Genomic DNA, 47,550 nt, shown 5'->3' with positions numbered 1-47,550 from the left:
TTAAGACTAAGATGTGCGTATTTAAATAATGAGATTAAAATGAGTAGTTATGCTTAGTTAAAAAGCGGGATGCTCCCCACAAGTTGTATCGCCAGCAGCAACGCCCACAGCATCACTAACACCGGAAAGTTCATTGCCCGCAACACCACCGCAGCCGGAAGTATCTGCACCAGAACCAGTTTCCATTCAATCAAAGGAGCCTAGCCTGATGAGCAAACTGCAAGCACCCGATAAAGAAGCCACGGTCAGATTTACTGTCGATATGTCCGAAACTCTGCACCGTAAACTGTCGATGCTGGCAGCTAGGACGGGACGCAAGAAAGTGGATATCGTGAGGATGTTACTAGAAGATGGGCTTAAGGAGGTTGAGGGTTAGGGATTCTCTTGGTATTGGGCGATCGCTGTGCTGAACGAGCCTATTTTCAAGGGCGCTCTCGGTCGAGTAAATTAGCCCATTTGCATTGTGAGAGAAGTCAGTTTGTGCTGTCTTTGAGTGTTCTTCTGGAGATAGCCAAGGATTTCGTAACAAAGCATCTTTTGCTCGACCTGCTTCTGGGGCGATTGATGGATCTTTATTTGCGGTGGGAGAGCAAGAAGTGTTTGAGTATCAGCCACCTGCTTACGATCCGATTTAATCGAAACTGACTCAATTTTTTAATTGTTAGTGAGTTATGTTATTAATATAAAACCAACGGAGGAAAATTTCTGATGTCTAACTACGGAAGTTACGGTGGGGGTTTTTATGCTGGGCCACGTCAAAACTTAATAGCGCGTTTGCAAGAACTGGTTCGGCTTTATCCTGAAGGGATTGGCATTATCAAAGAGCTGATTCAAAATGCCGATGATGCCGGAGCCAGAGTCATACGATTTACTTTTGATTGGCGCACCCACTCAATTGATGAGCTTCCTCTGGCTACAATGACTGAGCTAATGGGGCCAGCACTCTTGGTTTATAATGATAAAGTTTTCAGTGAGCAAGATTTCAAGGGAATCCAAGAGATAGGCATTGGTGGTAAGCGAGACGGAGAAAACTTGTGGAAGACAGGAAAATTTGGTTTGGGATTTAATTCAGTCTACAATATCACAGATTATCCAAGCTTTGTTTCACAGGACCGGATCATTTTCTTTGATCCCCATCGTTCAGTTTTAGGTGGCTTCGGTGAAGGTTGGGGTTGGCATCTTCAAACCGATGATGGTGAGTTTTGTCCTAATTTATTGAAACTTTACAAAGTAGGTTTACCACCGGAATTAGATGACTTTAACAATACAGTTTTTCGGTTTCCATTACGGACAGCAGAACAGGCCAGTCGCAGCGGTATTTCAGAAAATCCTTTTGACGAATCAAAAGTAGAAGAGCTTTTAAACCGACTAAGAAAAGATGGTGAAGAGATTTTTATATTTCTAAAAAATCTTGAAGAACTTCAGGTTTATAAAATTTCTGAAACAGAAAATGATTCTCCTGAAGAAGTTTTTAGCATCACCACTAAAAATAGTGAAGAAGTGCGAAAAGAGCGACAAAAATTGCTCTTTGTTACCCAGCGTAAAACTGAAGAATTTCTACAATTATGTAAAATGAATCGGCAATCTTTACCTTCAATATCTTATAAACATGAAATTGAAGTCAATAATCAAGGACACATTACAACTTCTATTTGGAGAGTATCTAGTATCATTAGGGTTGACGAAAATAGAGAATTGATAGATGTGATGGATAAAATATTTTCCAGTAAGGAGAAGGGAAAAGCCATACCTTGGGCTGGTGCTGCTGTTTGTATTGAAAGTTCCAATAGTAATTTAGTTACTAACAATTTAAAAGGAAATATTTACTGTTTTTTACCACTTCCACGACGACAAGACAATGAAACTGGTTTGCATATACATATCAATGGATATTTCGATCTAGACAGCTCTCGGCGACATCTGACTAGCGATGATCAAGACTATGAACTCCAAACTACATGGAATCGTTTATTGGCTAACCATGTCTTATCTTATGCTTGTGCAAATTTGATTACTAGCTTGGTTCAGGATGTCGGCGAAAACAAGCCAGACGATTACTATAGTTTGTGGCCAGTAAGCAGTGATAAGCTACCTAACCCACTTCAAGAACTACCTAATCATGTAGTGAAGCTCTTACACGAGAGAGAGGTTATTAGTACAACGGGAAATAAAAAATGGCGCAAACTCTCGGATGTCTATGTACTTCCTGAAAAGGCGATAGATTTAATGGAGCCTTTGTGTGCTGAGGGACTTACTTTTCCCTACCCACCCTTATCAACAGAAATTACCAAAGCTTTCAAAATCGTTAAATTAAACCCTGTAGAACTAAGACCCCCTGAATTGCGTAAGCTTTTGAAAATTACAACTCCTCTTGGCGTTGCTCTATCGCAAGCACCAAAACCGTGCTTGCGAAAGCGGGATTGGATTATAAATCTACTTCACTACTGCCTTCAAGATAAAGACTATAAAGATTTGAAAGGTCTACCCTTGGCAATTCTTGCTGATGGGACTCTGCAAGCATTTGGCTATAACGCGCCAGGATTTATTTACCTAGCTGATAAGAAGGAGAGAGAAATTTTTGTTAATCAATTAAAATGGTTTTTACATCCTGATTTGCAAAAGGAATTTTCTGATATTAATGAAATTCCTGACATTAACCTTCTCAAGATGAATCCCGCAGAGGTAGTAAAAAGGCTAGGTGTAATTACTGGAAAAGGACAAATAGGAGGATGCCGATGGCAACCGGATGGAAATACTTTTCCTAATGCCAAGTGGCTCACTCAAGTTTACTGCTATTTTACTCAAAGTTCTTTCTCATCTACACTATTTGAGCAGCTTAAAATTTATCCGATCGTTCCCGGCAGTGATGGCAAGCTCCACCAAGCTAGTCGCTCTCAACCTCCTTTACTTTGCGATAATAACATTGAATCAGAAACTAGAGAGGCTCTAAAAGCTTTTGGTATTCTTTTCATTGAAGCTCCCGAACCCTTAAAACAAGCTATTGAGGATTTTTTATCTAAAAAACCTACTCAACCCTTGATTACGCTTTTAAGTCCCATTAAAGTTATAGAAAATTTACATAGTCAATCTTCTCTAACTTTCCAAAATATACCTGTTGTTGCTGAGGAAAACTATAGGAGTTTGCTAGACTTTCTTACTCACCCTGATTGGGTGAAAAAATATACAGATAAAATTTTAGAGAAGTTGTGTGAATTGAGAATTTTTATCACAACTTCAGGTGATTTTGTAACTTTGAGCGACCCCAATATCTATATTCCTGGGGACTATGAACCACCAACTTTTGCTGGTAATTTACTTTTACTACAATTGGGTACGAATCGACAATGGAAACCCTTACTTGACCGCTTACCAGTACCAACTGTCAATCGAGTTAGCTTGATCGAGAAATTTTTGCAACCGGCTGAATACAAAAAACTTAACGCTAATCAACAATTAGAAGTTCTTGCATGGATTCGAGATGAGTTAGATAAAGCAAAAACTGATTTGATTAAGGAAGGCAAAAATTATGACGCTCTCATGAAATCACTTTCCCAAGCGACTTTGGTACACTGCACAAATAGTGAATTACGCTCCGCTAGCCAAGTTTACGATCCCAACAACGAAGTTGTGTGCAATCTCTTCAAAGATATATTATCTATTCCAGATATTGGAGGCGTTTACTCGGATGAGCCTAAGCGTTGGCTTGGATTCTTCAAAAACTTAGGAATGAAGAACCCCAATACTACAGACTCGATTTGTAAACTGATACTTCCTGAATATGAGAATCTTAGTGAGACGAAACAGGTAGAAGCATTAGAGTGGATTCGCGAGCACATTAAAACTGCTGAATCTGAGCTGAAAAGGCAAGGTGAAAATTTTGATATTATCAAACAAAAAATTGCTAATAAAGCTCTAGTGCGCTGTACAGATGGTAATTTGCATCCAGCAATATCTATATATGACCCCACTAGCCCAATAGTCCAAGAGATTCTGGGCGAGAGAGTATTATACCCCGATATCGAGGCAGTTTATTCTAATAATCGTGAGAAATGGCTAGATTTTTTTAGAACCCTAGGAATGTCTTCTACTCCCAGTGCTAAAGACTTTTTAGATTATATCAGAATTCTTGGACACAAAGCGTATAACAATAAAAACCCCAATCTAGTTGCTCGTGATTGCGCTAAAGTCTTCGAGTACCTTGTAGAACACTGGGATACTTTAAAAAATCAACCAACTTATGATGATAAACCTTTGAATAGTTTCCTAAAGTCGGAACGATGGCTGCCTGTGCTACAAAGTCCTCAAGAACTACAGCAGTACCCTGCTGCAATGACACCTGAACTAAGACTGTACTGTCCTAGCGAAGTTGCATTTACTGAAGATGCTTACCAAGTTGCTAGCCAAAGACCTTTATTTAAAGGCCAATGTAAAAGAGAAGTAGAACAAGCGCTCGGATTTAAGCCAGTCGAGGCTAAGGAAGTTGTCGCTCATTTTGAGAAACTTATTGCTTTCTTTGAACAAGAAGGTGTATCAGAGAGTAACAGCGTTGCATTTAACAAATCCCTTCCAAAAATTTATGAGTATTTTTATATAAATTTTATCAAAGGTAGTGCAAATGGAGCATGGGTTAAGCAGTGGTGCAAAAATCGCCCATGCTTGTGGCACAAGAATAAATTTTGGAAAGCTGAACACGCATTTCAACAACGAATACCCTTCGGTAAACGCCGAATTATTATGAAGATAGACTCGCCTATTCGCGAAGTTTATGAATTTTTAGGGTTGAAGCTATCGCCATCGGAAAAGGATTACTTAGATTTTTTGGAGGAAGTCAGAAATGAGTATGGTGACAAGCCTTTAAATGATGAAGATGCAAAATGCGTACTTAAAGTTTTGCAGCTCCTCGATGAAAAGCGATTTCCGAAGAATGAGGGGTAACTTTTAAAATAACCTGATTGAAATAAGTCAGATGAGTGCATAATTGTTTTAGCATAGGAAAGGAACCCTGATGGATCTAAACTTAGTTCTAACCGATGATAATCGGCTGCTACCAGCCAGCCAAGTCCTTATAGCGGATGCTGATTGGCGCATACAGTATCTTGATCGTGACAAAGTTAATTTACTTCACCCTCATGTTAGTCAGAAACTTGCTGCGATTGCTGGAAGCAGATCGTTACTTAAAGATGTAACAGAACAGTGTCGGAAGATCAAACAATCTCAAGATAAACAAGCAATTGAGTGGTGTCAGCAATGGCAAGGAAGTTTAAGATCGCCCGAAGTTGAAGAAGCTCTCAAAAGACTGATTTTAGATGAACGAGGTATCGAGTGGTCAATTAACCTAAAGTGGTTAGCAGAAATTAGTGTTAAACCAGCTAATATGATAGAAACTTCTTTATTTTTAGATGATGACTGTATCGCTTCGGAAGTTCCGGGTCACTTTTACTTCCATCAAGATCAAGAAACATTTTACTTGCGTTGTGACAATAAAAGTACAATGCGTCAGTACCTTATAGAAAGCCTAAATCAGCAACTAACTAAGGATGACTGTAAGCTTGGCGATAGGATACGATTTTTAGTAACGATTTTGGATGAAAACCTACAAGAAATTAAGAATTTTCTAAATACTCAAAATGTACGAACTATCCAAGGCGAAATTCCAAAAGTTAATTTTCAAAATGAGGAAGTATTTGAACCCGATAGTAATGATAATTTTAACTTTACAGATAATGGGAATGATGTTCAGCAAGAGGATTGGGAAGAAAATGAACTGCCTGAAACTGAACTAGAAAGAAATTTTATACCAATTAAGCAGAACAATAGCAATTTTCACAAAAGTACAGCTATTGTCTCAAATAAGTCGCTACTCCCAACGGCCTCCGCTACTTCTAAAGTTGAGTCATTACGGGAATTGTCCAGTAACGATAGTAGCACCGAACAGTCTATGGAGTCTTTGTCAACAAGCTCTCCCTCTAACTCACAACACCCTATTAGCAGCCCAACCTTACAGCTTACTAATCCTAGAGAAATAGGTACTCAAAATAAAGAGCTGATAGAGGATGAAGATGATGAGTTAAATGATATATACCCTGATGACTTAGAGGAATTTATTCCCAGCACACATAATTTTTCGGATGCCGCCATCACTAGGAATGATAGAAAGACGACTAATGTAGATGTACCTCTACGACCAGAACAAAGAGATTTTCGCGAGCGCTTACTCAGCGTCTATAACAAGAAATGTGCGATTACTGGTTATGAGGAAGTGGGAGCTGCAAATTTAGAAGCTGCTCACATCAGTAGTGGTCTTAAATCTTATCATGTTTCCAATGGTCTGCTATTACGAGCAGATATCCATATACTTTTTGACAAGTACCTGATTACAATTAATACCTTAACAAAAGAAGTGTGTGTTGCTAGTAAGCTCAGTGATACCGAATACAGCAAGCTCTCAGGTAGAAAGCTGTTGCTGCCAAAAGACAAGCAATCCCGACCAAGTAAACAGGTACTTGAATGGCATAATAAGCAGTGTTCTTGGTTTAGCCAATGTTAATCCGCCGTTTCGCTATTGCAAAACGGGCGATCGGCCTGATGCGGTAGCTCGATCACCCATAATTTATTTCCGGTTTGCCAGTAGATAAACCGTGCTTTAGCTTGGTTTAGGTTGACTTTTCTTGACTTATTTTGCCTTTTCTTGACTTATTCTGATTTTCTTGGTTTAGGTTGATTTTTCTTGACTTATAGACCCCATCGCCCGCAAAAACGTGTATCCCGTCTACGCAATAATTGCGACCCGAGTTACCCCGACGTATGTATTTCGCCCGTACCACCGGATCTGAATTGCGGCGACATTCCTCATCGTCGCTTTCGCGTACTACAGCCAGACCCTCACAGATTCGATCGGGACAAAGATGGTATAGGTTGCGAAAGGTAAAGGAAACCTGCCATTTTGAGTACAGTGGGGATAGGCGGAAAACTGTTAGATATTGATGAAGCTGTAGCAGTTTTAAGCCCTGGGTCAGGTTATGCTTTTATTCTGATGGAGCTGTAATGCTTCCACGTCCTAGGTGGGGAAATCGAATTTTATTAGGTTGAGTAGGGGTTATTTACCTATACCCCTAATCTTCAGTATGGTTTGCTATAACAAAAGGGTAAAATTGAAAAATCTATTAAGGTAATTCATAATGAGAAGTTTTACTCCTCGACTCTATAGAGGTCATAAGCTTGACCTTGAAGAAAAGACCTCAGACGGTTACTGTGTAAAGGTTTCTTCTCGGATATCCACACTATCAACATCCATTGGAAAGTTTGATGAGCTTTCAACTAATTATTTGGAGAAATATAAAACTCCATCCTACGAAACTGAAATGGAAGCTTTTACTCATGCATATGGATGGGTAGATTGTGACTTTTGTAACCAGACTGATCCAGATGAAAATGAAGATCCTTGCCAAAAGGCTTATAACGAGCTTAGAAGTCAAGGAACTCAAAAGGAGTTCTATGAGGTTGCATCGGCTTCTCCGGCAAAAATTCAACAAGCATATAAAAAAGGCTGGGAAAAGAAGTTAATTGATGGAGATGCAGGTGACTAAAAAGTGGCACAGGCTGAAAATTAGCGGTTACATATATAGTTACGTGACTGGTAAGTTTAAAAATAAGCGCTGACAAAATAAATATTATTACCCTTATGAATTTGTAGCAAATTTAAGTCCAAACTCAGGATAAGTGTCTTTCCTGACCGAGCTTTACCAGCTTTAAGCGGTACATGGACAAATACTAATGGTTTTTGTAGAACATACTCATTACCCGATTAGTTCTCAGAAAACAGCATTACTGTTTTCTCTTACTGCCTCATCGTCATTTCGACCGTATTTCCCAACTGCTAAATTTTATTGTCACGATATAATGAAGACTACGAAGAGGCATGGGTATCAATACTAAAAAGATAATTAAAAAATGAAAAAAATTAAGCCCTGAAACGTGGGAATTATTACGCCTTAAATCACAGCGTCTCTATTCACTCTCTACCTTTGAGTACATGATGTCAGAAAAAACAGTGCGACGACGAATTGAACAAGTTGTCAATAAAAAATTAACGGAACTAGATTTGTCGGAGCTGAATCTGAAACAATTGCCACCAGAAATTGTCAGGTGTACGCATTTGACACAGCTTTCACTCCACCAAAATCAGATTACCCAGCTCCCAGAGGCGTTCGGGCAACTGTCTAATCTGACAGAACTTAACCTCAGTGAAAATCAGATTACCTCTATCCCAGAAGATATCGGACAACTGTCTAATCTGACAGGGCTTAACCTCAGTCATAACCAGATTACCTCCATCCCAGAGGCGCTAGGGCATCTGTCTAACCTGACAAGGCTCGATCTTAGCAACAATAAAATTAACTCTATCTCAGAGGCGTTAGGGCAACTGTCTAATTTGACAACGCTTGACTTAAGTAACAATGAAATTACTTCCATCCCAGAAACGCTGGGGCAACTGTTCAATTTGATAGGGCTTTACTGTCGTGAAAATCAGATTACCTCTATCCCAGAAGATATCGGACAACTATCAAATCTGGGATGGCTTGACCTGAGTAACAATAAAATTACCTCCATTCCAGAGGCACTTGGTCAATTGTCCAATCTAGCACAGCTTCTCCTCAATAACAATAAGATTACCTCTATTCCCGACGCACTTGGGCGACTGTCCAATCTGACACTACTTAAGCTCAGTTACAATGAGATTACTTCTATCTCAGAGGTAATTGGGCAACTATCGAGTTTGACAGGACTGTACCTTGGTGACAATCAGATTAGGGAAATCCCACAGACAATCGGGCAACTATCCAATCTGAAATGGCTTGAATTCAGTAATGAAGTGCCTTGGGGAGTGTCAGATATGACACAGTTTAACCAGATTACCTCCATCCCAGAGGCGCTAGGACAATTGTCGAATCTGAGAGGGCTTTACATTTGTCACAACCAGATTACCTGTATCCCGGATGCTCTCGGTAAATTGTTGAAGCTGACAGAGCTTGACCTTGCGTACAATAAGATTACCTGTATCCCAGATGTAATCGCGCAACTGTGGAATTTAACACGACTTGATCTCTCTAACAATCAAATTGGGGCTCTCCCAGATGCAATCGTCCACCTGTCAAATCTGACAGAACTTAACCTCAATTACAATAAAATTGGGTCTAGGTCCACAAAGCTGATTGCGCGACTGTCCAAGCTGACACAGCTTAACCTTCGTTCTAATCGTATTTACTTGATACCAGAGGAGCTCGGTCAACTGTCCAATTTGACACACCTTGACCTCTGTGGCAATCTGGACATAGAGTTCATTCCAGAGGAGCTCGGTCAACTGTCCAATTTGACACACCTTGACCTCGGTTCCAATTTGATTACTTCCATCCCCGACGAACTCGGTCAATTGTCGAATCTAACAGAGCTTGACCTTAGTTGCACTCAGATTACCTCTATCCCAGAGGAACTCGGGCAATTGTCAAGTTTGACAAAGCTTGAACTCCATAGCAATCGGATTACCTCCATCCCAGAGGCTATTTGGCAACTGTCGAATCTGACACGGCTTAACCTCGGTTACAATCGGATTACCTCCATCCCAGAGGCTATTAGGCAACTACCAAACCTGACATGGCTTTCTCTGGGTGAAAATCAGATTACGGAAATCCCAGAAGCAATCTTGCACCTGGAAAACCTGACACTGCTTTCTCTCTTTAAAAATCAGATTACCTCCATCCCAGAGGCAATCGGACAAATGTCGAGCTTAACAACGCTTTGTCTTGCTGACAATCAGATTACCTCCATCCCAGAAGCAATCGGACAACTGTCGAATCTGAAAGAGCTTATACTCCTTAACAATCAGATTGCTGAAATCCCGGAGGCGATTCGCATCATGAAGAATTTGGAAGAATTAGATTTGCGAGGTAATCCGGTGCCGATTCCCCCGCAAGTTCTGGGGCAGGGTCAAGACGATGAAGGTTGTGGTGATTTGCGAACAATTCTAGATTCTTACTTCCACACCCGCAATCCAGCGCTACCTGAACTAGATACTAAGCACCACAAAATTGAATTTGAGGAATATTTTGACGCTGAAACTCTTCAAGACTCTGAGCACCAGAAAATTGAATCTGAGGGATATTTTGACACTGAAACTCTTCAAGATGCTGAGCGCCAGAAAATTGAATCTGAGGGACATTTTGACCCTGAAACTCTTCAAGATGCCAGACGACGGATACCTACTTCTATTGTGCAGCGACAGGGACAGGCTGAATTTCGACGTAAGTTGTTAATTGCTTACAGGGGTCGATGTCCAATAACTGATTGTGATGTAGAGCCAGCTATCGAAGCAGCACATATAATTCCATATCAAGGTACTCAAACCAATCATTTAACAAATGGTTTACCACTCAGAGCCGATATACACACTCTGTTCGATTTGCATTTACTATCAATTCGACCAGATACCAATGAAGTGGTTATTGCCCCTGAACTCGTCGGCACCTGTTACCAATATTTGGCTGATCGGAAACTGACTTTACCACAGGATAAAAAAACAGCACCCAATCAAAACGCTCTCAGCAAGCATTATGAAACTTTTCTCAGCAAATGCAAAAGTAGTTAGCTACAAGAGTTATAAGTCCTAGGCTGGGAAAATTGAGTATCCCCACCTAACTCACCTTAGTTCGTCTTACCAACGTCTTACATATTCCTGGTGTGTAAGATGCTACCCTGGTTTGTTTTACTGGTTCCTTACCACCTTTAAGTAGCGTTTTACAGGCTCAGTCTTGCCTCTGTGTAGTGTTTAGATATTAAAATTGCTCCGGCTGAAAGGTTGATTATTTCCCCAAAAAACTTACTAAAACACTGTTGAAGGTAAAGAAAAATGCACTAAGCACTAAACAAATTATAGCTTGGTTCAGTAAAATTTTTATTTTATGAGCTTCTGAGTTAAGGTATTCAAAAAAATTTATATTGTATTTTAAAATCATTCTCTTAACGTCTAAAACGGGGTCTGATAAAAAATATTTATAGATGAAACCTTTATGGGTTATTTCCCCCAGTCTAGGATTAGACATTAATAACAAAGCCAATAAAACTATTGAGTAAAAAGAGGTTAAAAAAGCACCTAGTTTGGTATATAAGTAAATTAGTAATGAGTTGGGCAACTCTATAATAAATCGAAGTAGTAAACCAGCAAAACCCAAAAATGTTGCTGCTCGCGATCTAAGATTACTAATATCACTTTTAATCTCTTTTAAACAATTTTCCGTATAGGTATTGGCTAAGTCGATATTGTCTATATCAGCTAAATCGATATTTTCTATATCAAAATTGTCACCACTAGATAGATTATAATTATTCATATTAATGTTATTAGGTTTGTAGACTTTATAACACATCTGCTATTTATGTGGCAACTTGACACATTAAACCCGCTGCAATAGTTATACTTTGCCCTCGTACAGGCCCAAAAAGCGGAAATCTTTTACTGCTAAACATTCAGGCTTTGCTACTTCCAGTCATTTTGTCTTATATTTACAAAACTTTACGTCCTGTCCTATTTTGCCCGTATATCGGCTATACCCCTAAACCTCGCCCCACATTTAGGATACTCCGACAGCAACCGTAACCCATGCTTTTCGCACCCCTGCGTTTGCTGAAGCTGCCACTCAATCTTATGACAAGGCGAGTGGGCATAAGAAAATATAACCAATCAAGACTCGATCGCACCCGCCGGGGAGTCATGGTTATGTAGACTCTTATGTAGCTTTTTGCGCTGCACGGACGATCGAACCATCTAAAAAGTCTACATTTAGTGGCCCGATAGAACCACACCGGGGAGCCACAGTAAATGCACTAAATACACTGCAACAGTCGCTCAAGCCGTGTAAAAAGTGTATTTAGTCCGCACCCAGTCCCAGATTGTCGGGAGCTGCGGGCGATCGGGCTAAAAGTCAAATAAAGTCAAATAAAGTCAAATAAAGTCAAATAAATCAACTCAACGCAATCCTTACCGATTTACCGGGGATTAGTTAGGTGATCGGTGCTAGCAACCGACAAACCCCCGATCGCACATAATTTCTCCGTGGTCAGCACCGAAAAATCGCACAGCAGCAATATGTTCATTTATGCAAAATTTATGCAAAATTTATGCAAAATTTACGTTTTTAACCCCGATCGCCTTTCAGTCCTAGGGCGGGAGAGGCAACCAGTGCCAGCACCAAGGGACGATCAGGGGTAAGTTTTCGTTAGTTTTCGTTAGTTTTTGTTAGTTTTTTTATGAATAAATATGAGTAAATATGAGCAAATATTAGTTTTACCCACTTTTCCTAGGACGATCGGGCTATCGACTTGACCCGGCTCTGGTTTGACCTGCCTTTATAAACTACAAATCCAGGGTCAGACGATCGAGCCAAACCCGATCGCCTCGATTCCAGTTACAAAGGTGTTACCAACTTGGTAACACCCGGTGGAGTCCAATCGGTCATAGTCGTTTTTGAACGACGGACACATCCGCAAATTTAGATTTTAGATTTTGGATTTCCGGCTGGAACCGGAGAACTCTAAGTCGCTGAAACTCTGCAAATTCTGCCGCGCCAACAACTGCCACCACATCGGCTGCTGTCAGGTTTCCCGCGTCGATCGCCTCGACAAAAACCGCCACAACAGCAGGAGCAATGTGAGCAATCGGCACAGCCGAATATCGGGTAAAAATCAAGCGCCTTGACACCTAGAATGCCCCATTCATAAGGGTGCATTGTTTTTGTTTCTGCACGAATTAGTCAGGGTTTGCGATCGCAAAAACATTGCTTGCTACTGAGAGAGAACAACTATAACCAGTCCCAACAGGTCAAGACACGAACAGCACAAAAAAGCAGTAATTTGGCAGAAAGTTGCAGGCGTTTGCAGGATATTTACAGGCATTTGCAGGTAAAGTGCACCCCCTGCAAATACCTGCAAATACCTGATTTTGTACTGCAAACGCCTGACTTTATACTGCAAATCCCTGATTTTAGCTGACGCAACAATTAGCTAATTTTTTAGCGTTTTTAACAAAATCCGAATTGATTTAATAGTCAAGTTACAGTATTTAAGTTGAATTAAAAAGCAAGTTGAGCAAGTGTGAGAAAATTGGCAGGTAGCTAAAATTTTAGAAGCGATTTTGTAGTGTAGTACCCACTATGCCAGCAATAAAGTTGAGGCTGGACTATCTGGTTTTTGCGCTCGCCCGCCGAGCTGTTCGCGAGTGTAAGGCTTACATGGTATTGGGTACGGTCGAGAGTACCCTGGCAACTATTTCCAGCATGAGTATCTGCGGGTTCATAGAGCGACGATCCTCTTTTCAAGTTCGCTAGCGGCTAAACGTTGCTCCCGCACCCGACCAACTCGAATAGCGTCAATCAAGCTGAGCAAGGCATAAAGTTTTGGATCGTTACTGGCAGCTTGGGGGACTGAGCGGTACAGAGGCGCGATTGCCTGCCCTCTCACAACACCTTGAGGGTCAGGCCAAACGTAAACCTCAGATGGTGAGGCAACCAGCTTGCTTTTCAATGGCTCAGCAGAATGTGCAGTTGGCAGTCCCCGCGAGAGTGGGCCTGGCTGGGCGTAGAATACATAGCGCAACCCGTGAACCAAGAATTCCAACACCGCTTGCTTCAATATTTTCCGCTCGGAGCCATAATACAGACCGGCAGCTTCAGAACGCTCAAGGGCAGCATGAACCTCTGATGCGCTCATACCCAAGCTTTGAGCGAGAGAACTGTACGTCCAGTTCGTTGAATCCCAACTGTGGACTTTGAGTATTGCAAGGATATCTTGGGGTTTTAGCATAGCGGATGAGCGAGCGCATTGTTTCCTTTATTCTAGATTCGCGAATAGCGAATAATTAAGGTGTGGCGACTTTAATTTACTGCGAGGCGCTCGTTGAAGGGCAAGAGCCTAGTAGCGAATACAGCGCTCGCCCCGGCCGCTTGAAGCCGTTGTAGGTAGGAGCGATCGCACTATAAGTTTCAGAAAACTTAGCCGCAACTTTTCTTTACCGATATAAATATATCGCCCAACATTGCTTGCTACCATCTTTTCTTTACCGATATAAATATATCTCCCAACATTGCTTGCTACCATCTTTCCCTGCTTTTTTCCAGTTCTTCCCAGCTTGCCTAAATTTGCATAATTTTGAGTTTTTTGTTGCTAATACCGCCCAAAATTGGGTTAACAATTCAAGCTGAGCTTACACAATTTTACTCAGAAAAACTCAAAAACCACAGCAATAACTCAGAAAAACTCATGGTCGAGCGGTTCCAAAAAGTTAATTTTGAGGTGTTTTCCTGTCCCGGTACGCTTAAGATTTATTTAACAACTAAACAGCTTGCCTCTGCATTCCCCAATAGTCGCAATTGTAGAAAAAGCAAGCGACTAACTGGTAGCATTTATGCGGTACTTTCGAGTTCGAGCAAGTCAAACTAATTGAATAGGCTGGTTAAGGTTGCCTAAAAGATTACCGCCTTGTGATAGCCATTCAGCTATGGCATATTAATGTATCGGAACAATAGCGGTAGCGTTTTTCTAGCAAGAGTTGCAGTACAGGGAGCCGAGTTTGATTGAATGCAGTGCTAACGCACTTTTGTATAAGAGAAGTGAAGTGGAAGAGTATTTTTTTCGGGCTGCCAGAATGCTCATGCAGAGTGTTCGCTATCTTCATCTGCTCTGTTGCCTCGCTGATTCAGGTACTAATGCCAGTGATGTTACGACTACTACAAAGGTCAGGTTCTTCTAAGAAGTAATGCCTGCCAGCAATAAGCGCGAGTTGCATTCTCCACACAGAGGGTGCAACTTTTTGTAAGAAGAAATAACACCAGAATTGTTACTGAATGCAATAAAAACTTTTATATTTTAACCCTTATATTTCCTCTTTTTTCCTCTTTTTTCCTAATATCTCCTACTTGTCCCTAATATTTCCTAAATCTTCCTCTAAATTTCATAAATCTTAATTAAGTTGAATTAACTATCGCTGCTTTTAAATAGATTTTTTGTACTCCGACACCTCTTGAATCCTCCTAATTAGTACGCCAGTCGCATAGCAAGCCATGTCAAATGTACGTACAAGAGTCGAATTTGAGCACTTTTTGCCAATTTAGGGTTTTTGCAAGACTGCGATAGGAATTGTTGGTAGGCAGAAGTTGCGCTCACGCTCACTCTGGAAGCCAAGGCAAGAAAGTTTGATGGGGCAGTTTGGACTTGGATAGAACTGTGCTCCTGCCAGTCGCTCTTGAAGCCAAGAGCGAGCCAGTTGGTGTACAGGAAAGCCTTGGTTACGAAGGAGCGTTGCCGGGCACGACGCAAGCCAGTTGGTGCAGTTCGGCATTAGCGATGGATGCCCAACGCGATCGCGCCTTGCCATCCTGTTTGCAAGCGAAGCAGCCGGCTAATGTCGATGATCACGAGGGAATCACTCGTCCGATAGCTAGCCTAACGCGATCGCCTTGACACCTAGGATGTCCCATTCATAAAGGTGCATTATTTTTCGTCTACACGCATTAATCAGGGTTTGTGATCACAAAACCATTGCTTGCTACCGATTGAGAATAGTCATAACCAACCTCAACAGGTCAAGACACGAACAGCACAAAAAAGCAGTAATTTGACCGAAAAAGTCAGGCGGAAAGCAGGGTATTTTCAGGTAAATACAGGTAAAGTGCAGCCCCTGACTTTATACTGCAAACCCCTGACTTTATACTGCAAACCCCTGACTTTATACTGCACTTGCCTGACTTTAGCTGACGCAACAATTAGCTAATTTTTTAGCCCTTTTAACAAAAAGTGAATTGATTTAATAGTCAAGTTGCTGCATCTGGATTGAATTAATAGTCAAGTTGCTGCATCTGAATTGAATTAATAGTCAAGTTGTTGCATCTGGATTGAATTACAGCAAGCGTATCTTTTCGTTTGGTCACTCAACTCAAAACCTGGACGCACCTTTGGGGTATAGCCGAGATACGCGCTTTCCGAGGACATGACGTAAAGTTTTGTAAATATAAGACAAAATGACTTGAAGTAGCAAAGCCTGAAATGTTTAGCAGTAAAAGATTTCCGCTTTTTGGGTCTGTACGAGGGCAGAGTAGTAATACTACTCTGCTCTAGCTGACTGAGTGTTGGCAGCTTCTGTAGGCGGAAGGGACATTGAAAAGCGGCATTGTTACAAAACTTTACGTCGTGTCCTCGGAAAGCCCGTATCTCGGCTATACCCCTATCTAGTCCAAACTGTCGGGGAGATAATTTTAGCTGATAGATCATCTAAATAGAAATCGTAAACAGGTTCTCCTGATAATTCACAGCAAAGAGGTTCAATAATTTTAGTGAACGGATTCCAAACTATTGTTACAGTCCGTTTCGTTTTCTTTCTTTGCAACTCACATTGAATATGTACTGTAGGTAGATGGATAATCATTGCACTGTGCAACCAAGCTTCTACACTCATTGCATAACGCTCTTGGATATCTAACAATTTTCGATCTAGCTCTCTATTAGTAGCTTCAATTCGAGCTAATTCTTTGTCTAATTCATCACCAATCAAATTTTTTAACTCAATCTTGTGGCGAATCCCAGAGCTAATCGTGTTGTAATAATCCTTGAGTCTTTCTTCATCCCTAGCTCTTGCTCTTGTTAATTTAGCCTGCCAATTATCTAAAGATTTTCCAATCAATATTCCACTTTGATGTTCGATTAACTTCAACAACTCATCAAAAGGAATAGAAAAGGGTGTTTCTTGATTATCCACATCCATTCTGTCAGACTCCCAAAATAAAGCATCCCCAATTTGTACTGGTGTTACTCCTGTTATTTCATTGATAATAAACGAAACTAGACCAATCCTTTTTTCTTCGGCATTCGCTGTGTAAGCCACATTACATAAAATGTAGCGAGTGGTTGATGGTTTAGCATCTATAAAACGAATTAACCCATTTTGAGGTTTGAATCTCTCTGGTATGCTTTTGTCAAATCCCGTAGCTTTTAGATAGCCATCAAATTTTACACCCAAGGCACTAATCTGCCCTTTGACAGCTAATAGTTCAGATAATTTATTTAATACTTCTGAATGATAAGTAACAAAAACACTTTGAGGTACATCAGTGATAGTTGTAAAAGTTACTTCTTCTGGTAGAGAAAGTAACGAGGCTATGTTTTCATTTAACAGCGCATTTAAAACGTGTTCCCCAGCCGGTTCAGCTATTCCGTCATGGAGAGCTACAATTTTTTCTAAAGTAGTAATTATTGGGTCTGATAACATATTTAATCAAATCAATTTTTCAAGCTTCAAAATCTTCGCCAAAAATCTGTTCATCCAGTTCTTGAATTTGCTCATATTGTTTTTGGGCTTTCAACAAATTATCTGCCAATTGCTCAAAGGCTTGATCTAATTCGGGTTTAACTTGATGCTTAAGCCAGATATCCATGACAACTTCACTAAAGTCAAATTCATCATCCACATTGCCTAAAATTGTTTCAATTTCTCCGACTACCAGTTCAAACATATTAATTTTGTCGTGCAGTATCCGCAGAATATACTCTTCGATACTGCCTTTGAGACAGAAGTTAAAAATAAAAACATCCTGGGTTTGTCCGATGCGGTGGATACGACCAATGCGCTGTTCAATTTTCATTGGGTTCCAGGGCAGGTCATAATTAACGATCGCATTAGCAAACTGGATGTTACGTCCTTCTCCCCCTGTTTCCGATGCTAAGAGTACAGAAACATTATCCCGAAATGCGGCTATAGCCTCATCTTTCTGTTTAAGGGACATTCCGCCAGTAAATTCTGCAAAGGGGATATTTTCCGCTTGCAGCGTTTTAGCTAAATAGGTGCTAGTTGCTTTATGGGTTGTGAAAACTAAGGTTTTCTGGCGAGATTTGGAGAGCATCTCTACTAAGGTTTTTGCTTTCTCGACCTGCTTGACTTGGGATGCTCGTGCAGCTAAAGACTTCAGTTCTTCATCGGGTAGGCGGATAGTCAGTTGCTTGAGGGAGTCAGCTAAAGCATTAGGGGATGAACCCGCTCGCATTAGCAAATTAGTACGGGAGAGTCTGTCTAGTTTGTCCTCTGAAGAACGTAGATACTTGCTCAAGTCTTGGTAAAGTTTCTCCTCTCCGGCTGCCGGGGTAACGGTAATTGTGGTGGCGAAGCGTTTGGGCAGTTTGACATCTACTAGGGCGCGGGTATTTCGTACCATAACTTCCCGCATCAGAGTGCGTAACTTTTCGGGATTTTTAGGGACTCGTCCATTCTTGGAATTGACGTATTCTTTTTTAAAAGCGGCTTCTGTTTGTAGCAGTCCCGGTTTGAGGAGGGTTAGCAGATTAAACAGTTCCACAAGGGAGTTCTGCACTGGCGTAGCAGTAAGCATGAGGATAAACCGCTTATTGAGGGCGTTGACCAGTTTCCAGTTGAGGGTACTGCGATTTTTTAGATGGTGTGCCTCATCGACAACAACCAAATCCCAAGTACGACTGGTGACGTGAAGATAATGTTTAGCAGACTTAGCCGTGTTTAATGAAGCGATAATTCGCGGATTATTTGTCCAAAATTCGTCTATCGGTTGTTGTGGGTCACGGTTATCTGTGGTGATAGTAGCGATATTAAATTTGTCACTTAACTCTGATTGCCACTGGGAAACTAGGGATGCCGGAGTTAACACTAGGATGGACTTTACCATCCCCCTAGCTAAGTATTCGGCGATGATTAGTCCCGCTTCAATGGTTTTACCCAATCCGACTTCATCCGCTAGTAATGCCCGTCCACCCATTTGTCTGAGGACTTTTCGGGCTGTTTCAATCTGATACCAGTATTTGTCGATAGCAGTTAATGTGGGTAGGCAAATGAGTTGGTCATAGTCTGCCATTACCGAGAGGTTAAACAGGTCTAAACGCGCTTCGTAGAAGTTAAGCGGGTCGTATTTACCAGCTTTCAGGGCTTCTAAGGCAGTGGAAGGATTGAATTGAAATGTATAGTTTTTTTCCATATTTATAGTTTTTCCTTACTTGGTCTGCTAAACAGACCTGTCCGCTAGCCTAAAAGCTTTGCTAGGTAATAAGTGTAGTCATTATCCTTAGCGTTTGAGGCGTCGAATACGGGCGACCCACGGCTAGAACCCTTTATTGTACAGCCAAGTTATGATGCTTGGTAGTGATACGGAAGTAGTGGTGAGACATAATCCTTGTCCCATAAGCAATACTTCGGACAGTTTTAGATATAGTCGAGTCTCCGAAACCCTTACTGGCTATATGCTGGACTATTTTTTCAAGGTTTAAGTAAGCGCGCACTCGTTTCAGAAAATGCGTAAAAAATGGCAGGGCTTCCTCGCCCTCGGCTTACAGGGCCGTTAAAAAACTGTCCGAAGTATTGATCAACAGGTTTTATCAAACATATTGATTGTTTTATGAACCTAAGCACTTTGTTTAAATTCTAGACAAATTTAAGGTAGCAAGAATTAATCCAGTTCGATGTCTTGGATGCGCTCTTTATAAGGTTGGTTATTTTGTTGAATATCTTGCTGTTCTTGCTCAATTAATTGTATCCAGATATCATTCCAACTTGATTGTGGATTAACAAGTTCTGCATTCGGTAGCAGCTCGCTTGCATTTCGAGCGAGCATAGAATCTTCTGCAATCGCTATAATAACGCTATCGAGTTCTTGTAAGAATTGTCTAGGCAGTTGTGAAGCTCGTTCAATTCCTATGTAAATTGTGGGTGGTGCTGTTGCAGAGTTTCCGTGTTCAATAAGCAAAATTGAAAGGGCTTCTATTGGGTTACAAGCAATCACAGCTCGCTCAATTTCTCCGGTAGTGGCTACCCAGAAAGCAGCTTCAGATGACAGGGGATGGGTTGTACTAAAGTTGCCTCTTTCATCGAGAACAAAAGCGAACCGGGCTTCCCCCTCAAGCGTCCGTCCTGTAAAGACAGCCTTTTCTGAGCCGGCATACAGCCAAGAATGAGAGTGCAATAAATCGAGCAATTCTAAAGGTAAACTATACTCGACTGCTAGATGCGATCGGACTTTTTGCCACTGAGTTTCATTCCTTTCAGGCAGGATTGACAGTTGTAACTCTAACTCATTTGCTGTTGCAGGAGTCGCAGGTGCGGTTGCTGCTAGCTTGGATTGTGACAACTCTAATTTATTTGCTGTTGCAGGAGTAGCAGGTGCGGTTGCTGCTAGCTCGGCTTCTGACGACTCTAACTCATTTTCCTCTGCCTCACTGGGGGCGATAGCTAAGTGTTGTGGCTGCATTAAAGCCTCAATTAGGGCGTTATCTCGCCCTTTGTCATAGCTAACGCCTCGATGCTTCTGCAACCCAGAAAAAGTGTAGGCTTTACCCAACTGAGTGCCACTTAAAGCGACCCCATCTAAATTGTAAGAAATGCCTTGACTGAAGCCGATTCCAGTTCGAGTCAATCCGACTTGCACCTCTACGGCTTGTTGCTGCAACCGCTCAACGAATTCTGGCATACTTGGGTTGTCTTGGGTAACTTCATCAATTAGGTCTTGCAATTGCACCCTGACGCTCTTGTTTCCCTTGTTTTTTAATTGCCTGTGTTCTCCTGTAGTCTGAGCTCGCTTGTCTGTTTCCCAACTGGGTGTAACAGTTTCCAGGTTGTAGTTCCGTTCGAGCTGGCGAATAGTTTCTTGGCTTTTGTAATAGTCCCAGCTATCGTCAACAACACCTCCATCTAGGCAAATGCGACTGGCGACGATGTGAATGTGGTCGTGTTCTGTATCGCTGTGCTTGACAACTGCGTACTGGTTGTTGTCAAATTCCATCGCTTTCATGTAGTTGGCTGCAATCGCCAGCCAGCGTTGGTCATTTTCTTCAGAATCTTCTAGTTTTTCGGTGCTATCGACAGATAAAGTGGCGTGAAAAACTGCTACTTTCAGGTTAGGTCTTAGTTGTCGGGCGATGCCAAATTCAGCAGCGAGTTCTTCAGGAGTCTGTCCGCACATAGTACCGCCAATTAGAGCAGCGTCTTTTTTGCCCAGCACGTAGTTCAGACAGCCTCGAAAGCCTGTACCTTTGATTTGTTTGCCAATCATAACCGTTTCGCAGTAGGTTTATTGCATCGATTGCTCAGGCTTGTTAAAAATTAGCGGACTGTAGAATTGGTAAGGTTTGCAACTATTGTTTTAATTGCTTTCCCGTTTTCTCGAATGAGTTGCTGTACGCTTTCTAAGAGTCCTGTATTGACAACAACGGGTTCTCCCAATGCCACAGCACTATTGCAAGCTTTAGTAAGTTGAGTGAGGTTGTTTCCGGCAATTCTCAATTGGGCATCAATCTTGCATAAAACTTGATAGGCTTTTAAGTCAAATGCAGCTAGAGGGCGCGGCATGGCTCTCCTCAAAGCTGCACGGCGCATGAAGTCGCTCATGCTCAAATTGACTTGCTCTGCTCTGGCTTTAATTTGATTGTAGTCTGAGTCAGTGAGGCGAATGTGAATATGGTTGGATAGCAGCTCTCTAGGTTTGGCTTCCGATAAAGTTTTCATAGTTTTTAATCAGTAAAAACCTCTTACCAAGATACAAGTTAACAACTGTAATCGACAAGCGCTATTCAGGTGATTTTATCCCCTCCAATTGGAGAGGGCTATTAGAGGGTTTATCAAAGTGAGACTGATGCCTACCCAACTCTCAGTTTATTTAATTTTTGTGTATAAATTATAGCGAGTGAGGCGATCGCAGTGGAAGGACGATTAAACGTCTGACGGTGATGGCTGGTTAACAAGAGAGCGATGGCTGGTTAACAAGAGAGCGAGTAATGTGAGCGATCGCTACCCAAGTGCGATGGGAAAGTTGTGGCAATTGATGCCTGTGCTGCCACAAAAGCCGCCACAACAGCAGGAGCAATGTGAGCAATCGGCACAGTCGAAGAGCGGGTAAAAATTAAGCGCCTTGACATCTAGGATGCCCCATTCATAAGGGTGCGTTATTTTTTGTCTGTATAGATTAGTCAGGGTTTGCGATCACAAAACCATTGCTTGCTACCAAAACTAAACAGCTATAACCAGCCTCAACAAGCAAAGGCAGTCCTTGTACAAAAAAGCAGTAAAGGAACAGGAAAATGCAGGCATTTGCAGGATATTTTCGGGTAAATACAGGTAGAGTGCAGTTCCTGCAAATGCCTGTAATCTTACTGACTTTATACTGCACTTGCCTGACTTTATACTGCAAATGCCTGCGTTGCGATCGATCGCTATTTACAGTCGATGGCTATGGTGTTGGTAGCTGTAAAAGTCAACGCATACTCCGCCTTTCGAGCGCTCGACCTTCGTCATTAACATTTTCTCGAGCGTCTGATGTTTGAAATAAAAAAAAGTTGTTTCTTTTCTTCGACCGCAAATTATTCTCAGTCGTGAGAGGCCGAATAACCGAATAATTACGAAGGTCGGATGGAGGATTGCGAACGATTCGCTCCCTCCGCTTTAATTCAATCTTGTACTCGAAGCTCCGTGACCTCCTACACACTCGGTTTACAGCAGTCGTGAGGAAACGACCGCTTGGTTTACAGCAGTCGTGAGGGAACAGCGGCTTGATTTACCGCAGTCGATCGACTCCCAACTATCAATGCTCGTTATAGTTCTCCACCTGATTAGTACAGGCAGTAATCTCTATTCATGGGGTGCATTATTTTTATCTCTGCACGCATTAGTCATGGTTTGTGATCACAAAAACATTGCTTGCTACCAAAACTAAACAGCCATAACCAGCCTCAACAAGCAAAGGCAGTCTCTGCACAAAAAAGCAGCAATTTGACCGAAAAAGTCAGGCGTTTGCAGGATATTTACAGGCATTTGCAGGTAAAGTGCACCCCCTGCAAATACCTGCTTTCCGGCTGACTTTATACTGCAAACGCCTGACTTTATACTGCAAATGCCTGACTTTAGCTGACGCAACAATTAGCTAATTTTTTAGTGTTTTTAACAAAATCCGAATTGATTTAATAGTCAAGTTACGATACCTAAGTTGAATTAAAAATCAATTTAAGCAAGTGCGAAAAAATTGGCAACACAGTAGCCGTTATCTAAATTGAATAAAAAATCAAATAAGGAGTATGAGAAAATTGGCAACACAGCAGCCGTTATGTCAGCCTTGACAGTCGGGTGAAATGTACTTGGAGGGCCCGCGCTTTGCAATCGGCTAAACTGTTGGTATGAAGGCAGGTTAAGAGCAGACCATAATACGGTGTCTTAAGGGCGAGAGCGTCTGTGATCGTTGCAACGCCGGTCAAGGAAATCAAATTTCCCCGCCTATCCATTTATAGAAATAGTAATTTCTTATTCCCTATCGATTTACCGGGGAATCAACCAGGAGCAATCAGACTGCCCAACAAGCCGATCGCTCCTGGTTTCTCCGTGGTCAGCAAGGAAAAATCAAAGAGTGGCAGACCTAGGAAAACTTTCGGCCATATGCGTTTTTATGCGTTTTTATGCGTTTTTATGAGCTCGCCCCTCACCTTCTAGCTGCTTAAACTCTTCAAATTGCGTCTCGCCAACTATCGCCACAATATCGACCGATGCAAGAAAGGCCCGCGTCGATTGCCTCCGCAAAATCCTCCTCAATAGCTGAAGCTACGGCGCGAGATGGGTAGCCGCTCGCCTGTTTGATTCTATGAGCTCCGTCATGGGCGATCGAGCTGTCGCTCAAGCCGATCGCTCGCTACCCAGGTGTGACGGCAGGAATTGATGCCAGTGCTGCTACGAAGTTGTCACAACAACAGGAGCAATGTGAGCAACCGGCACAGTCGAAGAGCGGGTAAAAATCAAGCCCTTTGACACCTAGGATTCCCCATTCATAAGGGTGCATTATTTTTGTTTCTGCACGTAAAAGTCAGGTTTGTGATCACAAAAACATTGCTTGCTACCAAAACTAAACAGCCATAACCAGCCTCAACAAGCAAATGTACGCTCGACACAAAAAAGCAGCAATTTGACCGAAAAAGTCAGGCGTTTGAGGATATTTTCCGGTAAATACAGGTAAAGTGCAGTTCCTGCAAATACCTGCACTTGCCTGACTTTATACTGCAAATCCCTGACTTTATACTGCAAATCCCTGACTTTAGCGCTCCGCAACAATTAGCTAATTTTTTAGCGTTTTTAACAAAAACTGGATTGATTTAATAGTCAAGTTGTGGCATCGGAATTGAATTAAAAATCAAATTTAAGGAGTATGAGAAAATTGGCAACAAAGTAGTCGTTATGTCAGCCTTGACAGTCGCGTAAATTGCTGTTGTCGGACTCGCACTTTGCCATCGGCTAAACTGTTGTTGTCTGATAAAGCTTGACAGTTGGCTAAAGATTTATTCCCTGACTTGGTTTACAGCAGTCGCTCGACTCCTAGCTATTAACGTGAGTTCGGGTTAAGCCGGAAGCAACAGATTATGGTTGAGCGCAATCGACGGCTTCTTTGGCTGATGGCAATAGGCAATCAACCCACCCAAAATGTTGACAAAGCAATTGACCGGAGAACGATGACGCGAATGCTCGATTTGAGAGATGTTCTTTAACTGATCAATAATGGTTTCGATATCGGGCGCGCAAGCGCGAGCATCAACCAGTCATTGAGGGGCATCAAGCGCTGTTTCATGTTGCGCTTGAGCTTGGTGATTAGTTGAATGCCTGCGGTTTTGAACAATTGTTTTGCCAATTTTTGCGACTCGGTAGCCCTTGCCTGCAAACACCTTGCCAAACAACTGCTGCAATAATGAAGGAACCGGAGTGCGGTCATCGGTGTTCCCCGGAGTCAATATGATATTGAACAACTCGCCGGGCGTCATTGACCACCAGATGCAGCTTGAAGCCAAAGAACCAATCAACCGAGGTTTTGCCACGGGCGGCTTTATCCGCAAACACTTTGTGTTGAGGGAGGCGGCGGTTGTGACAGACTTTGATACAGGTAGAATCCATAAAACTGATGCCGCTACACTTGCCAAAACACGAGCGCAAGTAAGCGCACATTGGCACTAACGTTCCAGGAACCCATTGGATGAAGCGGTGATAGCTCACCCCTCCTGGAAACGCATCTGCCCATTCAGTTTGCACCTTCTGTTAATAATAGGTTTTGAAGTTGCGGTAACACGATGGGTGGAATGCCATCAGAATCGTCATGATTTCGCTCTTTCGTCAAGCTGCGAGGTCGATTCCGAAGCTTGAGTCCACAGCCTAAAAGTTGCTGCTGCCATTGCGCTTCAAAGCCTTGGCAAAAATCATCGACGGAGCAAAAGAGTTGTTCTAGACTAAGCAGGAGGGCAAACTGGGCGAGATTTTAGCATTTTCAGCCTATCGGGTTTGCCCTTTTCACCGCCCAAATCCTTATCCCGAACTCACGTGTATATACATGGAATCGGCTGTATCATGTAAGTGACAATGATACCCAGATAAAAAATTAAGCAGAAAAAGGCTATGGGATTTTCCGCACTGAAATTAGATGGGCGGCGGTAAAAAGGGGCTGGGTTGACCATAATAGCTAACGATAACTTGCTTTTTAGCCCGTGTAGCTGCAACATGCAAAAGCGAACGCTCTCTATTCAAAAACTGAGATCGAGAAGTATCGTCAGCGCAACTATCTAGTCCTCTTTTAAGTGGTAGCACTTCAGCAGTTAGAGCGGGTAATAGGATATAGTTAAACTGTAGACCCTTCACTCGATGCATAGTACCTAACCTGGCTCCTTCCTCTAAAGGATTGTCTGGCTGGTTCCGGCGAATTCGTTTTACAGGAAGTTCCATACTCTTCAGGGCAGTTTCGTACTGCTCTAACAAGCTAGTTGTGCGGAATGCGATACAGACCCCTGATAAAGATTGCTCGAGTGTTTGAATTTTTGTCAGAACTTGTTTTAAGTGGGCTAGTTCGTCTTCAAACCGGCTAAAGCTTTTGATAGTCGGTTCCTCCCCATGCATCAATGAACGATAGTCTTTGAGCGAGTCGTTACCACCATCTAAATCATCAATATCGATACCCTCAAGAATCTCTGTTGCCCACCTACGGATTTCATCTGTTGTTCTGTAGTTGAGGCGTAGTTTCCTCGATCGCCCTCGGATGTCAATTCCACAACGGCTGAGAGTCACAACCTTGCCATAAATTCGTTGGTGGGGATCGCCAACGATAAACAGGTCGTTGGGTTTTGGCTGACCCGTGATCGCTCGAAGTAAAGTAAATGCCGCTTCGCTTAAATCCTGGGCTTCATCCACAATTACTGCTTTGTAAGGTAATGCTGCTGCTCCCTTTGTAGCTATAATTTGAGCGACATCGCGCATAGCATCATCCGGTTCGCGCAATCCCTTCTCGCGCAAGAGGTTACGATATTCCTCAAAGACAGGCCAAATAGCCTGTCTTTGTTGACGGTTTAAACGAGTTCCTCGGCCATGACGACGAGCAACCAAATAATCCCGTAAGATTTGACAACCTTGGTTAAGGACGACGGTTTGCCATTCTTCTTGATAAAAACTTACCGGGAAACCTAGTTCAACTGGGGCGATTGTATATGCTTGTCGCCAAAATTCTTCTGTCTCGTCGCTATAGACAATTCGAGTTTCGACTCCTTCTTGTTTCAAGAATTCTGTGACCCAGGAATCGAGATTGACAACACGAATTCGACGCATGAGTTCTGGAGAACAAATAGATTTAAGGTTGGCTTCAATGTCTACTGCCAAGTTACGAGTAAAAGTAGTAAATAGAATACGATCGGTGAGTTCGGTGAAACGATTTTGTACCAGCCATCTGGCGCGATGCATCGCAACTACTGTTTTCCCGGTTCCGGCACCACCGAGAACTCGAACAGCGCCGTTCCAATTGCGCTCGACAAGTTTCCGTTGCGTTGGGTGCAGGAAAACGCGCCACTTCTCTAACGGAGCGGCCAACATTTCTTCCAGTTCGGTGTCATCGGTAATGACCATAAAACGACTAAGGCTGTCATCGTTTTGCAGCGCCGTTTCTAAATCTTCAGGGTCAACCGACTCCACTTCCTTAGGCTTCTCTAGCTGCCGAAAAACTTCATCTAGCTCATAGCCCGCTGCTAGCATCAGCAGAGCATCGCTGGCTTCGCGAGGCAAATGGGGTATCAGTCGATCGACTCCTTCATCGGTCGTTACCTGTCTCACGGCAGGAAGCAGAATTTCTGGGACACCAAGCTGCATTAATTGCCTGTCCGCGATCTGGTCAAATCGTCCCGGTTGCTGAGTCTTTTCCTGGCTGAGCTGTTCAGTTGTTGCCTCAACATCCTCAACGTCAATGATTTGCAACGCGCCAGATACTTCGTTGACCCGGCATACTTTGCGCCGTGCCCAGGTATAGGCATCATCATGCTTAGCAATCCACAGGAGAATGTAGACATTTCCAGAATCCGGTTTGAGAACGATCGCTCGATGCGCTTGGTCAACCCGAACAGACTTCATGTGTTTGTCCCGACTATCTTGGATTGATTCGTAGTTCAATCCTGAACGGGTGGGGTCTTGACGAAAGCGGTTGATGAACTCGGACACTTTGCTTTGAGCATTACGCGGCAAACGGCTGTAGGCATCAAAGAATTCATCTGAGATGGCAAGACGAAATGTATTCTGCAAAGTCATTTACGCATCTCCTTTCAGCTTGTTGCCAATAGTGTCCATAGATTGCAAGAAATCGTCGATCGCCCAGGCAGACCAACCGGCTGTAGTAAAGGCATCCTGGTCATCTTCTGTAAGGGTAACGGCAATTTTGTGGGAGACCCATGCCAGTTCTGCCATAGCAATCACCGTGTTGCGATCGCTTACCAGCTCATATCCAGCCTCTGGAAGCCACCAACCCTCCTGGCACATCTGGTCGATCACCGAAAGCAGCCGTTCATCTACCATAAGCTCCTGAATTTGCTCCCACTGCTCATCTTTTGCCGTCTTTTGCTCAGGTGGTTGCGTAGCAAACAATTTAGGCAGAAGTGGCTTCACCTCTCGATCCATACCCATCGTTGTTACCGCGTAACTATGGGGTAGGAACTGATAGAGATTGAATAGCCGTAAGGTTTCAACCCAGCTACTTCGCAGCATAACTTTATCCCCTTGGGGCGCGTCATCGAGCCGAAGTAGAACAAAGCTGCCAGTTGGATCGAATTTCTGGTGACGTTGGCGGTCGGTGGCACTCCACACCATAAGAACTGACGATACAGTGATTTCTCCAACCAGATTTTTGTTTGAAGACTTCCACAGGTCGATCGCATCTTGACTGGTACAAGATACTACTTTGTCAAACCACTGGTTTTGCCTGGTGGCATCAGTCGAAAGTTTTGGATTGGCTTGAACGACTGTCCTTAACAGTGCCCACCGTTGCCAATAGTCAGCATTTGGTTCAGACAGGTAGAACATGAGCCATTCAAAACTATCCAGGTCTTCCAGAGAACGCATTGAGGGACATTGGTATTGCTGATAAACCTGTTGCATCATCTGGGGGTTAAGTGGACTGATCAAGCCGTTGGGACGACTGACAGGTTTGTTTGGATCTATCTGAGCGGTCACATCATCCCAGGTGAGGGACCAGCACCAGAATTGACCGCTGCGGAGGATGGCTGTACGTTGCTGGAAGTCTTCACTGAGGCGCTCCTGATGATATTCCCATCCATCGGTGAAGATGACTACCGGACGACTGTTCATGCGGCTGGATGCTGGACGGATAATAAAGTCTGCTCGTGATGGAATTTCTACCCCATGTTTTTGAGTCAGGGAAACTTGCGTTTCGATCGTCCAGGACGCATCGCCAATTTTCAGATAATACCCAGCACGCCCATTGAGGATTTCTTTACGGAGTACAGGAGATGAACCGTTGTAGACTTTGCCGCTATAACGCCGAATTGCTTCAATAAAGCGGCGTTCCAGTTCACTCTCAAAGTTGCTGTTGAGGCGAATTGCAGATAAGCCCTCAGACGTTTCTGCCAAATCTGACCAGTGCTTTTCAATTGCTGACAACAACCGCACGGCTGTAAGGCGGCTGGTTTCATCCTGGTCAAAACTATTACGGTAGGCAAAGAGGCAGTTGTAACAACCGTCTTTACAGTCACAGGCACGCAGAACAGCCAGGGCACCCCTGAAAACATCCCGCAATTCCTCTGGATTGTGGATTAGTTGCCGCAAATAGCCTGTGCCACCGGGAATACTGTCAAACAGGTACAGGAAGGATTTTCGCAACGATGAGTTAGGTTGGGGTTCCTCGCTAATTACGGTATGAAGGTGATCTACCTTACCGCCAAATTTCCGCTTCAACCCAAGTTGCAGGGCAGCGATGAAGGAATGTAGCCCTTGGTGCGTCCAGAAATTCTCATCTGGCATGAGCAATCGGATTGCTTCAGATTCAAATTCGCGGTAGAGATACAATACATCCAAGGCTTTTGCCTGCTCTGCCTTGTCTCGCCACTGGCAGCTAATGGTGTGGTCTTTGGATTTATCGCCGTGCATTACTTTGCCACAACTGCGGCATACCCGAAAGCCCTGCGTGGTAAAGCGTCGTCCTGCCAGTTCTACGGTTTCTCCGATGGACAAGGATTCGCCTAAATTGACTTCCCGGAAACTGGTGCGACAGATATACTCAATGCCAAAGGGGAAGTCTTTGTCTTTGACGAGGAACGTTTTTTCCCGATACTCTGGCGCGAAGTCAACCAGCAGGTGACGCTGGAAGAAGGCGGTGTTGCGATCTTCGCTGTCATCTCCAAACCGACTCTGGCGATCGGATGTGCTTGCCATTACCTGACGCAGCCGCAACATCCGGCGTAGTCGCCCCTGATCGCTCCACATGGTATCGCCACAGCGAGGGCAGGCTTTTGTCTGTGCCTCTGGCTGAATTCCTCGGACTGCGTAGTTACAACTGCGGCAAATACGCCACTCTTCCGGTTCGGAGAGTTTGAGGTCGATCTGGTCAATTTTGACTCGCCTGCCCTCGGCATAAAACACACCACTGGGGACAAGTTCTCGGATAGCTAAGGCTCCGGGACGTTCATAAGTGAGCGTGAAGGTTTCGTATTTCTTGCCATCTTCGGACTCTGCCTGCGATCGCTGCCGCCAGAGAATCGATCGCAATGTCACCCCGGCTTCAGGAAAGGCATAGTTGGGCAACAATCCCTCATCGGTGAAGAAATTAAGGATGTGTTTGTCATTAAGGCTTCGCATCAGTTCTCGGAAGCCTGCCCGTTCGCGTTCTAGCTCTGCTAGTCGTTCGCTATCCTGCAAAGCTTCCGGTTCTGCCTTAAGTTCTTTGAGCTTTTTGCCGATGGTCCTGATTTGGCTACTGATACGGGTGCGCTCTTTCCTCACTCCTTCGAGTCGGTCGAGAATTCGCCAGCGTAAACCCCCCCCATCCTGTTCTCCCTGCTCCATGAACAGTTGTAACTGCTCCCGTGTTCGGTCTTTTACATAGTCCTCAAATAGAGACAGGAAAACCTCTAAAAATTCATTCTGGCGTTCCTGAATGAACGTGAGCCAATTGTAAGGAAAGCGGGATTCATCCTGGCGCTCGATCACGTTGAGAACGTCACTTAATTGGGTAGGGAATTCACGTTTGGTAATTCCTGTTGCCACCCAGTTATCGAGACAGAATGCAGTGAGTTGGCGTTGCAGAATAGCAGCGGCATCGAGATAACATCCGGCAGCTTCCACACTGCCTGAGATCATTCGCATCGGGTCAGCGTAGAAAAAGAGGTCGTGGGCGGTGCCATTTGCTACCGTTCCGACTAAGGCATTGCCATCGGTACGTCCGGCACGACCAACCCGCTGTTGAAAGTTGGCAGGAGCCGGAGGTACAGAACAAAGGAGAACCGTGGACAAGTCCCCAATGTTAATACCCATTTCCAGAGTGGAGGTGGCAGAGAGCAGATTTGGGTCACAGCGCCGATTGCCCTGAATAAACCGTTGTTCTAGCCATTCTCGGTTGGAACGAGCCAGAAGTCCCGTGTGTTCTGTTGCTACTATCCGCCGCACTTGACCACTGCGGTAAAGTTGACGGTAATATGCCAATCCAGTACGCGGGTCAGGGTGGTAGTGACCAATGCATCCAGTCTTCAGGCAGGTCATTCCCTCCAGACTTGTACGTTCGGCTACTGCCGCTGTTAGCTGGTGGCTACAGCGATCGCAGGCGAGGACGGTTCCTCCAGTCTCCAGGTGTAGGGCAGGCATGGGAATCCCCCAGGCGCGACCGTTACCGCAAACTTTAGCATCCAGCAGTCCGGCATCAACCAGCGTGTCGATTGCCGTATGCAGGATTTCAACAAACTGCTCTTTTAGCAGTAAAGTTTCCACCGCAAAAATCCGTCTTGTCCAATCTTCGCACCAGCTACTACTCTTACCCGATTGCAAGATAGGCTCGAAACGATCGGCTTTAGCAGAAGCATTGACATAGAAGCTTGGAGTAGGAATCCTTGGTCCCAGGCGCGGCATATAGAGGGGACGCTGCAATAGAAACGTATTACTACCCTGAGTAATGTATTGCTGGGTCGCTGGTTGTAGGATGCCGCCCTTTTGCCGCAAGTGGTGTAACAGCCCCAGAAGGAACTGACGAATCACATTGGCTGTAACTTGGCGGAGTGCGTCCACTTCATTCGCTAGCTTGAGGCGAAGGGTAGCGATCGCTTGTTCCAGCAACTCTGAACTAAAATAAGCCGCGCAGGTTCCACTACGTTCCAGCGAGGGACCAACTGCTGACCGATGTCCAAACTGAGTGACGATTTCCCAAATCAGACGTTGATTCACCAGATTAGGCAGTGTCGTGTCGGGGGACAAGTCGCTACTGTCGCTGTGCAAGAATTTATCCCACTCCCGCAACCACTCCAAATCGGTTGGAAGGAAAGTGGCGACGTAATTTCCGGCCGAACCAAGCTCCTGCCGCCAGTGGTTGGGAAACCGATCGACTAGGTTTTGGAGAGTAATGCTGCTGGGGTTGGCAGCGATGGTATGCGCGATCGCTGTTCGGAGTGTGGTGCGGTAGGTACGAGCACCGTAGAATCCAGCACGGTGGGCAGCATCTTGAACGGAGTCTGAGAACGTGAGCAGCTTTTTATCCCGGTTGAAGGGCGTAGTGAAGAGAACGCCAATCATGGCACTGGTGAGGCTAGCGGCTTGCGCTCCCAAAATAGACAGCCCATTGGTACTACCACAGAAGGGACAGTCACCACTGGAAGTTAGCGTTTTCTGTTCGTTGCGGTTTGTCTCATACACGATTTCGGGAACGTGAACTCGAATTAGGTCGGAATTGCCGCAGGACAAACACTGTTCAACTTTGGGAGCATTTAGGGTTAGGCATTGTCCGCAGAGTTTGCGAATATCGGGTTCGGTCTCATGGGCAGGAAATACAAACGTCAGCAGAGGCTTTCGCCCGAAGTATTCGCGGTAGAACCGTTGTAGATCGTTGGCAATTAGTTTATTTGCTCCCTGGGAGGGTCGTACTCCACCCCAACCCGTTGCGCCACAATCTCGGCAGTGCATGACAGGAAGGGTTTTTTTCAACTGCTCTGCGATCAGGTCATCAGAGAATAGTAATCGGGGTTGTGCCTCTACTGAGGCAACCATGCGTTTGAGTTCGCGAAACCATAGCTGCACTCGTAAATTAGCCCAAGGCAAAATCAGATCCGTTGCATTGGGGCGTTTGATGCGACGACGAGCAACTGCAACCAGGGTCAGCAAACTGTCGAGGAGCAAGTGAAGGTAATTGGCGCGATCGCGTTGTGGTTCTGTAGGAGAATTACTTTGTGGCAGATGCAGGCGTCTACCCAAAAGTTCTAGCAGTTCGGCGTAGGTGCGGGGTTCCTGTCTCAGAAGCCGGATCAGGTTGTGGATGATGGGCAATGTTTTGAGTTCTTCACCCAGTTGAATTCGCCACTCATCGCTTAGGGGAAGGTTAGGGTCGGGAGCATCGCGGAGTGTTAGCTGTTGGGGTGAAGAATCAATCAGAGGCAGGGATTGCTGCTCGAACGCTACTCCTATGGGATGCCCGACTTCAACAGGTGAATGGTCTTGGAGCCAAAGCTTTGCCTGTGTCCGAATGTAAGCTTCAGGACTGGTGTGGGATTCTGGGTTCAGTTGAGCGATTGCTTCTACCCCAGGAACGGGCAGCACGTTCAACAGCGCATCCTGCAAAAACTCAGCAGCCGTGAGGCGGTCTTCTTCAATTAAAGCTCCATCCTGAAAGGTTTCTTGAAAAATGATGGTGGCATAGTGGAGCATATCCTTCTGACTTGCATTACTTCCCAAGGTGGCGGAAGTACCTACACAGGCGAGGTAATTCAGAGGCGTTTTGAGGCGGTGTTTGAGGCGTCGTAGGAGGCAGGCAAGGTCGGTTCCTTGTGCCCCATCAAAGGTGTGGAATTCATCAACGACCACATAGCGCAAGGTTTCGGGTTGGTTATGGCTCCAAAGTTTCTGGGTATCGGGCTGTACCAACAGGTAATCGAGCATTTTGTAGTTGGTCAGCAGCAAATCTGGAGGCGACTCTCGGATAATGCGCTTGTCGGTAATGATTTTGTCGGAACCCATGACGGATGTAGGGGTTTCGTCCTGGTCGCCAATGTAGAGTCCGGCAGTAATTTTGCCTTGTAGAGATGGGGTATTATGAATCAGTTCGGCGATGCGTTTTGCCTGGTCGGTTGCCAGAGCATTCATCGGGTAAATCAGGATGGCTTTGATACCGAGTTCTCCTTGCTGCTGGCGACAATGCTCCAGAAGGGGCAATAGAAAACATTCGGTTTTACCCGATCCAGTTCCGGTGGCGATGAGGGCGGATTGGTAGTAGGGCGGACTTAGCCGCCGAAAGGCACGTTCTTGGTGCAGGTGGGGGGTGAAGCCAAGGGGAATCTCGCGGAAATAATCTGAACCGGAAGTTCCATGTCGGAAGGGCAACCCGATTGAAATATAGGGTCCCCGACAGATATTATCGGGGTCCGCTAGGAAGCGATCCATCAATCCTTCAAAGCCTGGGGTGGTCGGGCGGAAGGTGGTGTGGAGGTAGTCAGAAACGCAGTTGCGAACCTGAGTAGCGACGACGGATGGAATCACAGTGATTGCTTCCTAAAGTAAATCTGTTTGTTTCTTCAGCATCTTGATGAAGAAACAGATATCAATCTATCTCCCATTCAAGCTTGCTCTCTCTAAGAAGGCCCAGATATAGCAATCCTAAATCATTTGTGAATTCTTATTCCCTCCCCTTGGTAAGGGGAGGGTTGGGGTGGGGTAAAAAATTTACGACTCATTTAGGATTGCTATATTGCGATCTGGTAACAGTGTGAGGTGAGAAGAGTAAGCTTCGTAAACCCCGGTAAATGCAAATTTTCCCTGAATTATCAGACAAAAGATGCAATAGATGTGCTAGAACCGTGATTTCTCAAATTTACTGAATAAAAAATGCCAAAGTACAGCGTAGATGAAGTTCTGGGCATCATTCGATCTCTCACGCCAGAAGAAAAGAACCAATTGAAAGCTCAACTACACACTGTTTTAGATGCACCATCTCCCTCTACTGCTTCAGGGGGTCAACAGATGACGAGCACTGTGAGCGGCACCACGTTTGGGGATGGTAATAATGCCCTTAACTTCCAACCTGGCCAGAACCAGGGTGGAAACTACACTGCTTCCACGACTTTTAACCAGACATTGACTCACAAGCAGGAGATTCTGAGTGCCTTAGAGAAGTTGCAGCAGGCAATTAGCAACAGTGAGATCGATTCTCTCAGGAAAGCAGGCGCAGAGGCTCAAGTTGAGCAGCTCAAAGAGGAATTGAAGAAGCCGGAACCTGACAAGGGGTTAGTTGCTCAGACAATCGCTACCCTCAAGCAGGGCTTGGAAGGGGTACAGACTTTGGCTGGACCAACGATAGCAGTGGCAAAACTGATTGCTAATGCTTGGGGAATTCCGGTGGTATGAACCAGGAAGCTTTAGGTAATCCATACCAAGATATGAGCAACGTTGTCAGCAACGTTACGTTTGGGGATGGAGTTAATACTTTTAATTTCTCTCCGACACAGGTTATTCAATATGTGTCAGTGGAGGAGATTAAGACTCGCACGCTGAATCAGACTTCCCCTTACAAGGGGTTGAAGAAGTTTGAGCCTGGAGACTCGGAACATTTTTTTGGTCGAGATCAGTTAATCCTCAGCCTGATGCAGGATGTAACTCAGAGCAATCTGATTCTACTGCTCGGAGCTTCAGGAAGTGGAAAATCATCAGTGATTCAGGCTGGATTGATTCCCAGGCTAAGAAAAAGTCTTGGCACGAAGTTTACAGAGTTAATCTTCAAGCCTGATCGAGACCCATTCATCTCTTTGTTTTCTGCCCTGCTCACAAAAGGTCGTAGCCAGACGGAGGCTGGACTGGCTTTAGCAAGTGAGGTCAATACCTTAAGCCAAGTTGTGACAACACTGCAACGGGAAGAGGAGTACTGGTTCATCTACATCGACCAGTTTGAAGAACTCTTTACGATTAGTGAGCCAGGAAAGCGCGATCGCTTCATTGAGAGTCTGACTCGACTGTACCAGACTTTGCATGAGTCTCAGATCCGCTCTGTCAAAATCGTAATGACAATGCGGGCTGACTTTCTAGACCGTTTCAGTCCCTATGCAGATCTGGGTCGGATTACGCATGGCAATATGCGTTTGATCACTGATATGCATCGGGATGAGTTGTGGCTGGCAATCGAGCAACCTGCTGCCCAGCATGGTGTGGTATTTGAGGAAGGATTAGTTGAGGAGATTATCAAAGATGTGCAGGGACAGGCAGGGTTTTTACCCTTGCTGCAATATACCTTGGAACTGCTATGGCGTAACGATGATGTTAGCGATCGAACGCTCAATAAGTCAACTTATCGCAATCTGGGCGGGGTGAGAGGAGCACTCCAGAAGAGAGTAGAGCAAGTATTTAATAGTTTGAGTGCTGATGAGCAGGCAGCTGCAAAAAACATCTTTTTGAATCTAGTCAATGTTACTGGTGTTGGGGACGCTGATACGTTTGGGAGAGCAGTTAGTAAGAGGGCTTATCGCTCTCAGTTCACTGACTTTATAGCAATCAGTACGCTTACTAGGCTAGTCAACGAGAATCTTTTGGTTAGCGACGATAAAGACCAAAGCAAGCAATCCACCGTCGAGATTGCTCATGAAGCCTTGCTCTCGTCTTGGGATACGTTGAAACAGTGGATTGAAGAAGCAAAGGATGTCCTCGCTATCAAGTCTCGATTGGCGGAGGATATGGCACGATGGAAAGACTTGCTGCAAAAAGATAAGGACAGAGCCAATGAGGAACTGCTTACAGGTTCCCGGTTAGAGCGAATATTAGAACTGAGAGATGAAGGTATTTTTGAATTGAGGTCTATCCCTCTCAATCTTGAGGAAAATCAATTTATTGACGCCAGTGTTGACTGGAGAGACCGGATTGTCCGAGAGCAGCAAGAACAGCTTATAAAATTAGAGCGGGCGCTCACTGAGGCTACTCTGCGAGAACAATCGGCAAGAGTGCGACATTTAGCATCTTTTCAACCAGTGGATAGTCTACTTCTGGCTATTCAGTTAACAGGGAAGAATTTAGAAAAAATACCAGAGCAACTCCTCAATCAAGTTTCAGAAGGTCTACAAAACTCAATGAACGAGGCGTGCGTACCATATCGTACCCATCGTTGGGGACGCAGTGTTTGGTCAGTAGCTTTCAGTCCTGATGGTCAAATAATCGTTGGTGCTCGTGATGACAATGTTTTACGATTGTCTGATTTGCGAGGGAACTTGATTGGGAATTACTTTGAGGGACATCAGATGCCAGTCTACTCAGTAGCTTTCAGTCCTGACGGAAAGATGATTGTCAGTGGTAGTGCAGATGACACCATCCTATTATGGGACTTGGAGGGAAATCCAATTGGTGACCCATTTCAAGGGCATGAGGGTACAGTTTCTTCAGTAGCTTTCAGCCCTAATGGTCAAATTATTGTCAGTGGTAGCAATGACCGCACTATTCGTCTGTGGGATTTGCAAGGCAACTTGATTGAGAAGCCATTTCAAGGACATGAAGATGCAGTTTCTTCAGTAGCCTTCAGCCCTAATGGTCAAATCATTGTCAGTGGTAGCAATGACCGCACTATTCGTCTGTGGGATTTGCAAGGCAACTTGATTGAGGAGCCATTTCAAGGGCATAAGGATGAAGTTTCTTCAGTAGCTTTCAGCCCCAATGGTCAAATCATTGTCAGTGGTAGCCATGATCGTACTGTTCGTCTGTGGGATTTGCAAGGCAACTTGATTGAGGAGCCATTTCAAGGGCATGAGGATGCAGTTTCTTCAGTTGCTTTCAGCCCCAATGGTCAAATCATTGCCAGTGGTAGCCGTGATTGTACTGTTCGTTTGTGGGATTTGCAAGGCAATTTAATTGGTCAACCTTTCCAGGGGCATGAAAGAGCAATTACTTCAGTAGCCTTCAGCCCTAATGGTCAAATCATTGCCAGTGGCAGCCATGATTGCACAGTCCGTCTGTGGGATCTGCAAGGCAATTTAATTGGTCAACCCTTTCAAGAGGATAAGCATCATGTTAATTCAGTGGACTTTAGTCCTGATGGAAAAGTGATTGCTATTGGTTGTTCAACTTCAATTGTGCATTTACGAGATTTACAAGGAAATTCAATTGGTACATCCTTCAGCATATATCGGAATCTAGTCATTTCATTCTCCTTCTACTCAGTAGCCTTTAGTCCTGATGGGCAAACTCTTGTCAGTGGTAATGCAGACGGTACAGTACGTTTATGGGATTTGCAGGGGAAGCCCGTTGGTCTAACCTTTCAAGGGCATGAAAGTGGAGTTCCATCGGTAAATTTCAGTCCAGATGGTCAGATAATCGTCAGTGGTAGCAAGGATGGTACAGTACGTCTGTGGGATCGACAGGGTAACCCTATTGGTCAGACCTTCCGAGGGCATGAAGATGAAGTTTGGTCAGTAGATTTCAGTCCAGATGGTCAAATAATCGTCAGCGGTAGTAAGGATGGTACGATACGTCTATGGCGGGCAGGCTGGCGAACACGGCTACAAGTCTGTTGTGACAGATTGCGGCATCATTCCATCTTCAGCAACCCTAAGAAAGGCAGTATTGAGGCAGCAGCATATCAAACTTGTCAGCTACATGCTTGGAACGCCTTGGCAGATGAGCTAACTCAGCAAGGACTGGCAAAGATAAAAGAAAGGGATTTTAAGGTAGCAATTGAGATTTTGAATCAAGCAATTGAATTTAACCCTGACCATATTGAGGCTTACCATAATCGCGCAGTTGCTTACATCCAAAAAGCAGACTATCAGAACGCAGTTCAGGATTGTGACCGGGCGATTGGATTGATTCAGAATTGTTCAGTAGCTTTAATTTCTGCACTCCTGGCTACCCTAAAGCAGTTGAAGCGATTTACACGCAGAGGATTCCATGATTCCACTTCAGATCGTGCTTCAGACCTTGCTTTGGTACTCCTGTTCTTATTCAGCAAACCCAATTACGCCGATCTCCACTACAAGCGGGGAGGTTGTCGTTTGAAGTTGGGTGATAAGCAGTCAGCTAAAGCAGATTGGCAAAAGGCTGCTGATTTGTATAGAAAGCAAGGGCAGCTTGCCAAAACCGAGAAGATTTTGGAGTACCTAAGAAAAATTCACTAGCAAATCACTTCTTAAACGAAAGGAACCATAGATGCGTTTTCGATTGTACCAACCTGTTTCAAGGAGCAGATAACGATCGTGCTCCTGATCGAAGATTAGTTCTTGTTGAATGCCGTCTTCCTGCCCCAAAAAGGCTGCATAGTCTTCCAGAATTTTTTGGATAATCTGACGATACTTTTCTTTTAGGGAATCCATTGGATAATTGCCTCCTGTTCGGCGTTGAAGGTAATTAGTCTGCTCCTAATGCTTCAAAATACGCCCACGCAGTTCGGTAGTCGCTCACTCTGTCGAACTTTTCAAAGGGAGCCTCATAGATAATCGTTCGTTGGATGGAACCGTTGGGTAGGGTGTCGTCTTCTATGGTGAGTTCGACTCGTTCTTGTTTGGCGACTTGCTTTTGGGCGTCGTAGACATCTTCCCAACCGATGATGCCTTTCTTGGCATTGCCTTTGCGGGGGAGCCCAACCCCGACGAGTCCTTTGCTGGTGGTGAAGATGATGCGTCCGTTTTTGTCGTAGTAAGTTTCCCGTTCGTATTGCTGCATGACGGGGAATTGGACGCGGTAGATGGTGATAAGTTCGTCGAGAGTGAGCCCAAGTGCCATCGCAGCGAGTACGTCAATTTCGACGAGGGCTTGGCGGCGGGCGTAGTCAGTACGGAGGGCGCAGTTGCGCTGCCATTGGGGGGTGAGGTTGCGGAAGAAGTTGCGATCAAGGCGTGGATCGTTGGGTTTGCTCCAGGTGTCTTGGTGGAAGGCGGGGTTCCAGCAGTCTGACCAGAGTTCGGCGTAGTGCGTAGTGAGGCAGTTGAGGGCAAGGGTTCGAGGATTTGCTGCTAGGGCTAGTTTTGGAAGAGGTAGAAGAGCTGCAAGTCCCTCTCGAATGTTACTTTTGCCAGTAGTTTTTATAAAAAAGTCTAGGGGTAGTGAAGCTAATAAAGCTCCGGCTGTAAGTAAGTCATCATTTTTCTTGAACATTAAAGAAAAACAACCATCAATATGACCACTATCTTTAGGAATAATTGCGCTAACTAGCGTGCGTTCGCCACCTTGACCAAGCATTTTTCGCATAGTAACGCGATAGAAATTAGATACAAGTTGATGAGCATCCCAGCTCACATGAGGTATGCGACGTTTATATTCAGTAGGATCGCCATCAGGCAGATAGTTAGTGCGGGGCAGATAATTATCTGGTAAAGCAGTCAGGTCAAGAACATCATAGTGACTATTAGCAGTACAAATTTGACGAGGAGTTTTGTTGAGTGGATTACCTATATAGAAATGAGGTCCCGAAAAAATCAAACTATTTCCCGAAGATGGAAATAATGTATCTCTTCGTAATATACCATCTCTTTTTACCGCATCTGTCTCATAAAACATAACAGTTGCATAATAATCTTTACCTAAATCAACCAATTTTCGAGGTTGTTTGGCAAACTTCTTAAGAACAGGAACCAAAGATTCAACGTGTATACATGGTAGGCGTGCTTCTAAAGGATTTGTTCCAGCTTCGTCATACAGACTTGCAAAAAGCTTTAAGATTTCCAAGTCAACTTTTATTCTCCGGTCAGGATGGCCACTTGTATTCCATTTACCTGAATTATCTTTTATTCCCGGTATTTCTAGCACTGATGTAATTTCAAAACACGCATCTACTGTTTTGGGTGAAAAGAGATTGCTAATACTAATAAATGAAAAATTATCCTCAATTGCTCCATAAATATGTAGCCCAAATCTCATACGACCATGATCGTTAGTTCCACTAAATAAAGCGAACTCATTTTGAAATTGAAAATGATAACGAAGCCGAGAATATAACTTAGAACGTAAAAAATTACCCGTTGGATCGTCATAAACACCTTCAGGATGCAAAAACCCCGATACTCCCCTATTTTTATTAAACATCCAAGCTTGTGGTAAAAAGCATTTGTAAACATTAGGTTGGTTACCTTTAAGGAGCAGATAGTTTTGAATCGAACCAAGAAAATTTTGTGTTCCTTCCGCATCTTCGTACTCCTGCAAATATGCCTTCCATAACCCTGGATATTGCTTAAATGCTGCATCCCGCTCCTGCGCCAGCTTACTTGCCGATAAATTCCGTAGTACTACTAAGGGATTGTAATCACTCAAAACACCACCCTCTGTCCATTCCACCTTAATCCAGGGAGGATTACCCACCATCAAATCAAACCCACCTTGTTCTAGGAAGACATCCGCAAACTCCAATTCCCAATGGAAAAAGTGTTGCTGCTCCGCAATTTCTTTCACCAGTTGCAACCGGGGATAGAACAGCTTCAGCTTATCCAAATCAACAAAACCCCAAGTAGTAAGAAACAGTGTTCCCTGCTCTTGCTCCTGCGTTTCGGGGAATAGTTGCAACTGCTTTGCTGCTGGGGCTAACATCTCCGTTTCCCCCAAAATTGCCCCCACCTCTTGCAGAAACTCCTCCCGTGTTGGCAACTGCTCCGCCTCTGAAATCGACCAGAACCAAAGCGCACACCAGTAATCCATCACCAGCTTCAGCCTGCGATAAGCACTGGCATTTGCCACACCTTCTGAAAGCTTTTCTTGCAGGTGAATTTTCTCCTTTTGTTCCAAGAGACTGTGGTGATGCCCATTTGCCTTCTGCCCCCACACCACAAGTGGGTCAGTCGTGCGCTCCCGAATCTTTGCCATCTCTTTCGCATAGGATTCCCACAACTCATGCATCCGATGGCTCAACCGAATCGCATAATCCGCCTGTTCTGCCGTGAGTTCTGTCTTAGCAAAGCCTTTCTGCCACTCGCCAATCTGCCGGATTGCCTCCGGTTCCATCTCCTTAATTACCCTATCGGTGTAATTTGCCATCCCCGGATCGCCCAGCAAGAAATGAAAGATGGCATCCTTCGGTAACGCCTGACCCAACGGAATCCGCTCCGGTTCAGACTCATGCCACTTCGCCACTCCCTTCTTCAATCCCGTCACCTGCTTGCACCGATACACCTGCCGCCGCGCTCCAATCAGCGAATTCCCACAATGCAACTGCAACCCAAACCAAGGCACAAACACGTCGCCCTCAACGATGCTTGTCCAGGTTTGCCCCCGCTCATTGGTTTCCTCAATCTCCTGGCGGTCGCGAAAAATGCAGTTCAGCCACAGTGACACCTCCGCCAACTCCCTGGCGATTGGGTTTTTGTCAATCCCATACACATTCCGATCCGCCAGCAGCATCTTCACCTTCTGCTTTTCCAGGGTGATGCGATCGTGAGAAATCCGCTGATTCAATTCATCTTGCTTGCGCTCCAGATATGCCTCTGCCAGTTGGTCGATCGCCTCATTTACAAAGGCAGCACTCCCCATCGCAGGCTCACAAATCGTCAGCTTCAAGATGTCATCAGCCGTCTTGTCCTTCAGCAATTCCTTCAGCGCATACTTCACCAAACACTGCGTCAGCGATTGCGGTGTATAGTAGCTGGCACTCTTTTGGCGATCGCGCCCCGCCAACCGGAAGATAAACTTGCCCTTGGGATGCTTTCGGACCTTTCCCCGCTTTCGTGCCTGGTCTTCCTCAAGTTCAACCTCGTCATCCTCCGGGTCATGCAGCATTGTCTGGTAGATGCGATCGCTTTCCTTTTCTCTGACTAACTCCTCTGGTTTAAACTCATCTAACCGAGATGCCGGGACAAAGTAGCCGACTTCCAAATCTGAGCGATCGTCCGGTTCACTGGCCGGCTTCACCTCATACAAATCCTCTTCTGCCAGAAACGCCGACAGGCTCAACAAGCCCTCATAGACTTCGCCAAGCTGGTTCACCCCAAGTTGAGCATAGCTAATGCGCCCCCGCCGCTGCTTGCCCTTCGCTCTCGACAGTGACATCAACTCCAACACCTGCCGCAACACTTCATTGCGGAACTTTACCTTGTTCAACATTCGCGTGCGATCGGGGTCAAATAAGTGACTTTTCAGCGCAGGCAACCGGAACGTATTGTGAACAACCTCCTCCTGGATACTCTGAAGATCCAATTGGATCGAATTTTGACTGGGATACCCCTCCCACAGCAGCTTGAACAACCGTCGAATCGAGGTATCGATGAAATAGCCATTCTCATCTTCACTGCTGAGCAATTCCGCCTGCTCCAAATCCCGCAAGGTTTCCAGGCTGTAACCTTCCCGGTAAACCTCAGAACCCATTGGCACATAACCCAACTCGGGTCGTGCTTCAATGTAGAAAACAAATAGCAGCCGATAGACCCAGCGCAAACACTCCTGCTTCAACCGATCCGGGTCAATTTCTCGCTCACCCCGCTCTCGCTGCGCCTCACTGGAAAACACCCGCTGCTTGCTCACTTCCCGCCGATAGTACAACGCCTCATTGCCCAACAACTCGATCGCTTCTCTGAGGGCAAACTTGAGGTCTTCTGAAACACTGTAAGTATGGCGATGGCTATTCTCATCCAACTCATCCAGCAGCGCACTTCCTTCCGTGGGACAGGTATGCTCTCGATGCAACAGCGTTGCCACTGCTAAGAGGGAATCCGGGTCGCGTTCGTTGAGTAACTCCTGAAGGTCAAACCGCAACAGCCGAGAGGCATTCCACTTGTGGCGATCGACCAGCACCATCTGGTTAATGCTGAGCAGAATCACCCATCGAGGTGGATTATCCTGGGCAAACACCTGTTCCGTCAGCAAGTCTTCCAGGTTCATGCCCTCCAAGCGCTCACCCTCAATTGTGGGCAAGCCTTCATACTGCTGAGCATCCAACGTCAGTGAAAGAATATCCGTTAGTTCGGATGTAGGGTTAAAGCCTTCGATCGCCCAGAGTTGCGGCATCCCGTTACTGCCGGTCACTTCCGCTACCACAGGCAATAGGCTGTCATCGTCCAACAGCTTGAGCTGCGGTTGCCAGTCATAGCCCAGAATTGCCAACACTTGCCGGAAAAACTCGCGCTGAAGCGTCAGTTGTTCTTCGGCATCACGAGTGCGTTCCAGGCGGTACTCGCGCAAGCGAAAATAGTCCTGCCGCAAACCCCCCAACAGGCGATCGGGTGTTTTCTCATCCTCAGTCGCCTTTTCCTTCCATTGCTGCACGACTCCCTTCAAGTCTTCCTTGAGAATGGCATCCAAGTAGTGAGCTGAGTAGAACTCATTTTCGTTAGCAATTCCGGCTATAGGCATTAGCCATTCCTCCTGAAGACAGCAACAATCTTGATGTATGGATCGGGTTCCGTCGTCATCGACAACTCTACCCAATCTCGATAGTCCTTGAAAATCTTTTCAATGTGACTTAGTTCTCCCTGTCGTCGCTGCTGCTTAATGGCTTCGGGTCGCTTGTCATCTTCAAAGCGCAGCTCCAATTGTTCAATATGGTATCCTTTCAACCGTTCCAACCGTTCCTGTTGTTCCTTCAGTTTGGGCGCGAGGGTTGTGTCAAAGAGCTGACGTTCTTTCTGCAAGTAGGTCATCGCTTTTGCGATCGCCTGCGTTCTTAACGGTAACAAATCGTCAACTTCAGCCGCACCAGGGTTAGGAATGGGACGTTGCCCCAGCTCTGTACGCTGCACTGTGTCTGAAAACAGCTCGACCCGGATGAATTTTCCCCGCTCAAAAACCACAGATACCCAGCGATTAATCACCGGAGAACCGCGACGGTTGGGGAAGCTGCCAAACAGCACGAATGTCACTTCCTGAGATGCCATGCCGTCATGCAGGAGTAAAACTGGAGCCTGATGCCGCCCAAACCGGAACAGGCAGCGATCGGTTAGCCACTCCATCAGTGGATGCAAATCCCACAAGTACTGCTTACTCGTCCAGGTTGCTTCCTGGCGACGTGCGTCCTCCATCGCTTTCATGATAGTCTGAGGGCGATCGCTTAGGTGCAGCAAGGCATTGTTTTGGGGGCGAATCTCACGCGGCAAGCGATCGTAGCGACGTTCCAGTTCGGCTGGAAGCTGTAGCTCAATGAAGCGCTCCGTTTCGTTGATGTTCAGGTTGGGAGGGAGTTTTTCTAGGGATTGCAGAGCAGCGATCGCATATTGGAAGGTGGATGGAAACAGGCTCAATAGGGTTCCTTCTTCAACCGTTACCTGATCGTCTATTCCCTCAGCGCTTTCCTCAACTTCATCGGGATTGTCATACCAGTCGAAGATGTTAAACTCTCCACCAGTAGCTGCATTTTCATCTAATTGTTGAGAAAATGCCTCGGCTGAGGTTCCCTCTTCAATAACTCTAGCGATGACTTCCTCCTCGGCTTCTGCCTCAAACACTCCCATAAACACAGAGGGGTCGCCAATATTTTTGATTGCCTGCTCATCCTTATCCAGCAGCACTTTCACAATCCGCTCGACCTCATCCATGCGCTCCAGTTGAGAGCGGGTCAACATATAGCGAATCTCCGGCTGACGGTTCTGCCCGTAGCGATCGATGCGTCCGTTACGCTGCTGCAACGTCATTAACGACCAGGGGATATCAAAGTGAATCAGTTTGTGGCTCAGGTAGTGCAGGTTCAGCCCCTCTGATGCCACTTCCGTGGCAATCAGAATGCGAACTTTAGCGTTTTCCTGCCCGAATTCCTCCACAATACGGGTTTGATCGAAATCCGGCATCCCACCATCTAACACGCTGACTGCTTCCGGCTTCAACCCCAGATCCTTCACTAACTGCTCTTTCAAAAACCGCAGCGTTTCTAACCGCCCACTGAAAATGACCAGTCTATCTTTGGCATCTCGACCCGTCCAGCCAAAGTCCTTCTGAATCAGCTTGAGCAACCGCTGGTACTTGGAGAAATCTTCTACCCTGACTCGCACTAGAGCTTGTTTCAAGTCTTCTAGTTCACCAATGTCATGTCGATCCGCCTCATCAGCATCCTCTCTCTTCGTTAACCGTTTCAGCCGATTCGTGACCGTCTCCAAACAAGCGGCAGGGCTAGAGAGCATCGCTTTGAGTAGCGTGGTTTTGAAAAGCTGCCCTGCCTTACGCCGACTGTCGATACTATGCAGCTTCAGTTCGTTGAGAATCTCAAAGACATCCTCTTCAGCCGGCGATGCTTGAGCCTCGATCGCTTCTACATTCCTCTCCGGCACATGCTGCTTCAGATCCTGGAGTACGTCCTTCTTGAAGCGTCGCACATACAAATCGCGAATGTCATCTTTGGTATAGTTAGACTCATTCACGATCGCTGTCGGGTCGAGCATATTCATCAAACTGGCGAAGCTCTCCGGGCGACCATCATGCGGTGTAGCCGATAGCAGAATCAAAGTATCAGAACGAGTCGATAGCCGCTCCGCCAGCTTTGCCCGTTGGGACGCTCCTTGTCCTTTGCCACGACGAGCAACGTTGTGAGCTTCGTCAATAATGATAATGTCCCAGTACGCCCGCTCCAGAAAGCTGCGATATTCCCGGTCTTGCTTGAGCGTGTCAATGGAAATGATCGAGCGATCGTAGTAATGGAAGGGGTTGTGATTACCTGGAATTCGAGTCCGAATCCGTTGCAGTTGCATCGAATCAAGCCGAACCAAGGGAATTGTAAACCGAATCCAGAACTCCTTCTGAAACTGCACCATCATCGATTTGGTCGTGACGACCAAGATGCGTCGCCCTTGCCCCCGACGAATGAGTTCAGACACCAAAATTCCACACTCTAGCGTCTTCCCCAGCCCTACGGCATCAGCGATCAAAATCCGTTGCCTTGGCATCTGTAGGGCTTTGCTAGCGGGCAACAGTTGATAGTTCATTACATCCATTGCTGCCTGTTGCCCCAAGTAAATTCGGCGATCGTCTGGAACAGTTTGTCGCAGATGGGATTCGATAAACAAGAGACTATGCTTGTATCCAGAGGATGTATCGGCGATTAATTCAGTCTCTTCTGGACGTAGGACTTGCAGATCATCTTCCAGATTTTCAATAAATTGTGCGGTCCGTCCTCGGATGAATTCTGAGACACCAACGGCTTTGATAACCCGACTGCCATCAGAAGATTGAGTCGTAGACTTTACCAGCCATTCAGCATCTCGACAAAGGATACGCGCACCAGGAGCGATCGTTCTCAGCATATCGTCATCTTGCCACTACAAAGCACAATTCCCAACTTCTAAATCCTGATTTTACGTTTTTAACACAGCTCTTATTTTTGGGGGCTCTTCCCTACTTAGTATGCTAAATCTTTAGGAAAATGCCAAAAAAGTAAAGCCCGCATTTCAAAATTTTATAATTATTCAGGTCACAATCAGGATTTTTTCGAGATTGCATTAAAGCTAAATCCACCAAAACTTCAAGCCAGATTTAATGTAACCTCGGAATCATGCAAACAAGACCAGATTAAATGCAATCAACCTCCAAGAGTACCTCAAGGCTGAGTTTACTTAATAATTACCCCCAGTGACTGTGGGCTACTGGTCTATGGTCACACAAGTAGGTGGTGACGCTTGTACAGCAACTGTTTAGCTTTTTCCTAAGTAAATAGGGATAAAAGAGCCCGGATTATCACCATTAGGCTATCCAGGCTTTTCTATTTAGCTAGATCCACAATGAGTGAGGAAGAGCCGGGTGCACTGGGATGGCAGTAAGACTATGCAGTGCTTGTTTCGATTCAGTTAGTTTCCCTAACCAGTGAGGATTTTGTTTTCGTTTAAACCGGCGTAGAAACCTGTACTGATTTCGTAAAAAAAAACTTCTCTGTTTAAGTCTTGGCTGAGTTCAGTTGCTACTTTTTCCAGGGTTAATTGGGTGGATTGAGGACTGGGAGTCGATCGCGCAGACAAGGCAAAAACCTGCTGTCTCAACTCTGAGGGTTCTAGGGGACTGATGAGTTCCCAGGTACAGAAACCACCTTTCAGCCATTTGTGACAAGTTAAGAAAAAGTGCAAATTGTCAAGGGGGTACAAAAAAAAATGTAAAATAGGCTGAACATCTAT

Annotated in this window: 26 protein-coding genes and 1 pseudogene; 9 read left to right on the top strand and 18 right to left on the bottom strand. The window is 45.0% G+C overall.

Annotated elements, in window-relative coordinates:
- Positions 1-57: 57 nt before the first annotated feature.
- A complete protein-coding gene (locus tag QUA23_RS26300; protein WP_333078732.1) occupies positions 58-186 on the bottom strand; it encodes a hypothetical protein in 129 nt (42 codons plus the stop codon).
- Between the two features lie 22 nt (positions 187-208).
- Here QUA23_RS26300 and QUA23_RS26295 point away from each other — a divergent pair, with 22 nt between their 5' ends.
- From QUA23_RS26295 to QUA23_RS26270, 6 genes are all read left to right on the top strand, one after another.
- Entirely contained in the window at positions 209-376 is a 168-nt protein-coding gene (locus QUA23_RS26295) for a hypothetical protein (RefSeq protein WP_333078731.1), read from the top strand.
- A 332-nt stretch (positions 377-708) separates the two neighbouring features.
- A complete protein-coding gene (locus tag QUA23_RS26290; protein WP_333078730.1) occupies positions 709-4,935 on the top strand; it encodes a sacsin N-terminal ATP-binding-like domain-containing protein in 4,227 nt (1,408 codons plus the stop codon).
- A gap of 70 nt (positions 4,936-5,005) precedes the next feature.
- Positions 5,006-6,547 carry an HNH endonuclease gene (locus tag QUA23_RS26285; protein ID WP_333078729.1) on the top strand — a complete coding sequence of 514 codons (1,542 nt, stop codon included), beginning with the start codon at positions 5,006-5,008 and terminating at the stop codon, positions 6,545-6,547.
- A gap of 180 nt (positions 6,548-6,727) precedes the next feature.
- Positions 6,728-6,928, top strand: a complete 201-nt coding sequence (locus tag QUA23_RS26280; protein ID WP_333078728.1) for an excalibur calcium-binding domain-containing protein — start codon at positions 6,728-6,730, stop codon at positions 6,926-6,928.
- A gap of 250 nt (positions 6,929-7,178) precedes the next feature.
- The gene (locus QUA23_RS26275; protein ID WP_333078727.1) at positions 7,179-7,586 is read left to right on the top strand and encodes a hypothetical protein; all 408 of its coding nucleotides are present in this window, start codon (positions 7,179-7,181) and stop codon (positions 7,584-7,586) included.
- A 446-nt stretch (positions 7,587-8,032) separates the two neighbouring features.
- Entirely contained in the window at positions 8,033-10,642 is a 2,610-nt protein-coding gene (locus tag QUA23_RS26270) for a leucine-rich repeat domain-containing protein (protein ID WP_333078726.1), read from the top strand.
- Between the two features lie 214 nt (positions 10,643-10,856).
- Here the strand turns inward: QUA23_RS26270 and QUA23_RS26265 are convergent, their stop codons facing one another.
- The 4 genes from QUA23_RS26265 to QUA23_RS26250 all read right to left on the bottom strand — a co-directional run bounded on the left by QUA23_RS26265 (position 10,857) and on the right by QUA23_RS26250 (position 14,145).
- Positions 10,857-11,384 carry a hypothetical protein gene (locus tag QUA23_RS26265; RefSeq protein WP_333078725.1) on the bottom strand — a complete coding sequence of 176 codons (528 nt, stop codon included), beginning with the start codon at positions 11,382-11,384 and terminating at the stop codon, positions 10,857-10,859.
- Between the two features lie 1,121 nt (positions 11,385-12,505).
- Positions 12,506-12,751, bottom strand: a complete 246-nt coding sequence (locus tag QUA23_RS26260; RefSeq protein ID WP_333078724.1) for a hypothetical protein — start codon at positions 12,749-12,751, stop codon at positions 12,506-12,508.
- Positions 12,752-13,341: 590 nt separating this feature from the next.
- Positions 13,342-13,758 carry a hypothetical protein gene (locus QUA23_RS26255; protein ID WP_333078723.1) on the bottom strand — a complete coding sequence of 139 codons (417 nt, stop codon included), beginning with the start codon at positions 13,756-13,758 and terminating at the stop codon, positions 13,342-13,344.
- A gap of 201 nt (positions 13,759-13,959) precedes the next feature.
- Complete coding sequence (locus QUA23_RS26250; RefSeq protein WP_333078722.1) at positions 13,960-14,145, bottom strand: hypothetical protein; 186 nt, start codon at positions 14,143-14,145, stop codon at positions 13,960-13,962.
- Positions 14,146-15,258: 1,113 nt separating this feature from the next.
- Here QUA23_RS26250 and QUA23_RS26245 point away from each other — a divergent pair.
- Entirely contained in the window at positions 15,259-15,507 is a 249-nt protein-coding gene (locus QUA23_RS26245) for a hypothetical protein (protein WP_333078721.1), read from the top strand.
- 760 nt (positions 15,508-16,267) lie between these two features.
- Here QUA23_RS26245 and QUA23_RS26240 read toward each other — a convergent pair.
- From QUA23_RS26240 to QUA23_RS26200, 9 genes and pseudogenes are all read right to left on the bottom strand, one after another.
- Entirely contained in the window at positions 16,268-17,308 is a 1,041-nt protein-coding gene (locus tag QUA23_RS26240) for a hypothetical protein (RefSeq protein WP_333078720.1), read from the bottom strand.
- 19 nt (positions 17,309-17,327) lie between these two features.
- On the bottom strand, positions 17,328-19,037 hold the full coding sequence (locus QUA23_RS26235) for a DEAD/DEAH box helicase (protein ID WP_333078719.1): 1,710 nt from the start codon (positions 19,035-19,037) through the stop codon (positions 17,328-17,330).
- Between the two features lie 468 nt (positions 19,038-19,505).
- Entirely contained in the window at positions 19,506-21,104 is a 1,599-nt protein-coding gene (locus tag QUA23_RS26230; protein WP_333078718.1) for a relaxase/mobilization nuclease domain-containing protein, read from the bottom strand.
- A 50-nt stretch (positions 21,105-21,154) separates the two neighbouring features.
- Positions 21,155-21,556: a plasmid mobilization protein gene (locus tag QUA23_RS26225; RefSeq protein WP_333078717.1), complete on the bottom strand. Its 402-nt coding sequence runs from the start codon at positions 21,554-21,556 to the stop codon at positions 21,155-21,157.
- A gap of 251 nt (positions 21,557-21,807) precedes the next feature.
- Positions 21,808-21,966, bottom strand: a complete 159-nt coding sequence (locus tag QUA23_RS26220) for a hypothetical protein (protein ID WP_333078716.1) — start codon at positions 21,964-21,966, stop codon at positions 21,808-21,810.
- A 1,574-nt stretch (positions 21,967-23,540) separates the two neighbouring features.
- On the bottom strand, positions 23,541-23,711 hold the full coding sequence (locus QUA23_RS26215) for a hypothetical protein (protein WP_333078715.1): 171 nt from the start codon (positions 23,709-23,711) through the stop codon (positions 23,541-23,543).
- A gap of 712 nt (positions 23,712-24,423) precedes the next feature.
- Positions 24,424-25,307 (bottom strand): annotated as a pseudogene (locus tag QUA23_RS26210) (IS982 family transposase).
- A gap of 179 nt (positions 25,308-25,486) precedes the next feature.
- The gene (locus QUA23_RS26205) at positions 25,487-27,628 is read right to left on the bottom strand and encodes a UvrD-helicase domain-containing protein (RefSeq protein ID WP_333078714.1); all 2,142 of its coding nucleotides are present in this window, start codon (positions 27,626-27,628) and stop codon (positions 25,487-25,489) included.
- Positions 27,629-34,060, bottom strand: a complete 6,432-nt coding sequence (locus tag QUA23_RS26200; protein ID WP_333078713.1) for a DEAD/DEAH box helicase — start codon at positions 34,058-34,060, stop codon at positions 27,629-27,631.
- A 345-nt stretch (positions 34,061-34,405) separates the two neighbouring features.
- Here QUA23_RS26200 and QUA23_RS26195 point away from each other — a divergent pair, with 345 nt between their 5' ends.
- On the top strand, positions 34,406-34,924 hold the full coding sequence (locus QUA23_RS26195) for a hypothetical protein (protein ID WP_333078712.1): 519 nt from the start codon (positions 34,406-34,408) through the stop codon (positions 34,922-34,924).
- Complete coding sequence (locus QUA23_RS26190) at positions 34,921-38,664, top strand: nSTAND1 domain-containing NTPase (RefSeq protein WP_333110588.1); 3,744 nt, start codon at positions 34,921-34,923, stop codon at positions 38,662-38,664. Before QUA23_RS26195 ends, QUA23_RS26190 begins: the two co-directional genes overlap by 4 nt.
- Here the strand turns inward: QUA23_RS26190 and QUA23_RS26185 are convergent.
- The 4 genes from QUA23_RS26185 to QUA23_RS26170 all read right to left on the bottom strand — a co-directional run.
- Positions 38,647-38,859 carry an element excision factor XisI family protein gene (locus QUA23_RS26185; protein WP_333078710.1) on the bottom strand — a complete coding sequence of 71 codons (213 nt, stop codon included), beginning with the start codon at positions 38,857-38,859 and terminating at the stop codon, positions 38,647-38,649. The genes QUA23_RS26190 and QUA23_RS26185 overlap by 18 nt on opposite strands.
- A 34-nt stretch (positions 38,860-38,893) precedes the next feature.
- Positions 38,894-43,816 carry an Eco57I restriction-modification methylase domain-containing protein gene (locus tag QUA23_RS26180; protein ID WP_333078709.1) on the bottom strand — a complete coding sequence of 1,641 codons (4,923 nt, stop codon included), beginning with the start codon at positions 43,814-43,816 and terminating at the stop codon, positions 38,894-38,896.
- Entirely contained in the window at positions 43,816-46,689 is a 2,874-nt protein-coding gene (locus tag QUA23_RS26175) for a DEAD/DEAH box helicase (protein ID WP_333078708.1), read from the bottom strand. Before QUA23_RS26175 ends, QUA23_RS26180 begins: the two co-directional genes overlap by 1 nt.
- Positions 46,690-47,238: 549 nt before the next feature.
- Positions 47,239-47,550, bottom strand: a 312-nt coding sequence (locus tag QUA23_RS26170) for a DUF790 family protein (RefSeq protein WP_333078707.1), incomplete at its 5' end; no start/stop codon positions are given.

It is taken from the genome of Microcoleus sp. Pol1C5 (genome assembly GCF_036701115.1).
Taxonomy (GTDB): Bacteria; Cyanobacteriota; Cyanobacteriia; order Cyanobacteriales; family Microcoleaceae; genus Microcoleus.
Note: the sequence above shows the minus strand (reverse complement) of the source record. Positions and strands in the feature narration are given on the sequence as shown.

Bases quoted from the DNA above. Each gene is read 5' to 3' on its own strand.
- QUA23_RS26175 (WP_333078708.1), bottom strand. From the start codon at position 46,689: ATGCTGAGAACGATCGCTCCTGGTGCGCGTATCCTTTGTCGAGATGCT.
- QUA23_RS26300 (WP_333078732.1), bottom strand. From the start codon at position 186: ATGGAAACTGGTTCTGGTGCAGATACTTCCGGCTGCGGTGGTGTTGCG.
- QUA23_RS26185 (WP_333078710.1), bottom strand. From the start codon at position 38,859: ATGGATTCCCTAAAAGAAAAGTATCGTCAGATTATCCAAAAAATTCTG.
- QUA23_RS26235 (WP_333078719.1), bottom strand. From the start codon at position 19,037: ATGGAAAAAAACTATACATTTCAATTCAATCCTTCCACTGCCTTAGAA.
- QUA23_RS26285 (WP_333078729.1), top strand. From the start codon at position 5,006: ATGGATCTAAACTTAGTTCTAACCGATGATAATCGGCTGCTACCAGCC.
- QUA23_RS26225 (WP_333078717.1), bottom strand. From the start codon at position 21,556: ATGAAAACTTTATCGGAAGCCAAACCTAGAGAGCTGCTATCCAACCAT.
- QUA23_RS26205 (WP_333078714.1), bottom strand. From the start codon at position 27,628: ATGACTTTGCAGAATACATTTCGTCTTGCCATCTCAGATGAATTCTTT.
- QUA23_RS26195 (WP_333078712.1), top strand. From the start codon at position 34,406: ATGCCAAAGTACAGCGTAGATGAAGTTCTGGGCATCATTCGATCTCTC.
- QUA23_RS26275 (WP_333078727.1), top strand. From the start codon at position 7,179: ATGAGAAGTTTTACTCCTCGACTCTATAGAGGTCATAAGCTTGACCTT.
- QUA23_RS26220 (WP_333078716.1), bottom strand. From the start codon at position 21,966: ATGTCAAGGCGCTTAATTTTTACCCGCTCTTCGACTGTGCCGATTGCT.
- QUA23_RS26230 (WP_333078718.1), bottom strand. From the start codon at position 21,104: ATGATTGGCAAACAAATCAAAGGTACAGGCTTTCGAGGCTGTCTGAAC.
- QUA23_RS26240 (WP_333078720.1), bottom strand. From the start codon at position 17,308: ATGTTATCAGACCCAATAATTACTACTTTAGAAAAAATTGTAGCTCTC.
- QUA23_RS26180 (WP_333078709.1), bottom strand. From the start codon at position 43,816: ATGCCTATAGCCGGAATTGCTAACGAAAATGAGTTCTACTCAGCTCAC.
- QUA23_RS26250 (WP_333078722.1), bottom strand. From the start codon at position 14,145: ATGGTAGCAAGCAATGTTGGGAGATATATTTATATCGGTAAAGAAAAG.
- QUA23_RS26255 (WP_333078723.1), bottom strand. From the start codon at position 13,758: ATGAGCGCATCAGAGGTTCATGCTGCCCTTGAGCGTTCTGAAGCTGCC.
- QUA23_RS26265 (WP_333078725.1), bottom strand. From the start codon at position 11,384: ATGAATAATTATAATCTATCTAGTGGTGACAATTTTGATATAGAAAAT.
- QUA23_RS26190 (WP_333110588.1), top strand. From the start codon at position 34,921: ATGAACCAGGAAGCTTTAGGTAATCCATACCAAGATATGAGCAACGTT.
- QUA23_RS26295 (WP_333078731.1), top strand. From the start codon at position 209: ATGAGCAAACTGCAAGCACCCGATAAAGAAGCCACGGTCAGATTTACT.
- QUA23_RS26270 (WP_333078726.1), top strand. From the start codon at position 8,033: ATGATGTCAGAAAAAACAGTGCGACGACGAATTGAACAAGTTGTCAAT.
- QUA23_RS26290 (WP_333078730.1), top strand. From the start codon at position 709: ATGTCTAACTACGGAAGTTACGGTGGGGGTTTTTATGCTGGGCCACGT.